At 71.3% G+C, this 55,678-nt stretch carries 54 protein-coding genes and 1 pseudogene (1 of these 55 running past the window's edge); 16 read left to right on the forward strand and 39 right to left on the reverse strand.

Features of this window, described 5'->3' with window-relative positions; translation table 11 throughout:
• The 3 genes from Air01nite_RS06580 to Air01nite_RS06590 form a co-directional block, all read right to left on the reverse strand.
• Nucleotides 1-1,043: the 5' portion of a hypothetical protein gene (locus tag Air01nite_RS06580; protein ID WP_203700995.1), read on the reverse strand. It extends 58 nt beyond the left edge of the window; only the first 1,043 of its 1,101 coding nucleotides appear in the window; its start codon is at nt 1,041-1,043; its stop codon lies off the left edge, out of view.
• Complete coding sequence (locus Air01nite_RS06585; RefSeq protein WP_203700996.1) at nt 985-1,575, reverse strand: SigE family RNA polymerase sigma factor; 591 nt, start codon at nt 1,573-1,575, stop codon at nt 985-987. The genes Air01nite_RS06580 and Air01nite_RS06585 overlap by 59 nt, the downstream gene beginning before the upstream one ends.
• A 71-nt stretch (nt 1,576-1,646) precedes the next feature.
• Complete coding sequence (locus Air01nite_RS06590) at nt 1,647-2,561, reverse strand: AraC family transcriptional regulator (RefSeq protein ID WP_203700997.1); 915 nt, start codon at nt 2,559-2,561, stop codon at nt 1,647-1,649.
• Between the two features lie 74 nt (nt 2,562-2,635).
• On the opposite strand from Air01nite_RS06590, the gene Air01nite_RS06595 reads away from it, so the two are divergent.
• Complete coding sequence (locus Air01nite_RS06595) at nt 2,636-3,577, forward strand: SDR family NAD(P)-dependent oxidoreductase (protein WP_203700998.1); 942 nt, start codon at nt 2,636-2,638, stop codon at nt 3,575-3,577.
• 1 nt (nt 3,578) lies between these two features.
• Here Air01nite_RS06595 and Air01nite_RS06600 read toward each other — a convergent pair whose 3' ends face one another.
• Complete coding sequence (locus Air01nite_RS06600) at nt 3,579-4,586, reverse strand: LacI family DNA-binding transcriptional regulator (protein WP_203701000.1); 1,008 nt, start codon at nt 4,584-4,586, stop codon at nt 3,579-3,581.
• Between the two features lie 183 nt (nt 4,587-4,769).
• Here Air01nite_RS06600 and Air01nite_RS06605 point away from each other — a divergent pair, with 183 nt between their 5' ends.
• The 3 genes from Air01nite_RS06605 to Air01nite_RS06615 are packed head-to-tail and all read left to right on the forward strand — an operon-like array spanning nt 4,770 to nt 7,851.
• Entirely contained in the window at nt 4,770-6,038 is a 1,269-nt protein-coding gene (locus Air01nite_RS06605; RefSeq protein ID WP_239090540.1) for an ABC transporter substrate-binding protein, read from the forward strand.
• Nucleotides 6,035-7,021 (forward strand): carbohydrate ABC transporter permease, encoded by a 987-nt coding sequence (locus tag Air01nite_RS06610; RefSeq protein WP_203701002.1) that lies wholly within the window; start codon nt 6,035-6,037, stop codon nt 7,019-7,021. Before Air01nite_RS06605 ends, Air01nite_RS06610 begins: the two co-directional genes overlap by 4 nt.
• Nucleotides 7,021-7,851, forward strand: coding sequence for a carbohydrate ABC transporter permease (locus tag Air01nite_RS06615; RefSeq protein WP_203701003.1), 831 nt, complete (start codon nt 7,021-7,023; stop codon nt 7,849-7,851). The genes Air01nite_RS06610 and Air01nite_RS06615 overlap by 1 nt, the downstream gene beginning before the upstream one ends.
• A gap of 7 nt (nt 7,852-7,858) precedes the next feature.
• On the opposite strand, the gene Air01nite_RS06620 is transcribed toward Air01nite_RS06615, so the two are convergent.
• Entirely contained in the window at nt 7,859-8,401 is a 543-nt protein-coding gene (locus tag Air01nite_RS06620; RefSeq protein ID WP_203701004.1) for a TetR/AcrR family transcriptional regulator, read from the reverse strand.
• Nucleotides 8,402-8,531: 130 nt separating this feature from the next.
• On the opposite strand from Air01nite_RS06620, the gene Air01nite_RS06625 reads away from it, so the two are divergent.
• Entirely contained in the window at nt 8,532-9,389 is an 858-nt protein-coding gene (locus tag Air01nite_RS06625) for an SDR family NAD(P)-dependent oxidoreductase (protein ID WP_203701005.1), read from the forward strand.
• A 51-nt stretch (nt 9,390-9,440) separates the two neighbouring features.
• Here the strand turns inward: Air01nite_RS06625 and cspE are convergent, their stop codons facing one another.
• The 4 genes from cspE to Air01nite_RS06645 form a co-directional block, all read right to left on the reverse strand.
• Complete coding sequence (gene cspE, locus Air01nite_RS06630; protein WP_203701007.1) at nt 9,441-9,644, reverse strand: transcription antiterminator/RNA stability regulator CspE; 204 nt, start codon at nt 9,642-9,644, stop codon at nt 9,441-9,443.
• Between the two features lie 136 nt (nt 9,645-9,780).
• Nucleotides 9,781-9,999, reverse strand: coding sequence for a hypothetical protein (locus tag Air01nite_RS06635; RefSeq protein ID WP_203701008.1), 219 nt, complete (start codon nt 9,997-9,999; stop codon nt 9,781-9,783).
• Nucleotides 9,996-10,643: a class I SAM-dependent methyltransferase gene (locus tag Air01nite_RS06640; RefSeq protein WP_203701009.1), complete on the reverse strand. Its 648-nt coding sequence runs from the start codon at nt 10,641-10,643 to the stop codon at nt 9,996-9,998. The genes Air01nite_RS06635 and Air01nite_RS06640 overlap by 4 nt, the downstream gene beginning before the upstream one ends.
• A 73-nt stretch (nt 10,644-10,716) precedes the next feature.
• Nucleotides 10,717-10,920 carry a cold-shock protein gene (locus Air01nite_RS06645; RefSeq protein WP_203701167.1) on the reverse strand — a complete coding sequence of 68 codons (204 nt, stop codon included), beginning with the start codon at nt 10,918-10,920 and terminating at the stop codon, nt 10,717-10,719.
• Between the two features lie 248 nt (nt 10,921-11,168).
• Between Air01nite_RS06645 and Air01nite_RS06650 the strand changes: the two genes are divergently transcribed.
• Nucleotides 11,169-13,751: a DUF4062 domain-containing protein gene (locus Air01nite_RS06650; RefSeq protein ID WP_203701010.1), complete on the forward strand. Its 2,583-nt coding sequence runs from the start codon at nt 11,169-11,171 to the stop codon at nt 13,749-13,751.
• Here Air01nite_RS06650 and Air01nite_RS06655 read toward each other — a convergent pair.
• Nucleotides 13,737-15,131 carry an aminotransferase-like domain-containing protein gene (locus Air01nite_RS06655; RefSeq protein WP_203701011.1) on the reverse strand — a complete coding sequence of 465 codons (1,395 nt, stop codon included), beginning with the start codon at nt 15,129-15,131 and terminating at the stop codon, nt 13,737-13,739. The genes Air01nite_RS06650 and Air01nite_RS06655 overlap by 15 nt on opposite strands.
• Here Air01nite_RS06655 and Air01nite_RS06660 point away from each other — a divergent pair.
• Nucleotides 15,130-16,044, forward strand: coding sequence for a DMT family transporter (locus tag Air01nite_RS06660; protein WP_203701012.1), 915 nt, complete (start codon nt 15,130-15,132; stop codon nt 16,042-16,044). The genes Air01nite_RS06655 and Air01nite_RS06660 overlap by 2 nt on opposite strands.
• A gap of 10 nt (nt 16,045-16,054) precedes the next feature.
• Complete coding sequence (locus Air01nite_RS06665) at nt 16,055-16,594, forward strand: YciI family protein (RefSeq protein ID WP_203701013.1); 540 nt, start codon at nt 16,055-16,057, stop codon at nt 16,592-16,594.
• A gap of 109 nt (nt 16,595-16,703) precedes the next feature.
• Here the strand turns inward: Air01nite_RS06665 and Air01nite_RS06670 are convergent, their stop codons facing one another.
• The 10 genes from Air01nite_RS06670 to Air01nite_RS06715 form a co-directional block, all read right to left on the reverse strand.
• The gene (locus tag Air01nite_RS06670) at nt 16,704-17,645 is read right to left on the reverse strand and encodes an ABC transporter substrate-binding protein (protein ID WP_203701015.1); all 942 of its coding nucleotides are present in this window, start codon (nt 17,643-17,645) and stop codon (nt 16,704-16,706) included.
• Between the two features lie 15 nt (nt 17,646-17,660).
• Complete coding sequence (locus Air01nite_RS06675; RefSeq protein ID WP_203701017.1) at nt 17,661-18,428, reverse strand: ABC transporter ATP-binding protein; 768 nt, start codon at nt 18,426-18,428, stop codon at nt 17,661-17,663.
• Nucleotides 18,425-19,435: a FecCD family ABC transporter permease gene (locus Air01nite_RS06680; RefSeq protein WP_203701019.1), complete on the reverse strand. Its 1,011-nt coding sequence runs from the start codon at nt 19,433-19,435 to the stop codon at nt 18,425-18,427. Before Air01nite_RS06680 ends, Air01nite_RS06675 begins: the two co-directional genes overlap by 4 nt.
• Nucleotides 19,432-20,421, reverse strand: coding sequence for a FecCD family ABC transporter permease (locus tag Air01nite_RS06685; protein ID WP_239090541.1), 990 nt, complete (start codon nt 20,419-20,421; stop codon nt 19,432-19,434). Before Air01nite_RS06685 ends, Air01nite_RS06680 begins: the two co-directional genes overlap by 4 nt.
• Nucleotides 20,422-20,510: 89 nt before the next feature.
• Nucleotides 20,511-22,730 (reverse strand): glycoside hydrolase family 31 protein, encoded by a 2,220-nt coding sequence (locus tag Air01nite_RS06690; RefSeq protein WP_203701021.1) that lies wholly within the window; start codon nt 22,728-22,730, stop codon nt 20,511-20,513.
• On the reverse strand, nt 22,727-23,815 hold the full coding sequence (locus tag Air01nite_RS06695; RefSeq protein ID WP_203701023.1) for a glycoside hydrolase family 15 protein: 1,089 nt from the start codon (nt 23,813-23,815) through the stop codon (nt 22,727-22,729). The genes Air01nite_RS06690 and Air01nite_RS06695 overlap by 4 nt, the downstream gene beginning before the upstream one ends.
• 9 nt (nt 23,816-23,824) lie before the next feature.
• Nucleotides 23,825-25,081: an ABC transporter substrate-binding protein gene (locus tag Air01nite_RS06700; RefSeq protein WP_203701025.1), complete on the reverse strand. Its 1,257-nt coding sequence runs from the start codon at nt 25,079-25,081 to the stop codon at nt 23,825-23,827.
• A gap of 29 nt (nt 25,082-25,110) precedes the next feature.
• Nucleotides 25,111-25,932 (reverse strand): carbohydrate ABC transporter permease, encoded by an 822-nt coding sequence (locus tag Air01nite_RS06705; RefSeq protein WP_203701027.1) that lies wholly within the window; start codon nt 25,930-25,932, stop codon nt 25,111-25,113.
• Nucleotides 25,925-26,794 (reverse strand): carbohydrate ABC transporter permease, encoded by an 870-nt coding sequence (locus Air01nite_RS06710; RefSeq protein ID WP_203701029.1) that lies wholly within the window; start codon nt 26,792-26,794, stop codon nt 25,925-25,927. The genes Air01nite_RS06705 and Air01nite_RS06710 overlap by 8 nt, the downstream gene beginning before the upstream one ends.
• Nucleotides 26,791-27,999: an ROK family transcriptional regulator gene (locus Air01nite_RS06715; protein ID WP_203701031.1), complete on the reverse strand. Its 1,209-nt coding sequence runs from the start codon at nt 27,997-27,999 to the stop codon at nt 26,791-26,793. The genes Air01nite_RS06710 and Air01nite_RS06715 overlap by 4 nt, the downstream gene beginning before the upstream one ends.
• A 208-nt stretch (nt 28,000-28,207) precedes the next feature.
• Here Air01nite_RS06715 and Air01nite_RS06720 point away from each other — a divergent pair, with 208 nt between their 5' ends.
• Both Air01nite_RS06720 and Air01nite_RS06725 read left to right on the forward strand, forming a co-directional pair.
• On the forward strand, nt 28,208-29,434 hold the full coding sequence (locus Air01nite_RS06720; protein ID WP_203701033.1) for a cytochrome P450 family protein: 1,227 nt from the start codon (nt 28,208-28,210) through the stop codon (nt 29,432-29,434).
• A gap of 37 nt (nt 29,435-29,471) precedes the next feature.
• A complete protein-coding gene (locus Air01nite_RS06725; protein ID WP_203701035.1) occupies nt 29,472-30,140 on the forward strand; it encodes a TcmI family type II polyketide cyclase in 669 nt (222 codons plus the stop codon).
• A 69-nt stretch (nt 30,141-30,209) separates the two neighbouring features.
• Here Air01nite_RS06725 and Air01nite_RS06730 read toward each other — a convergent pair whose 3' ends face one another.
• The 3 genes from Air01nite_RS06730 to Air01nite_RS06740 all read right to left on the reverse strand — a co-directional run bounded on the left by Air01nite_RS06730 (nt 30,210) and on the right by Air01nite_RS06740 (nt 31,577).
• Nucleotides 30,210-30,608 carry a hypothetical protein gene (locus Air01nite_RS06730; protein ID WP_203701037.1) on the reverse strand — a complete coding sequence of 133 codons (399 nt, stop codon included), beginning with the start codon at nt 30,606-30,608 and terminating at the stop codon, nt 30,210-30,212.
• Between the two features lie 69 nt (nt 30,609-30,677).
• Nucleotides 30,678-30,857, reverse strand: coding sequence for a hypothetical protein (locus Air01nite_RS06735; RefSeq protein WP_203701038.1), 180 nt, complete (start codon nt 30,855-30,857; stop codon nt 30,678-30,680).
• A 12-nt stretch (nt 30,858-30,869) separates the two neighbouring features.
• Nucleotides 30,870-31,577: an NUDIX hydrolase gene (locus tag Air01nite_RS06740; protein ID WP_203701039.1), complete on the reverse strand. Its 708-nt coding sequence runs from the start codon at nt 31,575-31,577 to the stop codon at nt 30,870-30,872.
• Nucleotides 31,578-31,883: 306 nt separating this feature from the next.
• Here Air01nite_RS06740 and Air01nite_RS06745 point away from each other — a divergent pair, with 306 nt between their 5' ends.
• The 5 genes from Air01nite_RS06745 to Air01nite_RS06765 all read left to right on the forward strand — a co-directional run bounded on the left by Air01nite_RS06745 (nt 31,884) and on the right by Air01nite_RS06765 (nt 38,658).
• Nucleotides 31,884-32,366 (forward strand): hypothetical protein, encoded by a 483-nt coding sequence (locus tag Air01nite_RS06745; protein WP_203701041.1) that lies wholly within the window; start codon nt 31,884-31,886, stop codon nt 32,364-32,366.
• Entirely contained in the window at nt 32,359-32,862 is a 504-nt protein-coding gene (locus Air01nite_RS06750; protein ID WP_203701043.1) for a hypothetical protein, read from the forward strand. Before Air01nite_RS06745 ends, Air01nite_RS06750 begins: the two co-directional genes overlap by 8 nt.
• A 39-nt stretch (nt 32,863-32,901) precedes the next feature.
• Nucleotides 32,902-33,357, forward strand: coding sequence for a nucleotide triphosphate diphosphatase NUDT15 (locus tag Air01nite_RS06755; RefSeq protein ID WP_203701045.1), 456 nt, complete (start codon nt 32,902-32,904; stop codon nt 33,355-33,357).
• A gap of 44 nt (nt 33,358-33,401) precedes the next feature.
• Complete coding sequence (locus Air01nite_RS06760; RefSeq protein WP_203701047.1) at nt 33,402-35,225, forward strand: 5'-methylthioadenosine/S-adenosylhomocysteine nucleosidase family protein; 1,824 nt, start codon at nt 33,402-33,404, stop codon at nt 35,223-35,225.
• An 826-nt stretch (nt 35,226-36,051) separates the two neighbouring features.
• The gene (locus Air01nite_RS06765; protein ID WP_203701049.1) at nt 36,052-38,658 is read left to right on the forward strand and encodes a DUF4062 domain-containing protein; all 2,607 of its coding nucleotides are present in this window, start codon (nt 36,052-36,054) and stop codon (nt 38,656-38,658) included.
• A gap of 55 nt (nt 38,659-38,713) precedes the next feature.
• Here the strand turns inward: Air01nite_RS06765 and Air01nite_RS06770 are convergent, their stop codons facing one another.
• The 11 genes and pseudogenes from Air01nite_RS06770 to Air01nite_RS06815 form a co-directional block, all read right to left on the reverse strand.
• Nucleotides 38,714-39,034: a TcmI family type II polyketide cyclase gene (locus Air01nite_RS06770; protein ID WP_203701051.1), complete on the reverse strand. Its 321-nt coding sequence runs from the start codon at nt 39,032-39,034 to the stop codon at nt 38,714-38,716.
• A complete protein-coding gene (locus Air01nite_RS06775) occupies nt 39,031-41,397 on the reverse strand; it encodes an FAD-dependent oxidoreductase (protein ID WP_203701053.1) in 2,367 nt (788 codons plus the stop codon). The genes Air01nite_RS06770 and Air01nite_RS06775 overlap by 4 nt, the downstream gene beginning before the upstream one ends.
• Entirely contained in the window at nt 41,387-42,595 is a 1,209-nt protein-coding gene (locus Air01nite_RS06780; RefSeq protein ID WP_239090543.1) for a beta-ketoacyl synthase N-terminal-like domain-containing protein, read from the reverse strand. Before Air01nite_RS06780 ends, Air01nite_RS06775 begins: the two co-directional genes overlap by 11 nt.
• Complete coding sequence (locus tag Air01nite_RS06785; protein WP_203701057.1) at nt 42,583-43,842, reverse strand: beta-ketoacyl-[acyl-carrier-protein] synthase family protein; 1,260 nt, start codon at nt 43,840-43,842, stop codon at nt 42,583-42,585. Before Air01nite_RS06785 ends, Air01nite_RS06780 begins: the two co-directional genes overlap by 13 nt.
• Nucleotides 43,839-44,300 (reverse strand): cupin domain-containing protein, encoded by a 462-nt coding sequence (locus tag Air01nite_RS40980; RefSeq protein WP_373310335.1) that lies wholly within the window; start codon nt 44,298-44,300, stop codon nt 43,839-43,841. Before Air01nite_RS40980 ends, Air01nite_RS06785 begins: the two co-directional genes overlap by 4 nt.
• Before the next feature lie 75 nt (nt 44,301-44,375).
• Nucleotides 44,376-44,720, reverse strand: a pseudogene (locus tag Air01nite_RS41855) (SRPBCC family protein); the annotation flags it as partial.
• Entirely contained in the window at nt 44,717-44,974 is a 258-nt protein-coding gene (locus tag Air01nite_RS41860) for an acyl carrier protein (protein ID WP_203701059.1), read from the reverse strand. The gene Air01nite_RS41860 and the pseudogene Air01nite_RS41855, both read right to left, overlap by 4 nt.
• Entirely contained in the window at nt 44,971-46,338 is a 1,368-nt protein-coding gene (locus Air01nite_RS06800) for an acetyl-CoA carboxylase biotin carboxylase subunit (RefSeq protein ID WP_203701060.1), read from the reverse strand. The genes Air01nite_RS41860 and Air01nite_RS06800 overlap by 4 nt, the downstream gene beginning before the upstream one ends.
• A gap of 9 nt (nt 46,339-46,347) precedes the next feature.
• On the reverse strand, nt 46,348-46,839 hold the full coding sequence (locus Air01nite_RS06805) for an acetyl-CoA carboxylase biotin carboxyl carrier protein (protein WP_239090544.1): 492 nt from the start codon (nt 46,837-46,839) through the stop codon (nt 46,348-46,350).
• Nucleotides 46,836-48,506: an acetyl-CoA carboxylase carboxyl transferase subunit alpha gene (accA, locus tag Air01nite_RS06810; RefSeq protein WP_203701061.1), complete on the reverse strand. Its 1,671-nt coding sequence runs from the start codon at nt 48,504-48,506 to the stop codon at nt 46,836-46,838. Before accA ends, Air01nite_RS06805 begins: the two co-directional genes overlap by 4 nt.
• A complete protein-coding gene (locus Air01nite_RS06815) occupies nt 48,503-49,642 on the reverse strand; it encodes a class I adenylate-forming enzyme family protein (RefSeq protein ID WP_203701062.1) in 1,140 nt (379 codons plus the stop codon). The genes accA and Air01nite_RS06815 overlap by 4 nt, the downstream gene beginning before the upstream one ends.
• Before the next feature lie 186 nt (nt 49,643-49,828).
• Here Air01nite_RS06815 and Air01nite_RS06820 point away from each other — a divergent pair, with 186 nt between their 5' ends.
• On the forward strand, nt 49,829-50,614 hold the full coding sequence (locus tag Air01nite_RS06820) for an AfsR/SARP family transcriptional regulator (RefSeq protein ID WP_203701063.1): 786 nt from the start codon (nt 49,829-49,831) through the stop codon (nt 50,612-50,614).
• Here the strand turns inward: Air01nite_RS06820 and Air01nite_RS06825 are convergent.
• From Air01nite_RS06825 to Air01nite_RS06845, 5 genes are read right to left on the reverse strand one after another with little or no spacing between them, the layout of a single operon-like run.
• On the reverse strand, nt 50,611-51,291 hold the full coding sequence (locus Air01nite_RS06825) for an MBL fold metallo-hydrolase (RefSeq protein ID WP_203701065.1): 681 nt from the start codon (nt 51,289-51,291) through the stop codon (nt 50,611-50,613). The genes Air01nite_RS06820 and Air01nite_RS06825 overlap by 4 nt on opposite strands.
• Before the next feature lie 4 nt (nt 51,292-51,295).
• Nucleotides 51,296-51,724: a hypothetical protein gene (locus Air01nite_RS06830; RefSeq protein WP_203701067.1), complete on the reverse strand. Its 429-nt coding sequence runs from the start codon at nt 51,722-51,724 to the stop codon at nt 51,296-51,298.
• 6 nt (nt 51,725-51,730) lie between these two features.
• Entirely contained in the window at nt 51,731-52,732 is a 1,002-nt protein-coding gene (locus Air01nite_RS06835; RefSeq protein ID WP_203701069.1) for a glycoside hydrolase family 6 protein, read from the reverse strand.
• A 2-nt stretch (nt 52,733-52,734) separates the two neighbouring features.
• Entirely contained in the window at nt 52,735-54,279 is a 1,545-nt protein-coding gene (locus Air01nite_RS06840) for an ArnT family glycosyltransferase (protein ID WP_203701071.1), read from the reverse strand.
• The gene (locus tag Air01nite_RS06845) at nt 54,276-55,670 is read right to left on the reverse strand and encodes a glycosyltransferase family 2 protein (protein ID WP_203701073.1); all 1,395 of its coding nucleotides are present in this window, start codon (nt 55,668-55,670) and stop codon (nt 54,276-54,278) included. Before Air01nite_RS06845 ends, Air01nite_RS06840 begins: the two co-directional genes overlap by 4 nt.
• Between the last annotated feature and the right edge of the window lie 8 nt (nt 55,671-55,678).

Raw genomic sequence — 55,678 nt, forward strand, 5'->3', positions numbered from 1 at the left:
GTCAGGCCGTTCAGGATCTTGATCAGCTCGGCCTCGGGCAGGCGGCGCGGGCCGGTGCTGACGACCTGCATCTGCGTGGCGCCGTCCGCGGACCAGCGGTTGCAGAAGTCGCGCAGGCAGCTGATCCCGGGCGACGGCGACTGGTTGGCGTTCCGGGCCGGCACGACGTAGATCGTGAACGTGCCGGGCACGTCGACGCCGTCGACGCCGCCGTGCGGGGTGGTGAGGCCGGTCGTCGGCAACGCCGGCTTGGCGAAGAGCAGGCCGGCGTGGTCGCCGTCGCGGGCGGACGCGATGCCGTTGAGCCCGGTTATCGCGTGCATCGAGACCTCACCGAGCTCGTATCCGGCGGGTACGTGGCCCACGGTGACCGGAACCCGGGCCGGGGTGGGCGCGGCGCCACGCAGGCCGGCCGCCAACTCCCGCAGTTGGGTCGCCGTCGGGTTGTCGCCCGTCGACGAGTACGCGTCGATGACCGCCCAGGCGTCCGTGTCGTACTGCCAGGCGAGCGTGCGGACGTGCGTGCCCTTGCCCAACGTGCCCAGCTCCAGCCCGGGCCGGCCGGCGATGGTCACCGAGGTGCCCTTGGCCAGCTTGCCCGGCTCGTAGGCGCCGGGCCGGTACACCGTCAGATACGCGTACAGCGTCGGCCCCTGGTCCGTGGACGGTTCGCTCTCGTCGACCGCGCGGTCGTTCGTGACCATGTCGTCCGCGTACACCGGGGAGATCTGATATGCCGTCGACACGTCGATCGGCGGCGCCACCCGCAACTTGCCGACCTTGTACCCGGCGACCGTGAAGGAGAACGGCGGACCGGCCGCCGGCACGGTCAGCGCGGCAGCCGTCTCCTGCGCCGGCTTGGCGCCGCCCTGCGCTACGACGGTGGCGACGACACCGAGCACCGCCAGCGCGGCCGTCCCGGACGCCGCCCAACCTCGCGCGCGGCGGCGCCGCTGCACGCGTTTGCCCTGTGCGACGATCTCCTCAACGCCGTAGCGCGGCGGCGGCTCCGTGGAGACGGCCAGGTCCACTACGTCCTTCACTCGCATCTCTCCACGCTCCCGGTTCCGAAGTTTCGTCGAGGGCCATGCCGCCGGCGGCCAGGGCTTCGCGCAGGTTCGCCAGGCCGCGACTGGTCTGGCTGCGTACCGTCGGTGCGCGGATGCCGAGCACCTCCGCGGCCTCCTCGGCGGTCAGGTCGAGGTAGTACCGCAGGACCAGCACGGCCCGCTGGCGGGCCGGCACCGCACGCAGCGCCGCCCGGACCCGCAGGCCCTCGTCGGTCTCGCCGATCGGGTCGGACTCGGCCACGTCGGGCATCGCGTCGCCGGCCGCGCGTTCCCGGCGCCACCACGGCCGCCGGGTCTCGTCGATCGCCGCGCGGACCACCATGGTCTTCGCGTACAGGTCCGGCCGGTCGAGCCCGCCCCACCGCGGGTAGAGCTTCGCCAGGGCGTTGGCCACCGCGTCCTCCGCGGCGTGCCAGTCACCGCACGTGACGTACGCGAGCTTCCGCAACGCCGGCATGCGCGACGCCACGAACTCCCGGAACGCGTCCTCGTCAGCAGGTTTCACCCGGCCGCTCCCTCCGACACCGCTAGAGACGGTTGCCGGCACCTGGAGCGATGCACGGGATCCGTGTGATGTCAGTCGGAGTGCACAGCCGACCGGTAACCGGAAGGTGAATCCCCGGTTACGCGCTTGAACGCCACGCTCAGCGCGCTCTCCGATCCGTAACCGACGTCACGCGCGATGGTGGCCAGCGTGCCGTCGTCGCGGCGCAGGCGGTCGGCCGCCAGCTCGACCCGCCAGCCCGTCAGGTAGTCCAGCGGGCCCTTGCCGATGACCCGGCGGAACCGGGCCGCCAGCGTCGACCGGGACACCGTGGCGGCCTCGGCCAGCGACTCGACCGTCCAGCGCTGCGCCGGGTCGGCGTGCATCGCCCGCAGCGCCGGGCCGACCACCGGGTCCGTCAGACCGGCCAGCCAGCCGGTGGCCGGCGCGGCCGCGGCCGACAGGTGAAAGCGCAGCACCTGGATCAGCATCACCACGGCGAGGTGCTCGGCGACCAGCGTCGCGCCGACCTGCCGGCGGCGCACCTCGCCGTCGATCCGGTCGATCGCCCAGTGCACGGCGTCCGCCTCGACGGTTTCGGCGGGCACGTGGATCACCGGGGGCAAGCCGTCGAGCAGCAGCGCCCGGGCCCGGTGCCGGAAGCTGAACCGGCCGCCGAGCAGCGTGACCTCGTCGGCCGTGCCGACCCGGGCCACGCCGTCCCGCGCGCGGGCGAACACCGGGTCGGCCGGTTCCAGCGGCACGTCGGCGGCGCTGGCCAGGCCGAACGGCACCGGGCGGGTGAGCAGGAAGCAGTCGCCGGCCGCGAGCGGGATCGGGTCGGGCAGGCCGTCGACCGTGAGCACGCACCGGCCGCGGCGCACGGCGTTGAACTTCACGCCGTCCAGCGGGTTGAACCGCAGGCCCCAGCGCCCACCCGCGACCATGCCCGTGGACAGGTGGCCGGTGGCGCCGATCAGGGTGAGGACATCTTCCAAAGGATCCATGGTTGGACGCTCGCTAAAGAGGGCTGCACGCTGAACTATTCATCGTCCGGGTTTCGCTTCGTAGCGTAGCGGCCATGACTGAGTTCGATCCCCGCACCACCCCCGACCGGATCCTCGCCGGCGTCGACCTGACCGGCCGCCGGATGATCGTCACCGGCGGCGCCTCCGGCATCGGGGTGGAGACCGTCCGTGCCCTCGCCGCCGCCGGCGCCGAGGTCACCGTCGCCACCCGCCGGCCGGCCGACGCCAAGCCGCTCGCCGACGAGCTCGCCGCCGTCCCGGGCGCCGGGCGCGTGCTCGCCCGCCCGCTCGACCTCGCCGACCTCGACTCCGTCGCGGCGTTCGTCGCCGGCTGGGACGGGCCGCTGGACGTGCTGGTCGCCAACGCCGGCGTCATGGCGCTGCCGGAGCGGCGCCTGACGCCCGCCGGCTGGGAGCTCCACCTCGCGACCAACTTCCTGGGGCACTTCGCGCTCGCGTACGGGCTGCACCGCGCCCTCGCGGCCAGCGGCGCGGCCCGGGTGGTGACGCTCAGCTCCGGCGCACACCTGGCGCACCCGGTCGACTTCGCGGATCCGCACTTCGCCCGCCGGGCGTACGAGCCGTGGTCCGCCTACGGCCAGTCGAAGTCCGCCGACGTGCTGCTCGCGGTCGCCATCGCCAAGCGCTGGGCGGCCGACGGCATCGTGGCGAACGCGGTGGCGCCGGGCTCGATCCACACCAAGCTCCAGCGCTACCTCCCGGCCGAGACCATGCGGGCGTTCGGCGCGATGGACGAGGCCGGCGAGCTGCTCGTGCCGGCGCATTTCAAGACGCCCGCCGAGGGCGCCGCCACCTCGGTGCTGCTCGCCGCGTCGCCGACCGTGGCCGGCGTGACCGGGCGGTACTTCGAGGACAACCGGGAGTCGCCGGTCGTACCCGGTGGCGGCGACCCGACCCCCGGCGTGGCCGCACACGCCCTCGACCCGGTGTCCGCCGACCGCCTCTGGGACCTGGGCCTGCCGCTGATCCCGTGAGTCAGTCGCGGGCCGGGCCGCAGGAGGACCGCACGACCAGCTCGGTGGGCAGCCGGATGTGCGTGTCGCGCTCGACGCCCGCGATCAGGTCGACGAGCAGCCGCAGCGCCTCGGCGCCCATCTGCTGCAGCGGCTGCATGATGGTGGTCAGCGGCGGGCTGACCGACGCCGACTCCGGCACGTTGTCGAAGCCGATCACGGACAGGTCGTCGGGGATGGCCAGGCCCATGCTCCGGGCGACGTCCATGGTGGAGATCGCGGAGAGGTCGTTGCCCGCGAACACCGCGGTCGGCCGGTCCGGCAGCGCGAGCAGCTCGGCGGCGGCGCCCGCGGCGCTCTCCACCCGGAAACCGCCGATCCGGACGAGGCTCTCGTCGACCGGCACGCCGGCGTCGGCCATCGCCCGGCGGAAGCCCGCCTCGCGCAACCGGGCCGACTCGAGGTCGGGGCGGCCCGACAGGTGGCCGATCCGGCGGTGGCCGAGCGAGAGCAGGTAGTTGGTCGCGAGCACCGCGCCCGCGAAGTTGTCGGAGTCGATCGTCGGCAGCCCGGACGGGCCGGTGTGCGGGTCGACGGCCACGACGTGGAAGTCCTGCTTGGTCTCGACCACCGTCGGGGTGACGATCACCGCGCCGTCGATCAGCGTGCCGGAGAGCCGGGCCAGCGAGCGCCGCTCCCAGCCGATGGACGTGCCGCCGCCGTCGCCGCTGGAGTAGGCGAGCAGCTGGTAGCCCGTGCCCGCGACCTCCTTCGAAGCGCCCTTGAGCAGCTCGGTGGAGAACGGCTCGAACTCGGCGACCAGGATGCCCAGCACGTTGGTGCGGTGGCTGCGCAGGCCCTGCGCGCCCAGGCTCGCCTCGTAGCCGAGCTGGTGGATGACCTGCTGGACGCGCTCGACGGTCGCCTGGGCCACGCCGTAGCGGCCGTTGACGACCTTGGACACGGTGGCCACCGAGACGCCGGCCGTGCGGGCCACGTCCGACATCTTCACACGCTGCGGGAACGCCACGCGGATGACTATAGATGGCCACGCCGCCGGTTTCCGGAGCGTTTCGAAACCGATATCGATAACGATTGACACTGGCCCGAAACGACTGCAAAACTCGCCGTCAATGCCGAGCACCGCGACTGACCGGTCGAGGAGACATCGATGGCAATCAAGCACCGTGCTAAGGCCTTTCTTGCGATTTTCATGACCAGCGCGCTCGCCCTGTCCGCCTGCGGCGGTGGGGGCGACGAGGAAGAACCCGCTGCCAGCGACCTGTTCAAGAACCCCGTCACGCTGACCTGGTGGCACAACGCCTCACAGGACGGTCCCGGCAAGACCTACTGGCAGAAGGTCGCCGACGACTTCACCAAGCTGCACCCGACGGTCAAGATCGAGATCGAGGCGATCGAGACCAACCAGCTCCAGCGCACCCGGCTCCCTGCCGCGCTGCTGACCAGCGACCCGCCGGACATCTTCCAGGCGTGGGGCGGCGGCGAGATCCGCGAGCAGGTGGAGGCCGACTACCTCAAGGACATCACGAGCCAGGTCACCGCCGAGGTCGGCAACATCGGCAGCGCGGCGGAGATCTGGGCCGTCGACGGCAAGCAGTACGGGTTGCCGTTCCGGATGGGCATCGAGGGCATCTGGTACAACAAGGACATGTTCGCGCAGGCGGGCATCTCTGCTCCGCCGACGACGTTCGAGGAGCTCAACGACGCGGTCACCAAGCTCAAGGCGATCAACGTCGTCCCGATCGCGGTCGGCGCCGGTGACAAGTGGCCGGCGGCGCACTGGTGGTACAACATGGCGCTGCGGTCCTGCTCGGTGGACACGCTGAAGAAGGCGTCCGTCGACCTCACCTTCGACGACCCGTGCTTCGTCAAGGCCGGCGAGGACCTGAAGGCCTTCATCGACACCAAGCCGTTCCAGAACAACTTCATCGCCACCCCCGGCCAGAACGACCCGACCAGCGCCAACGGCCTGCTGGCCAACGGCAAGGCCGCGATGGAGCTGATGGGCGACTGGAACAAGGGCACGCTCGAGACCGTCGCGCAGGACCCGGCGAAGCTCGCCAAGTTCCTCGGCTGGTTCCCGGTGCCGGCGCTGTCCGGCTCGGCGGGTGACCCGAAGGCGGCCCTCGGCGGCGGCGACGGCTTCGCCTGCGCCAAGAACGCGCCGGCGGAGTGCGTCGAGTTCCTCAAGTACATCGTCAGCCCCGAGGTGCAGAAGGGGTACGCGGAGACGGGCACCGGCCTGCCGGTGGCCAAGGGCGCCGAGGCCGGCGTGCAGGACCCGGCGCTGAAGTCCATCCTGGAGGCCACCTCCAGCGCCACCTACGTCCAGCTCTGGTTGGACACCGCGTTCGGCAGCACCGTCGGCAACGCGATGAACGACGCCATCGTCGCCATCTTCGCCGGCAACGGCACACCTCAGCAGGTCGTCGACGCGATGAAGTCGGCTGCCAAGAAGTGACCTCGATCAAGTCGACCCCGAGCCTCGCCGGCGCCCCGCCGGCGGGGTTCGGGTCCGCCACGCGGTCCAACCGGGCCGCCGAGACCCGCCGCAAGTGGTACGAGATCATCGGGCTGACCACACCGGCGCTCGTCGTCTACGTCATGTTCGTGCTCGTGCCGATGGGCTTCGCGGTCTACTACAGCCTCTACAAGTGGCGCGGCGTCGGAGCGCCGACCAATTTCGTCGGCTTCGACAACTACGTGCTGGCGTTCCAGGACCCGATCTTCATCGACGCGCTGCGCAACAACGCCATCATCGTGGTCGGCTCGCTGCTCGTGCAGGGCCCGATCGCGCTCGGCGTGGCGCTGCTGCTCAACCGCCGGTTCCGCGGCCGCACGGTCTTCCGGCTGCTGGTCTTCGTGCCGTACGTGCTGGCCGAGGTCACCGTCGGCATCATGTGGAAGCTGATCCTGACCGACGGCGGCACGATGGACGCGCTGTTCCGCTCGCTCGGCCTCGGCGGCCTGGTGCAGGCGTGGCTCGCCGACCTCGACATCGTCATCTGGACGCTGCTGTTCGTGCTCACCTGGAAGTATGTCGGCTTCGCGATCATCCTGCTGCTGGCCGGCCTGTCCAACGTGCCGCACGAGCTGACCGAGGCCGCCGCGATCGACGGCGCCGGCTGGTGGCAGATCCAGCGGCACGTCACGCTCCCGCTGCTCGGCCCGACGATCCGCATCTGGATGTTCCTGTCGATGATCGGCTCGCTGCAGGTCTTCGACGTGATCTGGGTGACCTCGGTGCCCGCGGTCCGGTCGCTGGGCGCCTCGAACACCATGGCGACGTACATGGTGGACAACGGCTTCTTCGCCCGGCTCTGGGGCTACGGCAACGCGGTCGCGGTGATCCTGTTCGTCATCTCGTTCGTCGCGGCGCTGCTGTTCCAGCGCTTCCTGCTCCGCCGCGACATCCAGGGTGCCATCACCGGAAGGGCGAACTGATGTCGCGCCGTCCCATCACCTGGGCGAGCCCGGTCACGTACGCGCTCGCGCTCGCGGTCGCCGCCGTGTCGATCGCACCCGTCGTCTACGTGATCGTGGGCGGGTTCCGCACCACACCGCAGATCGTCGCCGACCCGGCCGGGCTGCCGGACCCGTGGGTCTGGGACAACTACCGGCGCGTGCTGACCCAGAGCGACTTCTGGGGCCAGGCGTTCAACAGCGCGGTCGTCGCGATCGGCACCACGCTCCTGGTCCTGGCGCTCGGCGTGTCCGCGGCCTACGTGCTGGCCCGCTACACGTTCCGCGGGCGGGAGGCGCTGTTCACGTTCTTCACGCTCGGCCTGCTCTTCCCGGCCGGCGCCGCGATCCTGCCGCTCTACCTCATGCTGCGCGACCTCAACCTGACCAACTCGTACTGGGCGGTGATCCTGCCCCAGGTCGCGTTCTCGCTGCCGATCACGATCGTGATCCTGCGCCCGTTCCTGACCGCCATCCCGCGTGAGCTGGAGGACGCGGCCGCCATCGACGGCACGGGCCGGCTCGGCTTCCTGTGGCGGATCACGCTGCCGCTCTCGAAGCCGGCGCTGGTCACGGTCGGCGTGCTCGCGTTCGTCGCGAGCTGGAACGCGTTCCTGCTGCCGCTGCTGGTGCTCAGCGACGTCAACCTGCACACCCTGCCGCTGGGCGTGCAGAACTTCAGCAGCCAGTACACGTCGGACACCGCCGGCATCCTGGCCTTCACCTCGCTGGCGATGCTGCCGGCGCTGCTCTTCTTCACGTTCGCGGAGAAGCAGATCGTCGGCGGCCTACAGGGAGCGGTCAAGGGCTGACCAGGGCTCAGCGGCCCACGCCGTTGAGCAGCGTGTCGACGACCAGGTCGGCGGCCTGCGGCGGGGTCACGTCCGGGAAGTCGTAGGCCATCGTCCGCACCAACTGGTCGAGGACGGCCCGCGACCAGGCCGCCGGCACGTCGGCGCGCAGCAGGCCCTCGTCGGCGGCCCGCTGGACGAACGCGTCGAGCCGCCTGCTCTGCCCCGCGGCCCGACGGTCGGCGGCCGGGTCGGCGCGCATCATCTGGCGGGTCGTGACCGGCCACTCCCGGCTGACCGGGACGATCCCCTCCACATAGCGGTGCAGCGCGACCGCCACCGGTGCCTCGGTGAGCCGGGCCTCGTCGAGCACCTGCTCCGACGAGTCGAGCTTGGCTTCGAAGACGGCGCTGAGCAGGGCCTCGCGGGTCGCGAAGCGGCGGTGGACGGTGCTGCGGTCGACCCCGGCCGCGGTGGCGATCGCCGACAGCGGTGTGCCCGGGTCCTCGGCCAGCAGCCGGGCGCCGGCGCGCAGGACTTCGGCGAGGTTGCGGGCGGCGTCAGCTCTCATGGTGGTTCGAACCATACCCGTGCCGCGGTTGATCCGTCATCCACGTCACATCTGCGGCTCAGGAAATAATTAGTGCCACGTCAGTGTCTTACTCTTCGAGCAAGCTAAGACATGACATGGGAGTTTCGCGATGGTACGCACGTGGTTGATCACCGGTGGTTCGCAGGGCCTCGGTCGGGCGCTGACCCAGGCCGCGCTGGCCGCGGGTGACCGGGTGGCGGCGACCTCCAGGCTGGCGGACGCCCTGCCGGAGCTGCGGGCCGCATACCCGGATCGGCTCATGACCCTGGCTGTCGACATCGCCTCCGCCGCCGAGACCAGGGCCGCGGTGGGGGCGGTGGTCGACCGGTTCGGCTCGCTCGACGTCGTGGTCAACAACGCCGGCTACGCCACCACCGGGACGATCGAGGACTTCCCGGAGGACGAGTTCCGGGCGCAGATCGAGGCCAACCTGTTCGGCGTGGTCAACGTGACCCGGGCCGCGCTGCCCGTCCTGCGGCGCCAACGGTCCGGCCATGTCGTCCAGGTCTCGTCGATCGGCGGCCGGGTCGGCGGCACGCCCGGGCTCAGCGCGTACCAGACCGCGAAGTTCGGTGTCGCGGGCTTCTCCGAGGTGCTGGCCAACGAGGTGGCGCCGCTGGGCATCAAGGTGACGATCGTCGAGCCCGGTGGCATCCGCACCGGCTGGGCTGCCGGCGCCGCGCGGACGTCTGGTCCGACCGCCCCCGACTACGCGGAGACCGTCGGAATGTGGCAGGAGAGGTTCACCAGCTATGCCGGCAACGAGCCCGGCGACCCGGCCCGGATGGCACAGGCGATCGTCGACCTGGTGCACGGCCAGGAGCACCCGCGCCGCCTGATCCTCGGCAAAGACGCGCTCGAGATCGCACTGGCACACGAGGAGGAGCGGCTCGCCGAGGCCCGCAAATGGGCACCGGTCAGCCGCTCGACCGACCTGGCGAGCGAAGGGATCCGGGACGAGCCGTAGCGAGGGGGTCGAAGACCCCCAAGCGGCCGGCCCGCCCCGGGATGTGAAGGATCAGATCACGCGGATGTTGGCGGCCTGCGGGCCCTTCTGGCCCTGCTCGATGTCGAACTCCACCCGCTGGTTCTCCTCCAGCGAGCGGAAGCCGGTGGCCGCGATTGCCGAGAAGTGGGCGAACACGTCCTGGCCACCGCCGTCGGGGGTGATGAAGCCGAACCCCTTGTCGGCGTTGAACCACTTGACCGTGCCTTGAGCCATTTGTTTCGTACCTTTCGAAATGCGTTCATACCGACCGGATGACCGGCCCAAGACAAAACGCCCGTGGTGCGATACCCGGGCGCCTGCAAGGTATGAACATGAAACTGCAATATGCGCAGTTTAGCACCCGGCGGGGTCACCCGCGCGCCGGTCCCTCGTAGTCGGGGGACACATAAACCGGGATGCGGGTGCCCGCGGAGCGGACGAACCGGCGGGTGTAGGTCACCTGCCGCGGTCGTACCCCCTCGAAGGTGGGCACGGCGAAGTGCAGCGGCAGCCGGCCCGCGGACTGCCGTGTGGGTGTGACGTCGTGTCGCTGGTCGTGCCAGGGGCCGCCGAGGAAGAGCACCATCACCGGCGTGCGTCCTGGTTCCGGGGCGTGAGCACGCTCGCGGCGGTGAGTTGTGAGTCCTCACCGGACATGGGTGAAACCGGATACGTCATGACAACCTGCCAGTCTCGGGAGGGGATCCGACCGCGTCCCGGGTCGCCGACCAGCACGAGCGTGTCCAGGCGGGCGGCCATGAGCAGGAAGGGGAGGGCGCGTTCGGCGAGTTGGTCGGTGTAGCAGGCGTCGCCGGCCAGCACCACGTCGGCTCCGATGTCCAGGACCGCCTCGGGGGTGAGGTCGAGCAGGTCCGTCGACAGCGGATCGATGTGGACGCCGTTGACGCGGGCGTTCGCACGGATAGCGGTGTGCGCGTAGGGGTCGATGTCGTTGGCCACCACCACAGACGCGCCCGCGAGGGCGGCCGCGATGGCGACCAGTCCGGAGCCCGAACCGAGGTCGAGCACCCGGCGGCCGGCGACGGTCTCCGGCGCGTCGAGGATGTAGCGGGCCACGGCCTGGCCGCCGCCCCAGGCCGTCGCCCAGAACGGCGCGGAGATCCGGTGCCCGGCGCTGGCTTCGAGTCGGGCCCAGAGAATCGTCGGATCCTCGGCCAGGAACAGCCGCACCTCGGGAACGAGGCGCGCGCAGGAGAGTTGGAGACCGTCCATGTCAATCTCCGCTCGGGGCCGAGGGCCGTGCCCCACGGCACGGGCGATGCCGTGGGGACACGGTCGGCATGGGTCAGATCACGCGGATGTTGGCTGCCTGCGGGCCCTTCTGGCCCTGCTGGATGTCGAACTCCACGCGCTGGTTCTCTTCGAGCGACCGGAAGCCGCCCGCGTCGATGGCCGAGAAGTGCGCGAACACGTCCGGGCCACCACCGTCCTGAGCGATAAAGCCGAAACCCTTGTCGGCGTTGAACCACTTGACGGTGCCTACTGCCATCTTCTTGCCTTTCGGAATGGTGCCCGCCCTCTGCGGGCGCCCGCGATTGCCGCATGCATCCATCCCGACCGGCGAACCGGCACAAACACAAAACGCCCGTGGCATGTCACCCGGGCGTCTGCAAGGTATGGGGAATACAAGACCGCAATACCGGCACACTAGCACGCCCGAGGACCCGCTTCGGCGGTGGGCGACGTCCCCTGAGAGGAGGTAATTTCAGTCCTGACGGGGGGATGTGATGATTTTCCATGGCAAGCTGGGGTGATCCGGCCGCGCAACCCATGATCAACAACCCTGATCGTCGGTTGCGCATCTTCATCTCGTCGGCACTCGACGAGCTGGAGGAGGAGCGGCTCGCGGTGCGGGACACCATCGCCCGGATGCGGCTGGTCCCGGTCATGTTCGAGCTCGATGCCCGACCGCCGGTCAACCCCGACGTCTACCGCGCCTACATCGACGAGAGCCAGCTCTTCATCGGCATCTACGGCGAGAGCTACGGCTGGGTCGGGTCCGACTCCGAGCGCTCCGGGCTCGAGCAGGAGTTCCGCGCCGCCGGCGACCTGCCCAAGCTCATCTACGTCAAGAGCCCGGCGAACGGCCGTGACCCGCGGCTGGTCGCGCTGCTCGACCGCATCCGCCACGACGCCCAGGTGAGCTACCGGCGCTTCCACTCGGCCGACGAGCTGCGCCGGGTCGTCGGCGACGACGTCGCGCTCCTGCTCACCGAGAGGTTCAACCCGGGCACCCCCGCGCCGCCCGAGAACGCGACCCGCACCCCGCTGCCGGTGCCACCCAACGCGCTGCTCGGCCGGGACACCGAACAGCGCGCCCTGACCGACCTGCTGACCCGTGACGACGTGCGGCTGGTCACCCTCACCGGCCCGGGCGGCGTCGGCAAGACCCGGCTGGCCCTGCAGCTCGGCGCGACACTGGGCCCGACCTTCGCCGACGGGGTCGCGTTCGCCGACCTCTCGGCGGTCACCGACCCCGACTCGGTCGGCATGGCGATCGCCACCTCGCTCAACCTGTGGACGATGCCCAACCAGTCGGCCATCGACAACGCGGTCGCGTACCTGCGGGACCGCTCGATGCTCCTCGTGGTCGACAACATGGAGCACCTCACCGACGCCGCCACCGTGATCAGCACGATGCTGGACACCTGCCCGCGCCTGCGGGTGCTCGCGACCAGCCGCGTCCCCCTCCGCCTGACCGGCGAGCACGTCTTCGACGTCCCGCCGCTGGAGATCCCGGACCCGCTGGAGGACCCGCGCAGCGCGGTCAGGCACGGCGCCGCGCAGCTGTTCGTCGAGCGCGCCCGGGGCGTACGGTCCGACTTCCGGCCCGACGGCGACGGTGCGGCCGCCATAACAGAGATCGTCCGCCGGCTCGACGGCCTGCCGCTGGCGATCGAGCTCGCCGCCGCCAAGGTCCGGGTGCTGCCGCTGTGGGTCCTCGCCGAACGGCTCGAACGCGGGCTCGGCACGCTGACCGGCGGCGCGCGCGACCTGCCCGCCCGGCAGCGCACGCTGCGCGACACGATCGCCTGGAGCTACCAGCTCCTGCGGCCGGAGGAGCAGCGGACCTTCGCCCGGATCGGGGTGTTCTCGGGCGGCTTCGACCTCGACGCCGGCAGCGCGCTGGTCGACACGGCCGACCGGTACGCCGCCCTCGAGACCTTCACCGCCCTGATCGAGAGCAGTCTGGTGACCCAGGACGTGCGGGGTCCCGAGCCGCGCATGGCGATGCTCGCCACCATCCGCGAGTTCGCGCTCGACCGGCTCCGCGAGGACTTCGACTGGGCCGAGACGCACGAGCGGCACGCCCGCTACTACCTCGCGTTCGCCGAGGCGGCCGCGCCGCCGGTCGGCCAGACCTCCACCGACCCGGCGGCGGTCGACCTGCTCGCGGCCGAGCACGACAACCTGCGCGCGGCGATCAACTGGTTCATCGACCACGACGAGATGGACCAGGCGGTGCGCCTGGGCTGGATGCTCTGGCCACTGTGGTGGCTGCGCGGGCACATCGACGAGGGCGCCCGGACCGTCCGGCGGATCCTCGAGCACGCCGACTCGATGTCACCGGGGGCGTACGCGCACGCCCTGTTCGGCGACGGCGCCATCGCCTTCCTCAGCGGCGACGGGGAACACGGCCGCGTGCAGCTCGAACGGGTCCTGCCGCTGCTGCGCGAGCTGGGCGACCAGGACGTCAACGCCCGGGCCGCCGGCATGCTCGGCCAGCTCGCGCTCGCCCGCGGCGACTACCCGCAGGCCCGGGCGCTGCTCGGCGAGACCAAGCAGATCAGTGAGCGGATCGGCGAGCTGTGGATGGCCGCGCTCTACCACACCCGGCTCGCGCTCGTGCCGCTCAACGAGGGCGACTACGCCGCGGCCGCCGAGCAGTACGCCGACGGGCTGCGGGTCGCCCGCAAGACCGAGGACCACCTCGGCGAGGTGGTGGCGCTCTACAGCCTCGCCGTCACCGCGGTCGCCGCCGGCGACGAGCCGGGCGCGGCCGGCTACCTCGCCTCGGGGCTGCGCCTCTCGGCCGCCGCCAGCGACCAGGCCGGCAGCGCGACCTACCTGGAGGCGCTCGCGGACCTCGCCGTGCGTGCCGGCGACCCGGGCCGGGCGGTGCGGCTGACCGCGGCCGCGCGCAAGCTGCGCGCCTTCGCGGGCACCGCGTGGATGCAGGCGTACGTGCCACCGTGGCCGCACGGCGCCGCCCCGATCGACCTCGACGCACCGGAGTACGCACGGGAGCGCGCCGACGGAGCAGGGGAAACCATGGCCGCCTCGGTCGCGTACGCCCTGGACGGTCTATCGCCCGCGTAGCGCCCGGCCGAGGCGGCGGACCGCCTCGTCCATCAGGTCCGGTGGTGCGGCGGCATAGGTCAGGCGCAGGTGCGGCTCGGGCAGCTCGGCGGTGTACCAGGGACGGCCCGGGAACACGATGACGCCTTCGGCGGCGGCCGCCGCGGCCAGCGTGACGTCGTCGGTGCCGTCCGGGAGGCGGGCCCACAGGTGCAGGCCGCCGCGGGGGACCGGCACGTCGAGCTCCGGCAGGTGGCGGCGCAGCGCGGTCAGCAGGGCGTCGCGGCGCTCGCGCAGCGCCGTGCGCAGGGCGCGGCGGTGCCGGGCCCACGCCGGTGAGCTGACGAAATCGAGCGTGGCGTGCTGGAGCGGGCCAGCGACGAAGAAGTCGTCGAGCAGCCGGGCGGCGCGCAGCCGGGCACCGGCCGGGCCGCGGGCACCGATCGCCGCGACCCGCAGCCCGGGCGCCGCGGACTTGGTCAGCGAGCGCACGTAGACGACGTGCCCGTCGGGATCGTCGGCGGCCAGCGGCGGCGAGGGAGTGCCGTCGACGGTGAGATCGCGGGCGAAGTCGTCCTCGATCAGGAACGCGCCGGCGTCGCGCACGGCGTCGGCGACCGCGGGGCGCCGGTCCGCGGCCAGCGTGGCGCCGTGCGGGTTGGCGTAGAGCGGCTGGCAGTAGAAGAGCCGCGCGCCGGTGCGGGCGAACGCGGCGGCGAGCTGGTCGGGCCGCACGCCGTCACCGTCGACGGGCACAGGCACCACCCGCAGGCCGGCGGCGTGCGCCGCGGCCAGGGCGCCCAGGTAGGACGGCGACTCGACGAGCACCGCGTCGCCGGGCGTGCTCAGCGCGCGCAGCGCCGTCGCCAGGGCCGCCTGCCCACCGGGGCAGATCACCAGGTCGTCGGCGCGCAGGCCCGTGCCGGCCTCGCGGGCGAACCAGGCGCGCAAGTCCGGGTGGCCCTCGGCCGGGCCGCGCTGCCAGGCCGACGGCTGCCGGGCCGCGCGGGCCAGCGCGCTGCCGAGGGCGGCGACGGGCTGCAGGTCCGGGTCCAGGTAGCCGCCGGAGAGCGGGATCGCGCCCGCCGGTGTCAGGGCGAGCAGCGCCTGCATCTCCGCCTCGCCCGGCCGGCGCGGGCCGAGCGCGACGGTCTGCCACGACAGGTCGGGCGCGTGGCCCGGCGAGCGGCCGGCCGCGGCCACGAAGGTGCCCTTGCCGGGCCGGGTCTCGATCGCGCCCTGGGCCACGAGCTGCCGCACCGCCTCGGCGACGGTGACGGGGGAGGCCTGGTGCCGGGCGGTCAGCTCGCGCACCGACGGCAGCCGGGTCCCGGGCTCCGCCGCGGCCACCAGGTTGCGGAGATCTTGGATAACGCGGCCGGCTGCGTTACCGTCATTCATGAGTCAACAGAGTAGCGCTACTGCGACCCGGCCGGTAACGGTGGACGCGGCCGGCTTCGTCCTCGGCGCGCTGGGCGTGCTGGCGTTCAGCATGTCGCTGCCGGCCACGCGGGTCGCGGTGCACGAGCTGGACCCGTGGTTCGTCGCGTTCGGCCGGGCCGTCGGCGCGGGGCTGCTCGCTTGGGCCTACCTGCGGGCCACCCGCGCACCGCGACCGACCGCACACCAGTGGCGGCGGCTGTCGGTGGTCGCCCTCGGCGTGGTCGTCGGCTTCCCGCTGTTCACCTCGCTGGCCCTGACCAGCCAGACCGCCGCGCACGGGGCCGTGGTCGTCTGCCTGCTGCCCGCGATGACGGCCGTTTTCGCGGTGCTCCGGGCGGGGGAGCGCCCGTCGCCGCGGTTCTGGGCCGCGGCCGGCGCCGGCCTGCTGGCCGTGCTCACCTTCATCGGCGCCAGCGGCGCCGTCCGCGGCGGGCTCTCCTGGGCGGACCTCTACCTGCTGCTCGCGATCGTGCTCTGCGGGCTCGGCTACGCCGAGGGCGGCGTGCTCGCCCGCGAGCTGGGCGGCGCGCGGACGATCTGCTGGGCCCTGCTGCTGTCGCTGCCGGTCACCGTGGCGGTCACGCTGGCCGCCGCCGTCGCGGACCCGCCGCGCGCGGGCGGCCACGCCTGGCTGTCCTTCGCCTACCTGACCGTGGTCTCGATGTTCCTGGGCTTCTTCGCCTGGTACGCGGGCCTGGCCCGGGGCGGCATCGCGCGGGTCGGCCAGATCCAGCTCGCCCAGCCGGTCCTCACGCTGCTCTGGTCGGCCCTGCTGCTGTCGGAGACCGTCACTCCGGCCGCGCTGCTGGCGGCCCTGGTCGTGCTGGCCTGCGTGGTGCTGACCCAACGCACCCGCGCCGCCGCTCGATAGGGTCGTGGCCGTGGAGTTCCTGTGTTACCACCGTGACCGGCCTGGCTCGCTGCCGTTGCGCGAAGCGCTGACCGAAGCGCACTGGTCCTATATGGACGGCTACGAGCGGGAGCTGATCGCCCGCGGGCCGACCTTCGACGGCGACCTGCTCACCGGCAGCGTGCACATCGTCGACCTGCCCGATCCGGCCGCCGCTCGGGCGTTCGCCTTCGACGAACCCAACTACCAGGCGGGCGCCTACCGCGATGTGCTGATCCGCCGGTGGCGCAACACCCTGGGCCGCACGATGTGGCAGTTCCCCGGCGGGCGCGAGGGCGGCAACCGCTACCTGGTGCTGGGCCTCGGCGCCGGCGAGCCCGCCGACCTCACGCCGCCACCCGGCGAGGATCTCATCGCGTACGGGCCGCTGCTCTCCGACGACGGCACCGCCTGGCTCGGCACCGCGGCCCTGCTCCGGGCACCCGACGCCGACGCGGCCCGCGCGATCCTCACCACGGACCGCTACGCCGCCGTCGAGGTCCACGAGTGGGAGTTCGGCGGCCGCCGCTGAACCGAAAGGAACGGTCCGTTCCCAACGGTTTCCGCATAGGAACGGTCCGTTGTCAACGCTGGCCGCGAGCGGCGCCGGCAGCGCGTTAACAACGGACCGTTCCTTCGGCTCAGGCAGCCAGGTGGGTTTGCAGGTCGTCCAGGATCTTGTTGGCGGCGGTGACGCCGATGCCGGTCATCCAGGTCTCGGGGTCTACGTCCCAGGCCTTGCCGGCCTTGACCGCGCCCAGGTCCTTCCAGAGCTGCCCGTCGGTGACCTTCTTCTGCTGGCCCTGTGCGGTCGGACCCTGTGCGGTCACGAACATGACGTCGCCGTCCAGGTCGGCGATGCGCTCAGGGCTGACCTTGTCGAACCGCTTGTCGTCCTTGTTCGCCAGCAGCTGCCGGTCGGGGCGGCCCAGGCCGACGTCGCCGACGACGATGCCGGAGAAGCCCTCCGGGCCGTACACCCGGATCTCGGCGGGCATGAACCGCACGATCGACACCTTCAGCATCGCGGCGTTCGGGATCTTCGCGCCCAGTTCCTCGGCCCGCGTCTCGTAGCCGGCGAGCAGGTCCTTGGCCTTCTGCTCCTGGCCGAGCGCCTTGCCGTCGAGGAGGAAGTTCTCCTTCCAGGTGATGCCGACCCGGTCGGTGAACACGGTCGGCGCGATGGCCGACAGCTCGTCGTAGAACTTCTCCTGGCGGAACTTGCTGCCCAGGATCAGGTCCGGCTGCAGGGCGGCGATCGCCTCCAGGTCCGGCTCGGAGATCTCGCCGACGTCCTTCATCGCGGACAGGTCGCCGAGGTACGCCGGCGGCTTGTCCGCCTCCGGGAGCTGGACGGCGCCGATCGGCGTGACGCCCAGGCTGACCGCTGTGTCGATCTTGTCCGTGTCGAGGACGACGACCTTCTTCGGGTGCAGCGGGATCGTCGTCGTGCCCATCGCGTGGGTGATCTGCTGCGTTCCGCTGTCGTCGGCGGCCGGCGCCACGGGGTCGCTGGAGCAGGCGGTCAGCGCCGCCGCAGCGAGGGCGAGGCCGGCGAGCAGGGTCGCGGTTCTACGGGACATGAAGCAATCCTTCGATCAGGTGTGCAGGACGAGCGGTGCGTCGCTCACGGGACAGGGCACGACCACGCAGTCGAGCCCGAAGACGTCGCGGACCAGGTCGGCGGTGACCACCTCGCGGGGTGGCCCGGCGGCGACCACGGTGCCGTCGCGCATCGCGACGAGGTGGTCGGCGTAGCGGGCGGCCTGGTTGAGGTCGTGCAGGACGGCGACGACCGTGCGGCCGCCGTCGCGCATCCGGCTCAGCAGGTTGAGCACCTCGACCTGGTGCGCCAGGTCCAGGAAGGTGGTCGGCTCGTCGAGCAGCAGGGTGCCGGTCCGCTGCGCGAGCGCCATGGCGATCCAGACCCGCTGCCGCTGGCCGCCGGAGAGCTGGTCGACGGGCCGGTCCGCCAGCTCCGCGACGCCGGCCTGCCCCATCGCCTCGCGCACCGCGGCGGTGTCCTCGGCCGACCACTGCTGCCACCAGCGCTGGTGCGGCTGGCGACCGCGGCCGACCAGGTCCTCCACGGTGACGCCCTCGGGCACGAGCGGGCTCTGTGGCAGCACACCGAGCCGCCGGGCAACCTCGCGGGTCGGCAGCGTGGTGAGGTCGGTGCCGTCCAACAGGACTGTGCCCGACCGGGCCGGCAACAGCCGGGCGAGCGCGCGCAGCAGCGTGGACTTGCCACAGGCGTTCGGCCCGACGATGACCGTGAACGCACCGTCCGGCAACTCCACGTCGAGCCCGGTGAAGACCGCACGGTCCTGGTAACCGGCGGCGAGGTCCTGGGCGGTCAGCTTCAAGGCTTCCTCCGGACGAGCAGGAACAGCAGGTACGGGCCGCCGATCGCGGCCGTGACCACGCCGGCCGGCAGTTGGGTCGGTGCGAACAGCAGCCGGCCGACCAGGTCGGCGAGCACGACGAGCAGCGCGCCGGTGAGGGCGGCGGCGACCAGCGGCGGGCGCTCGGCCCGGACCAGCCGCCGGGCCACCTGCGGCGCGACCAGCGCCACGAAGTCGACGGCGCCGACCTGGGCGGTGACCATCGCGGCCAGCAGCACGCCGGCGGCGGCCAGCCCGACCCGCCGGGCCACCGGCCGGGTGCCGAGCCCCCGCGCGGTGTCGTCGTCGAACGCGCTGGTGCGCAGCGCCCAGCCGGCCCAGAACAGCACCGGCAGCAGCACCACGAGGGTCGCGGTGAGCCAGCCCGTCTCCGTCCAACCCCGGCCGGCCAGCGTCCCGACGAGCCAGATGTGCGCCCGCTGGCCGTCGATGGGCTCCGCGGTGAGCATGACGATTTCGGTCAGCGCCCGCAGCGCGATCGCCACCGCGACGCCCGCGAGCACGAACCGTTTCGCGGCCAGGCCGTGGCGTGCCCCCAGCGCGAGCACCGCGGCGGCGGCGAGCAGGCCGCCGGCCAGCGCCGACGGTGCGATCACCGCGGCGGCCGCGCCGCTGGTCAGGGCGATCGTCGCGGCGAGACCGGCGCCCTGGGTGATGCCGATGATGTCGGGGCTGGCCAGCGAGTTGCGGGCGACGCTCTGGATGAGCGCGCCGGCCACGCCGAACAGCACGCCGACCGCGACCGCGAGCACGGCGCGGGGGAGCCGCAGCCGTTGCACGACCACGTCGTACGGCGTCCCGGCGCCGGACAGCGACCGCAGCACGTCGCCCGGTGCCACGTAGGGCTTGCCCAGGCAGAGTGCGAACAGCAGCGCGACGGCCAGCAGCGCCAGCAGCACGAGCGAGACCGTCACCGCGCGGCGCCGCACCAGGAACGAGACCCGCCCGGCCCGCACCAGCGTCGTCATGCGGACACCACCTTCGCGCGGTTGACGAGGATGGCCAGCAGGGGTGCGCCGATCAGGGCCGTGATGATGCCGGCCGACACCTCGCCCGGCAGCGCGACCACCCGGCCGATCGTGTCGGCGGCCAGCAGCAGCGCCGGACCCAGCAGCACCGACACGGCGAGCACCCAGCGCTGGTCGGTGCCGACGAGGTAGCGGGCCACGTGCGGCACCGCGAGGCCGACGAACGCGATCGGCCCGGCCGCCGCGACGCCCGCGCCGGTGAGCAGCACCGCGGCCGCGCCGCCGCCGATCCGGGTCAGCCCGACCCGGGTGCCCAGGCCGCGGGCCACGTCGTCGCCGAGCGCGAGCGAGTCCAGGCCGCGCGCCACGACGGCCGCCAGCACCAGGCCGACCAGCAGGAACGGCAGCACCTGGACGGCCACCGCGGAGTCCCGGCCGGTCAGCCCGCCGACCACCCAGAACCGGAACTCCTCGAACGTGCGGGTGTCGGCGCTGAGCAGGCCGGCGGTGACCGCGCCGAGGCTGGCGTCCAGCGCCGCGCCGACGAGGGCGAGCGTGACCGGTGACGCACCGTCCCTGGCGCGGGCGGCGACGCCGAAGACCAGCAGGCCCGCGCCGAGGGCGCCGAGGATGCCGAACCAGACGTACCCGGCCAGCGAGCCGATGCCGAACAGCGTGATGGCCACGACGACGCCGAGCGAGGCGCCGGCGCTGATGCCGAGGATCCGCGGTTCGGCGAGCGGGTTGCGGGTCAGCGCCTGCAGCAGCACGCCGGCCGCGGCGAGCGCGGCGCCGACGACGAGGCCGAGCAGCGTGCGCGGCACCCGCAGGTCCCAGACGATGCTGGCCGCCGTGCCGCCGTCGTCGGCGAGCAGCGCGTGCCACACCTGCGCCGGGGTCAGCGGGTTGCTGCCCACCGCGAGGCTGGCCAGCACGGCCAGGACGAGCAGCGCCGCACCGGCCAGCAGAACCAAACGTCGACGCACCCGAGTCCTTAGCTAAGCCTGCCCTAACCGCGAAGGGCACTGTAATAGCCGGACCCGCACCGTGTCTCGACGGGTGATCTACCGCACGTTCAGAACACGCCCGCGAACCCCGGCCACGCCGACGCTCGGCAATAGACCGGGATCAGGTCGATCGGCGTGTCCCGCACGTGGTCGACGCCGCCTGCGCACGGCTCGCCGGTCCACGCGTCGACCCAGTCGCCGGCCGGCAGATAGGTCGTCCACCGCGTCGCGCCCGGCGAGGTGACCGGGTTGACCAGCAGGTCGGCGCCGAGCAGCCACTGCCGCGGCACGGTCCACACGCGCGGGTCGGCGGGAGCGTCGAAGAACAGCGGGCGCATCAGCGGCCGGTCGGTGGCGATCGTCGTGGCGGCCTCCCGCGCCAGGTAGCCGACCAGCCGCTCGCGGAGGTGGGCGTACCGCCGGAACACCGGCACGACGCGGTCGTCGCCGGAGGTCTCCGCGACGTGCCAGGGCGTGCGGTCCCGCAGCGGACGCTGGTGGTGGTTGAACTCCGAGTGGTACTGCATGATCGGCATGAACGCGGCCGCCGTGGCGGCGCGCAGGTAGAGCTCCGGGTCCGGCACCGGCCCGGAGAAACCGGCCAGGTCCCAGCCCCAGTAGACGATGCCGCAGGCGGCCGCCGTCAGACCCGCCGTGACCGAGTTGCGGAAGGCCTCCCACGTCGAGTCCTCGTCGCCGGCCCAGAACACGCCGTGCGCCTGCGAACCCGTGAACCCGCTGCGGGAGAACGTGACCGGCGCCTTGCCGTGCGCGCGGAGCAGGTCGCCGAACGCGCGGGCGTAGTGCACCGGGTAGCGGTTGTTGCCCTCGTCGCCCCGGCTGCCGTCGCCGTACCGCAGGTCATGTCCCCAGGCGTGCTCACCGCCGTCGGTCTTGAACCCGTCGACGTCCCAGTCGCGCACGAGATATTCGCGCTTCGCGGTCCACCACGCGCGGGTCGCCGCCGTCGACAGGTCCGGCATCAGCGACTTCGGGAACCACCAACCGCGATTGAGGTACGGCGAACCGTCCGCCTCCCGCACCGCGTGGCCGCCGGCGACCAGGGCGGCGCCTTCGGCGAGCACCTGTGCGTGCAGTCCCGGCTCGGACTCCGCGGTCTTGAGCAGCGGGATCTGCCACAGCAGCACCTTGATGCCGCGGTCGTGCAGCTCGGCCACCATCCCCGCGGGGTCGGGCCACGCCCCGTCCGCCGGGTAGGTGAAGTCGGCGTCGGCGAACGGCGACCCGTCGGTGCGCGGTGCGTAGGCGGCATCCCGGGGGATCATGATGCCTTCCTCGTCGCTCCACGCCTCGATGACGACGGCGCCGACCGGGATGTCGAGGTCGCGGTGCCGGTCCATCCGGTCGAGCACGATCCGCTGCGTGTTCCACTCGTTCCCCGACGCCCAGAGGCGGAAGACCCACGAGGGCAGCTCCTCGGCCCGCCCCGCCTCGTCGAGGAAGGCGCCCAGCACCTGGGTCGGCGTGCCGGTGTAGACGCCGAGGTCGACCTGCTCGCTCGCGGTGCCGCCGAGGGCCACCTCGACGACGAGCCGGTCCGCGCCGACGTCGTACCAGGTGCGCCGGCTGGTCCGCACGTGGAAGCCCCAGGAGCCGCCGTCCGTGCCGATCACATGGGCGAACGGCATCGGCAGGTACGTGCGGCCGTGCGCGCCCTGCGCCTTGTACTGCTCGAAGACCACGGCATCGAGCCGCCGCCCGGCCTGATCGAGGTGGTCGAACCGTTCGCCGAACCCGACGACGTGGTCGCCGGGGCGCAGCGCGAGCGCGAACCGCGCGCGGTGCACGCCGTCGGCGCTGACCAGCCACTCGACGGAGCCGTCGACGACGCGGCCGCCACCGCCGGTGAACGTCGCGCCCGGGGCCGTGGCGGTCCAGGCGGCCGGAGCGACCCGGAACCAGTCGGTGGTCTGCTCGCGCCCGTCGCCGGTGGTCGCGGTGAAGCGGTAGTCCGCAGGGGACCTCAGCGGCGGCGACTCGACCGCCCAGCCGCCCTCGCCGCCCAACGCGGTGGCCTGCGCGCCGGCGAGATGCCCTTCGCCGCCGGCCAACGCGGCGGTGTCGGCCGCATCGGCGGTCCGGGGAGCGAGCGTCAGGTGCCGCACCGCGCCGTCCGGCTCCCGCCATTCGCCGGTGACGGCGGTGACCGCGGGGTCGGCCCACACGCCGAGCAGCACCCGCTGCCCGACCTCGGGCAGCACCGGCACCCGCTGGTCCAGCGAGGTGGCGTACGGGTGCTCGATCCCGTGTGGACGGTGCCTGATCATGCCAGGACTCCCAGCTCGTCGGCGAGGATGAGATACATGCCGTGCGACCACAGCAGCGGCGTGGCCACCGGGCCCCAGCGGTCCAGCCACTCCGGCCGGCTGCCGGGGTGCAGCAGGTGGTCCGGCACCTGCTCGGGCAGCTCGCCGTCGGAGGTGGCGTGGTCGGCGATCCAGGCGAGGTGGCGCCACGCGCCGGCCCGGTCGCCGGTGCGGGCCAGGTTCCAGCCGAGCAGCGCCGAGAGCAGCAGCCACTGGCCGCCGCCGTAGAACACGTCGGCGGTGAACCGGTGCACGCCGCCGTCGACGTCGAGGTCCGCCGCCACCTTCGCCAGCGTCGCGGTCGCCACCGGGTCGCCGGGTGCGACCAGCCCGAACGGCACCACGCAGGCGGGCAGCGAGCCGTCGACGGCGGTCGAGCCGAGCCACTTCACCAGGTGCCCGTCACGGACGCCCTCCGTCAGGGTCAGCCGGCGCGCGGCGTCGGCGGCGTCAGCGGCGGCTGCCGCCCGGTCGCCGGACAGGAACGGCCCGACCGCCCGCAGCCCGCCGTGGATCGCGCCGAGCGTGGACACGTGCCGCTGCTCGACGTGCTCCTCCCACCAGTCGTAGCAGGGCAGGCCCCAGAACGCGGTGAGGTAGTCGACGGCCACCTCGATGCCGGGCCGCCACCGGTCCAGGTCCAGCCCGTGCCGCCGTGCGTGGGTCACCAGAGACCAGAGCCAGATCCCGTACCCGTCGGTCTGGAAGTCCCACCACGGGTCCGAGCCGTTCTGGCCGTCGAACGTGAAGCGGGTCGGCAACATCCGCTCGACCGGGACGTCCGGGCCCGCCGACCGCAGGTCGTCGACCTGGCCCCGGCGGTCGGCCAGCACGCGGCTGACCCAGTCGTGGAACCGGTCCGCCGAGCCGACGTCCCCGAACCGGGAGACACCTTCGGCGGTGAAGCCACCGTCGCGCAGCCAGGCATAGCCCCGGTACGCCGAGAACGTCGGCGAGGCCGGATAGGCGCCGCCCGCGTGCTGGTGCGTGGTGATCACGGCGTGGCTGCGGGCGGCCAGCGCCTGGTACTGCGCGACGGTGGTCAATGTGGTCCCTTACTTGAGGAGCGCGTCGACGGCCTTCTGGGCGTCGGCGAGCGCGGTGGGTACGTCCTTGCGGCCGGCCGCGGCGGCCGACAGCTCCTTGGTGACGGCGTCCTGCATCTCCTGCTGCCGCTCGATCACCGGCGGGAGCACGGTGGCGTCGAGCGAGTCGAACACCGCCTGCCGGTTGGCGGGCTTGCCGGCGGTCAGGTAGCTCGACACCTTGCCGGTGTCGGCCACGGGCGGCAGCTCCCAGCTGGTCGAAAGGCGGGTCTGCACCATCTCGTCGGACGAGGTGAGGAACGTGACCCACTTCTGCGCGGCTTCCTTGTTCTTGCTCGCCGCCGAGACCACCGCGCCGTTGGTGAACATCGCCGACGCCTTGGTGGTGTCACCGGGCTCGACCACGACGTCCCAGTCGAACGTGGCGTCGGCGAGGCCGGAGAACATCCAGATGCCGCTGTGCCACATCGCCAGCTTGCCGTCCTTGAACAGCTTGGAGTCGAAGTCGGGCGTGCCGGCGCCCTGCGCCTCGGTCGGCATGGTCCTGCCGGCCTTGGACACGAGGAACTGTGCGGCCTTGCGGCCGGCGTCGGAGTTGAACGTCGCCGACTTCTTGTCGGGCGCGAGGAACTCCCCGCCGGACTGGGCGAGCGTCTTGTAGAACTCGAAGAACGAGATGGGCTGGTAGTCGCCCCAGACGCCCTTGGCCTTGTCGGTCAGCTTCGCCGCGGCGGCCTGCTCGTCGGCCCAGGTCCAGCTCGCGGTCGGCGCGGCGACACCGGCCGCCGTGAAGTGGTCCTTGTTGTAGAAGAGCACGACGTTGGAGAACGACGCCGGCAGGCCGTACTGCTTGCCGTCGGCCTTGAACGCGTCCAGCAGCGACGGCTTGTAGGGCGCCGCGTCCACGCCGGGCAGTTCGGCGAGCGAGCCGTTGGCGGTGTAGGTCACGAAGTTCTCGTAGTTGAGCTCGAACGCGTCGCCCGCGGTGCCACCGGCGACCGCCGTCTGCAGCTTGGTGAAGTAGTCGGCGTACGGCAGCGTCTCGATCTGGACCGTGATGTCGGGGTTGGCCTTCTCGAACGCGGCCTTGATCGCGTCCAGGTCCTTCTCGTGGCCGTCGTTGGCGGAGAAGTTCATGTAGCGGACGGTGGACTTGCCGGCGGCGGGTTCTTCGGTGCGGGTCGCGGATCCCTGCGAGCAGGCGGCGAGCGCCAGCACCAGTCCGGCGACCAGAGGCGCGGCGCCGCGTCTGACGAAACTCCTCATGTCGTTCCTTTCAGAGGGGTGGGGGCGTGCTACTTGATGCCGGTGTGTGCGATCCCGGCGATGATGTGGCGCTGTGCGAGCAGGTAGACGACGGCGATCGGGACGATGGAGAAGACCGAGCCGGCCATCACCACGTCCCAGTCGGTGGTGAACTGGCCCTGCAGGGTGGACAGGCCCAGCGGCAGGGTCATGAACTCGGGCGACCGGATCACGACCAGCGGCCAGAGGAACGAGTTCCAGCTGCCCATGAACGCGAAGACCGCGACGGTGGCCAGGGCCGGGCGGATCAGCGGCAGCACGATCGTGGTGAAGATGCGCAGGTGGCCCGCGCCGTCGATGGTGGCCGCCTCGTCGAGGTCGCGAGGCAGCGACTCGACCGCCTGGCGGAGCAGGAAGACGCCGAACGCGGAGGCGATGGACGGCGCCAGCAGCGACATGTAGGTGTCCTGCAGGTTGAGCGTCTTCATCTCGATGAACAGCGGCACGACCAACACCTGCATCGGCACCATCAGGGTGGCGAGGTAGAGGCCGAAGACGAGGTTCTTGCCGCGGAAGGCGAGCCGGGCGAAGCCGTACGCGGCCATCGAGCCGGTGACGAGCTGGAACAGGGTGGAGGCGGCGGCGATCCAGAACGAGTTGAGCGCGATGCGCCACATCGGCAGGGCGTCGAGCAGCTCGCGGTACGCGGCCAGCGTGGGGTCCTTGACGACCAGCGTCGGCCCGCCGGCCAGGCTGCCGTTCGGGGTGATCGAGGTGACCACCGTCCAGAGGAACGGCACGAGCATCACGACCGCGCCCAGCGCGACGGCGGCGAAGCGCAGGACCGGCCCGAGGCGGCGCTTGTCAGGCATAGTGCACCCACCGGCGTTGGCCGCGCACCTGCAGCGCGGTGATGACGAGGATGACGGCGAAGAGGATCCAGGACAGTGCGCTCGCCTCGCCGGCTCGCCCGTACCGGAAGGTGAGGTCGTAGATCTGGCCGACGACGACCTGGCTGGCTCCCGACGGCCCGCCGGCGGTCATCACGTAGACCTGGTCGAAGACCTGGAAGCCGTTGATCAGCGAGATCACGACGACGAAGAACGTCGACGGTGACAGCAGCGGCAGCGTGACCCGCCAGAACCGCTGCCACGCGCCGGCGCCGTCGGTGCGGGCGGCCTCCAGGATGTCCTGCGCGATCGCCTGCAGCCCGGCCAGCATGATCACCATGACGAAGCCGAGGTCCTTCCACGCCGAGGCGAGGATGACCGCCGGCAGCGCCCAGGTGGGGTCGGTCCACCACCCGGGCTGTGGTGCGCCGAGCGCGCCGAGCAACGAGTTGACCAGGCCGCTGGTCGGGTTGAGCAGCCACTTCCAGACCAGGGCGACGACCACCCAGCTCGTCACGACCGGCAGGAAGTACGCGGCCCGGAAGAACGCCCGCGCGGGCAGCCGCTGGTTGAGCAGCAGCGCGAGCCCGAGCCCGCCGGCGAACACGAGCGGCAGGTAGCCCGCGCAGTAGATCAGCGTGTGCAGGAAGACGTCCCGGGTCGCGGGGTCGCTCAGCAGGTGGGTGTAGTTGTCGAGGCCGACCCACTCCATCGGCGAGATCAGGTTCCAGCGGTGCAGGCTGACCCAGGCCGACGACACCATGGGCACGGCGGTGAACAGCAGCAGTGGGATCGCGCTCGGCGCGAGGAAGAACAGCACCCAGCCCGCGTTGCGCCTCTTCATCGGTCCACCTCCGGTGCGGTCTGCAGCCGGGCCCGGACCAGCTCGCCCTGCGCGCCGGTGGCCGCGGCGTCGAACGGCGACGCGAGCACGAGGGACGCGGCACCGACCGCCCACTGGTCCTCGGTCCAGGACTCGACCAGGCAGCGGATGCCGCGGCGGGCGGGCATGAGCCGCTGCCGGAACGACTCCTCGAAGCCGGTCTCCCAGAACTCCCAGTCCCGGACGCCCTCGCCCATCAGCACGACCAGCCCGGGGTCGACGGTGTGCACCACGCCGGCGAGGGTCCGGCCGAGCAGCCGGCCGGCGTCGCGGTAGACCTCCAGCGCGGCCGGCTTGCCGGCGCGGGCGGCCCGCGACAGCGTGTCGATGGTGCCGCGCTGGCCGATCGCCCCGGTCCGGGCGGCGGTGGCCACCAGCCCGGCTTCGCCGACGTAGGCCTCCAGGCAGCCGGTGTTGCCGCAACCGCACGGCGGCCCGTCGGCGGAGACGGGTATGTGCCCGATCTCGCCCGCGCCGCCGTGTGCGCCGCGGCTGACCGAGCCCTGCTGGACGATCGCGCAGCCGACGCCGAGGCCGATCGTGACCACCATGAACGACGGGTGCTCGCGCCCGTTGCCGTAGACGATCTGGGCCGCCGCCAGGGTGTTGACGTCGTTGTCGACGAGCACCGGCACGCCCAGCGCGTCCCGCAGGCGCCGGCCGACGGGGAGCCGGCCCCAACCCAGGGTCGGTGCGTCGACGAGGCCGGAGGCCTGCGCGTCGACCGCGCCGGGCAGCCCGACGCCGACGCCGAGCAGGTGCCCGTCGTGTGCGGCGACGGCGTCGCGGAGGATGCCGGATAGTGCCTCGAGCGCGGCCGGCGCGGACGGGTCGAAGGGCACCGACCGCGAGGTGCGGACCGTGCCGTCGAGGTCGACGGAGACGATTGCGACGTGGTCGGCGGTCACCTTGGCGCCGATCGCGCCGCCCGCCGCGCGGACCAGGCCGAGCAGGATCGCCGGGCGGCCGCCGGTGCTCGGCACCGACCGCAGCTCGGTGATCAGCTCGCGCTGGAGCAGCTCCTTGGTGGTCTGCGTGACGGTGGCGGGGCTGACCCGCAGCATCCGCGCGATGTCGGCGCGGGACGACGCGCCGCGCGTGCCGAGCAGCCCGAGCACGGCGGCACGGACGAGGTCACCGCGGGGTGAGAGCCCGCTGAGCACCATTCTCTGCCCCCTTTGAACCGAGCCACTTTGTTCGAGACTAAATTTAGTGAGCAATCTAAGCGCGCTCGTGCGGCCCGTCAAGACGCCGCCGGTTCGGTCAAACGGGCATAAAGACATGAAACTTCCGAAAACCCAACTAAGCGGGTCTAATCTCCGGTTTGAAGCGGCCAGCTGTGCAGCGCTGTGCCGCGAGCCGGAGGAGGCGCGAATGACCGAGAATGCCGTACCCGCGGCAGAGCTCTACACCGACGAGTTCGCCGTCGACCCTTATCCCGCCTTCGCCAAGCTGCGCGTCGACAGTCCAGTGTGTCCGGTCACGTCGCCGCGGTTCGACTCGTACCTGATCACGCGATACGACGACGCGAAGGCCGCGTTGATGGACCCGCGGCTGTCCAAGGACCTCTACGGTCCGGGGCAGCATTTCCTGCGCATCTTCGGGCCCAACTCCGAGGGCCTGAACAAGAACATGCTCAACTCGGACCCGCCGGAGCACAGCCGGCTTCGGCAGATCACCTCGCGCGCGTTCGCGCCGCGGCGGCTGGAGGCACTCCGGCCGAGGATCGCCGAGATCGTCGCCGGGCTGCTCGACAGGATCGTGCCCGACGGCCACGCCGACCTGATGCGGGACTTCGCGATCCCGCTGCCGATGATGGTGATCGGCGAGCTGCTCGGCATCCCGGACAAGGACCGGCAGACCGTGCTCGAGTGGACCCAGGTGATCCGCGAGTCCGGGTCCTCGGGCCGGCCGCCGGCCGAGGAGAAGGCCCGCGTGCAGGAGGCGCAGGCCTGGCTGCACGGCTACCTGACCGAGCTGGTGGCGGCCAAGCGCATCCGGCCGGGCGACGACATGGTCAGCATGCTGGTCGCCGCCTGCGACGAGGAGGGCGTGCTCTCCGAGCGGGAGCTGGTCAGCACCACGTTCCTGCTGCTGTTCGCCGGTCACCAGACCACCGCCGACTTCATCGGCAACGCGACGGTGGCGCTGCTGACCAACCCCGCACAGCTCGACCTGCTCCGCGCGACGCCGGACCTGTTGCCGCAGGCGATCGAGGAGTTGCTCCGCTTCGACGGTCCGCTGCCGGTGGCCAGCCCACGGATCGCCACCGAGGAGGTCGAGTACCAGGGCGTGCGCATCCCGGAGGGCTCGATCGTCGGGGTGGTCATCAACTCGGCGAACCACGACCCGGCCCAGTTCGAGGACGCGGACCGGCTGGACCTGTGCCGGGAACGCGGGCCGCACCTCGGCTTCGGGCACGGCGTGCACTACTGCCTCGGCGTCTCGCTGGCCCGGATGGAGGCGCAGATCGGCATCGGCGAACTGCTGCGCCGGCTGCCCGGGCTCGCGCTCGCCGTGCCGCCCGAGGAGCTGCGCCGGCTGCCGGCGGCCTCGCCGTTCCGCGGCCTGATCGAGCTTCCCGTCCGTTTCACCGCCTGACCGACACCCGAGTCCAACCCGTTTGTGAGGAGCAGCCGTGGTATTCCGCAACGTAATCGTCTGCCGCATCGTCCCGGGCAGTGAGCAGAAGGTCGCCGACGTGTTCGGCCACTACGACAAGGTGACCCGACCGCAGGACGTCGGCGTGACCGGCCGCATCCTGCTGTCGCTGCAGGACCTCTACATCCACGTCGTCGAGCGCGCCCAGGACCCCGCGGTGACCGGCAACAACCGGGGGCTGCCGGCGTTCAAGGAGATAGCGGAGAAGATCGCGCCGTACGTGACGCCGTACCCGCGCAACTGGCAGAACCCGTCGGACTCGGTGGCCAAGGAGTTCTACAGCTGGGTCTCGCCGGAGCGCTCGGCGTCGTCGGGGGCGAACCCGCTGCTGATCGTCCAGCGGATCAAGCCGGGTTCCGAGCCCGAGGTGGCCCGCATCTTCCGCGAGTCGGACTCCGGGCCCCTGCCGAGCCAGATGGGCGTCGGCGGGCGCTGGCTCTACGCGATCGACGACGTCTACGTGCACCTGATGGAGCGCAGCGACGCGGCGGTCGCCGAGGGCCTGGGCGGCAACCACCACGCGCCGGCCTTCAACAAGATCATCGACGACCTGAAGCCGTACGTCGCGCCGTACGACCCGAACAACTGGCGCGGTCCGCAGGACTCGGTCGCCAAGCCCTTCTATAGCTGGCAGGCCAGCGACTGACGGTCTTGCCATGACGCGGGGGTGTGCGCTGCTCGGGGCGCACGCCCCCGCGGCGCGTTTCCAGGGCGTTCACCGCGGCAGGACAGCAAGTCGGGGTAGACCCGGTCCGCGGGAGACGCGCGCAGCGTCGGCGACCGGCGGGTGGATGGCCGCATCTGCAGGCCGATCGGCCCCATCCCGCGTGCTGGACAGCGCCTCGATGGCCCGGGCCAGCAGCGCCGAGGGCATGGTTGATCCGCCGCTTGATGCCGCGCCCGCCGCGCCCGTGGCCATCATCGGCGGACCGCCGGCACCTACCAGGTCCAGGCAGGTGACGTATGGGCCGGGCGTGAAGTCGCGCAGCTGCCGGCCGAGCAGATCCGCCAGCGCGTTGTGGCCAGCCACTTTGCCGAGCGGCGTCGCGTGCGGGCAGGCCCGCATCACCGCGTGTTCGAGGTCGAACGCCGCCGCGCCGGCGTCGCCGGACACGAACCCATGCCGTGAGCTAGCGGCGCGGGCCGGGCTCGACGATGTCGCCCGCGACGATCTCGCCCACGATCACCGGACGCGGATCGGCGTCGCGGCGGTGACCTCGGGTACCGCGGTGCGGAGGTGCAGGTCGACCGGCACCCGGCCGAGATGGTCGAGCTCCGACCAGGTCGGATCGGTCCTCCAGCAGCATCCGGCCCGCGCGGCGAGCGCGGTCGCGGCCTCCAGGCCGACGAACCCGGCTCCCACGACGACGGCCGCTTAGCTGCCGGTTGGCATCAGCATGGGCGGATGCAGCAGGGAGGCGTCGCCGCGGCGGTACAACTCGGCCGGACGACCTCCGTCGCGCGTCGTCCGTCGACCGGTCGGCTCGAGGAAACCCGGGGCTCGCGTGATCTTCCGGTGGAAGTTCCGCGGATCGAGTTTGGTGTTCCACACGACCTCGTACACGTTTCGCAGCTCTGTGATCGTGAATTCCTTGCCGCAAAAGGCCGACGCCAAAGAGGTGTATTCAAGCTTGGAACGCGCTCGGTCCAGCCCGTGTCGCAGTATTTTCCGATGGTCGAACGCGAGCGCCAGCTGACCGGAGACTATCGAGTCGATCGCCATCCACCGCGCCGCCCGAGCATCGGTTCCGGCAGTGGGAAGCGGGAGGTCGGGCGCAAGTGCCAGATAGGCCACCGTCACAACCCGATCCCGCGGATCCCGTTCGGGATCTCCGAACGCGCCCAGTTGCTCCAGGTGGAGTTCTTCTGCCCCGAGGCCGGTCTCTTCGCGCAGCTCACGACGCGCGGCGTCCTCAAGTGGCTCATGCCGCCCCACAAAGCCCCCGGGCAATGCCCAAGTGCCGGCGTACGGCGGGATCCCTCGTTCCACGATGAGTGCTGACAGCGCACCGTCAAGGATCGTGAAGATCACCAGGTCGACTGTCACGCACATCCGGTCCGGAACCCAGCCATCGTCGATCATGACTTGAGTGTAGACCTAATCGTCAGGTTGACATGAAGACTCGTTCCGGAGTAGCGTGCTCACTTAGTGTCAGAGTGACGCGAAGGCGCCGTGGCGTTTCGAGTTCTCCAGCGAGAGCGAGCCAGCACAGACACTGTCGGATCCCGGACATGGCATGTGAGCTTCACTGAGAGGAGCCACCAGTACGCTCCTAGCCCTAACGGGTAAAGCGTGTTGCCCTGTAGGAAAGATCCAATCGAAAGATAGCCCGATTCCTGCTCGCCTCCCGTTGACTCGGGCGGCGCCACGTCGTTTTAGGAGACAGACGTGCAGGTGGCGATCATCGGCAGTTTCAAACAGCACTACTCGGCTGTGCGCGAGGCGCTAGCGAGCTTTCGTAGGGCCGGGATCGAGGTGACTACCCCCAAGGGGGCAGAGATCCAGGAGGAGGGAATCGCTTTCGTGCGATTCCACAGTGATCCTCCTGAATGGGACGACTCGACCGTTCAGACTATCGCGTTGCATCGGATCTTGCGCGCCGACGCGGTTTACGTCGTTGCCCCGGGTGGCTATGTGGGTCGCACCACGTGTTACGAAATCGGACGCATCTTCCAGGCTGCTCGGCCGATCTACTTCAGTGAACACCCCGACGACCTGCCCGTCGCAATACCTGGCACCCATATCGTCGCACCCATTGATCTGGTGAAGCTAATTCTGACCGGCAACGCCTCATCGCCATTCGCGGCAGAGGACTCGACCTATCTCTCACTTGAGCGACGGTTGCTAACGGGAGACTACTCGTATGACTGAGACTTCGGCCGAAACCGCGGCGGCAGCCGGATTTCAAGAGAAGGATGGGCGCGGTCGCATCGTGCTCTGTGGATCAATGAAAGCAATATCAACGATGGAGGTCATCGGCCGTGAGCTGATGAGCCAGGGCATCACTGCGCTGGTTCCGCACAGGGACGATCCGCTGCTCGAAACTCAGGCCGAAGCGGTCCTGCGGGACGGGAAACACCGGGCATCTAAGCTGCATATGTCCTGGATCGTCGACCCGGCCACGAGGGCCATCCTCATTGTGAACCCGCACCGGGAGGGCCAGCCCGACTACATCGGACCGAATGCTTTCGGTGAGGCTGCGGTGGCGTTCGCGACCGACCGCCGCATCTTTTTGCTCAACGGAATTCCCGCGAACTTCGAGGAAGAGCTGTCGGCGTGGCGGGCGCGCTGTCTCTACGGCGATCTTCGACCCGTTATCGGCTTCTTCAGATCAGGCCACGCCGAGCGCAGCGAAGGTAGGCCCTGACTCATCAGCAGACTCCAAACTTGAGCGGAGAATCGCGTAATGGCACAGGCGTCCTCCGCGGCCCCCACGGTAGGGGTCGGCGTGTTTGTGTTCTGGAACGGCACGTTCCTCATGGGGAAGCGCCGTGGGGCGCACGGCGCCGGCACGTGGTCAGTGCCCGGCGGCCACCCAGAATTCGGCGAATCGTTCGAGGAAACTGCGCAGAGAGAGGTCCAGGAGGAGACGGGCGTTCTTATCAGGAACATACGATTCGGAGCCGTCACGAACGACCTGTTCGATGTTGAGGGAAAGCACTACGTAACAATCTGGATGCTTAGCGACTATCGTTCCGGCGAGCCAACGATCACCGAGCCGGACAAATACGACTCACAAGGGTGGTATGACTTCTCAACGCTGCCTGACCCTCTGTTCCTTCCGTGGAGGCAGCTTCTCCGGTCGACATTCATCAGCGATATCCGGGCTCAGCTGGAGAGCAGCGACAGGGCTCGCAGATGAGTGGAGGCGAGTCGGCGTCCGAAACACCGAGGCGGAACGCCGGAGTGAACCAACCTCTATATCTTCATTTCCTCGACCGCGAACTCGTGGAAGCCGCGGGGGCGGAGCTCCAGCCGAGCACGTTGGAGAGGTCACTGGCCGCGCTCACCCTCGGAACTGACGCGGGCCTCTATTGCGGCATCTCGGTAATTTGGGAGCATACCCTACTGAGCGATGCGTCGCGAAGAATTCTCGCGATGCTCGTTGCTGGTGGCGCAATCCGACCTATCAGCTACAGCGCGACGGTCGAGGAGTTCTTTGAGTCTCGGATACAGTTGTATCGACATGACGCGGCGAGGTATCCGCTATATTTCCACAACGGAATCGATGCCGTCAGGTCGATCCTTCCCACGGACTACAAGGCCGAGCGAACAACTGACTATTTGCAGGAGAGGCTAGGTGGCTGGTCCCTGTCAAAAGCGTCTCAAGGGAGCGAAGCTGAACGCATTGCTCGCACGAACGCGTTGCAGGCGCTGACGCGGAGGGACTCCGAAGCAATCACTTTTGCTTTCTTCGCACCATTTATGAGAAAGAGTGGAGTTCAATCCTTCGAAGCCGAGTCGATACTCAGCAGGCAGATATCGGCGCAGTACGCCGGCCACTATCTCAAGTTCTCGGACGGCGACATCCCAACCGGTGTCGATGGGCTCGGGTACTTCGACCAGGTACTTGCAACCAACTTCCCGATGTACGACGTGCCGCTGCTCAAGAACATATTGTCGGCAAGCGGATTCACCGCGCTGCTTCGGACGCCGATGTTGCAGCGTCTCGATGATTGGCAACTCCTGCTGGAACTGAGAGGCTCCGGTGTGCACGCCCGCATGGTCAGCCTCGTTCGTCTGCTCGTGTGGATCGCGTGCCGCTCCGTCGAGGGCAGCGCGGGTGCGTCCAACACCTTCGCCATCCGTCACAAGGTGTGGGAGTTCGCTCGACGGTACCTGCACTCTCCAAATGAAGGGCGCGGCAACGACGCTGTTCTCGCGCGACTGGATTCTGCGGAACAGGCTTTGCTCGCAACCATTGGGCGGCTCTCTCGCGTCCCGGCCCTGACTTCTGACGTCGAACTGGGGAGGCAGCTGTTGCTGGACTATGGCGCCGACGTTCTTATTGTCACCGCTACCCGTGTGGAAGCGCGCGCGGTCATTGACACGCTGACCGCTGACCACGGATCTGTCGCTAGACCTCATTTTATCGGAGACAAAACCTACTTTGACCTCGGAACGATCTCTGGCGCACGCGTCTACCTCACACAAACCGAGATGGGGAGCGGAGGGCCGTCGGGCTCGATCCTCACCATCGTCGACGCCATATCGGCGCTGGGCCCGGCATCGGTAGTCATGGTCGGCATCGCCTTCGGCATCGATGAGCACAGCCAACAGATAGGGGACGTGCTGATTTCGCGCCAGGTTGCCAGCTACGACCTGCAAAGGGTGGGTACCCAATCGGGGAGAAGAAAGATCGTCTTGCGCGGAGACCGCACTACCGCGTCGCCGCGGCTCCTGGACCGCTGCCGCGCCGCGGCCTTGGATTGGAATCACTGCCCGGTTCATTTCGGGCTGGTGATGTCGGGCGACAAGCTGGTTGACAATCTTCGGTTCCGGGACGAGCTCGTTCGCCTCGCGGGCGGTGAAGCCGTCGGCGGCGAAATGGAAGGTGCGGGCCTCTACGCTTCGGCACACCGCCGCAAAGTTGACTGGATCCTGATTAAAGGAATATGTGACTGGGCGGACGGGAACAAAGACATGATGATCGCCGAGAGGCAACTGAATGCCGCTATGAACGCGGCACGTTTTACATCGCATTTGCTGGGAAAGGGCGGCTTCGCCTGACAGGCATTCGGCTGTCCGACTTACTGATTCTTACTCGGAGACGCAGATGGGCAACCGGCGGCATGGCGTGGCGGCACTGTGGTACGACGGTGGGAGCGAGCTGGCCACAACTGCTCTCGATAGGTTGAAGCGAGACTACGGTGAGTGTCGTGATCTAGCCGAACGGTCAGTTCCTGACTGCTGCGAAGTGGCCCTTGAGCAAGGTTCTGTGGCAGTAGCCGTTACCTCCGAGCGATCAGCATGGCTTGCGTTTCGCCTTCTTTCCAACATGGTCGATCGCTCAGATCCTGACGTTTTGGTTATTGTTACGCTAAATCCTGACCAGCTGTCCAAGACTCTCCAGGCGGGCCCGGACGGCCCGGCAGTCGCAGGCCTCCTATCCGTCGGACGGCTGACGATCTCCGACATCCTTCAGAAAGGCGACCCGCTCGATCTGCCCTGAGGTGAGGCCCGCTACCCGGTGAGCGACGCGGCGGCGTGCGGCAGGGCGTCCACCTCCGCGGGCGCGAGGCCGACGGTCGCCGATCGTGTCCATGCGGGGGAGACAGCGAGGCCGGCGCCGTCCACCTCGACGATCCGGATCTCGTCGGGAGGCAGGCCCGGTGGTGACGTGAGTCACCGCCGCCCTGGTGACGCTGGGCTCTTTAGCGGCCACCAGTTCTTCGGATGTCCATCTGGTTCGCCTCCGAATCCGGATAATTCCCAATATCCATCCCGCTGATGGGGCATGACATCCAACCGAACTGCGTTCCATGAAGAGATCTCGTTTGGGATCCCGGGCCGACGCTTCCGAGCGTCGCGGGCCCAACCCGAGGAGGACACCGGAATGCTCGACCCGGCCGGCGCAGCGCGGGTCATCCTGACGCCGGACCAGCGGCTCCGGGTGTTCGTGAGCTCGACGCTCGCGGAGCTCGCGGCCGAGCGGCAGGCGGTCCGGGAAGCCGTGGTCGGCCTGCGGCTCCAGCCGATCATGTTCGAGGCCGGTGCCCGCCCGCATCCGCCGCGGGAGGTGTACCGGTCGTACCTCGCACAGAGTCAGATCTTCGTGGCGATCTACGACGAGAGCTACGGGTGGGTCGCGCCCGACATGACGATCTCCGGGCTCGACGACGAGTACCGCCTCGCCGCCGGCATGCCCCGGCTGATCTACGTCAAGGAGCCGGCGCCCGGCCGGGACCCCCGGCTCGGCGCGTTGCTGGACTCGATCCGCCGCGCCGGTGATGTCACCTACCGCCGGTTCGAGTCCGCCGAGGAGCTGCGCGGGCTCGTCGAGCAGGACATCGCCGTGCTGCTCTCGGAACGCTTCCAGCGCACGGGCCGGCCCGCCGCGCCGGAGTCCGGGGCCGAGCGGCCGGGGGACGAGCGCCTCCCGGTGCCGCGCACCCTGCTGCTGGGCCGCGAGGACGAGCTGGAAGAGCTGTCCGCCCTGGTCCGCGAGGAGCAGGTGCCGATGGTGACCCTGGCCGGACCGGGTGGCGTCGGCAAGACCCGGCTGGCCGCCGCGGTCGCCGAACGCGTCGCCGAGGACTTTCCCGACGGCGTCCGCTACGTGGACCTGTCCGCGGCCACGGGGCTCGACGCGGTCGGCGAGGCGTTCGCCCGCTCCCTGCGGCTGCGCACCTCCGGCGGCGTCCGCTCGCTGGACGACACCGCGTCGTTCCTGCGCGCCAAGCGGATGCTGCTCGTCGTCGACAACTGCGAGCAGGTCAGCGGCATCGCACCGCACCTGGCCACCCTGCTGCGCGCCGCGCCCGGCGTGACCGCGCTGACGACCAGCCGCGCGCCGCTGCGGCTGACGGCCGAGCGGGTCTTCACGGTGCACCCGCTGCGCACGGCGCCACGCACCGCCCGCGCGGACTCGGCCGCGCTAGCCGAGCGGTTCAGTGCCGTCCAGCTCTTCGTTGACCGCGCCCGGGCCGCGGACCGGCGGTTCATGCTGACCGACGCCAACGCCGGGCCGATCCTGGAGATCACCCGCCGGCTCAACGGCGTGCCGCTGGCCATCGAGCTGGCCGCCGCCCGGGTGCCGATCCTGCCGCCCGCGGCCATCGCCGCCCGCCTCGACGACCAGCTCAGCCTGTTGACCGGCGGCCCGCGCGACCGGCCCGCGCGGCAGCGCACGCTGCGCGACACCCTCGCCTGGAGCTACGACCTGCTGCCGCCGGACGCGCAACGGCTGTTCGCCTGGATCGGCGCGTTCGCCGGCGGTTTCGACCTCGCGGCCGTCGACGCCGTCGGCGGCGCGGAGGTCGACGTGCTCGGGGCGCTGGAGTCCCTTGTGGACGCCGCCCTGGTCGACCGGGACGACGACGGCGAGCCGGCCCGGTTCCGGGTGATCGACAGCGTCCGGGACTTCGCGCAGGAGCGGCTCGACGCCCGCGCCGACCGCGACGAGGTGCGGGGCCGCCACGCCGAGCACTACCGCTCCGTCGCCGCGGCCGCGGAGCCCTACCTCAACACCTCGGCGTCACCGGACTGGCTGCGACGCCTCGACCGCGAGCACGGCAACCTCGACGCCGCCATGAACTGGTTCCTCGACCAGCGCCGGCCCGCGGACGCGTTCCGCATCGCCTGGTCGATCTGGCCGCTGTGGTGGCGCCGCGGCTACCTCGACGAGGGCGTGCGCTACATGCGCCGCATCCTGGCCGAGCCCGACCTGCTGACCCCGGCCGTGCGCGCCCGGGCCCTGGTGTCGGACAGCGCGATGGCACTGGTGTCGCGGCAGCCCGAGCACGCGCGGGCGGGGTTCGAGGAGGCCCGGGTGCTGGCCCACGCGGAGGGCGACAAGATCGCCGAGGCCCGCGCGCTCGGCCCGCTCGCCTCCTTCGCGGCACAGCGCGGCGACTTCGACCGGGCCCGCGAATTGCTCCGGCAGGCGTACGACCTGGCCGTGCGTACCGACGAGCACTGGTTGGTGAGCCTGTTCCACAGCCGGCTCGGCACGGTCGCGCTGCGCACCGGCGACCTCGACACCGCCGCGCTGCACCTGGCGGAGGCGCAACGGATCTCCTCCCGCGTCGGCGACGATCTCGGGCTGGTCGTGGCCCGCTACACCGCCGCGGTCGTCGGCGTCGCCCGGTCCGACGTCGCCGGCGCGCACGCGAGCCTGCGGGCCGGGCTCGCCTCGGCCGCCGACAGCGGGGACCTGGCCAGCGTCGGGCTGTTCCTCGCCGCGCTCGCGGACCTGGAGAGCGCCCGGGGCCGGTACGTGCGGTCCGTGCGGCTCGCCGCCGCCGCGGGCACCTTCCAGACGCCGTCGAGCATGCTGTGGATGGAGGGCTACGTGCCGCCCTGGCCGTCCACGGGTCTGGACCACGAGACGCTGCGCGGCCACCTCGGCGGCGACGGCTTCGACCGCGCCTGGCGGGAAGGCGAGCGCCTGGGCCTGCGCGGCGCGGTCGAGGAAGCGGACCGGGAGGACGCGCTGCGCTGAAAGGAACGGTCCGTTATTAACGCTATGCGTTAATAACGGACCGTTCCTTCAACCGTCAGCCCCGCCAGTGGTAGAACTCGCGGGCCACCGCGTCCTGCGGCGACTTCCAGGTCTGCGGGTCGTACGGCTTGATGTAGGCCCGCAGGTCGTCACTGATCTGCTTGAACCCGGCCAGTCCCGGCCCCTTGCGCAGCGCCTCGGTCGGGTCCTCGTCGAACTCGATGACGTGCAGGTACAGGTCGTTCAGCGAGTACAGCGAGCGGGTGCGGACACCCAGGTCGTGCGGGAGCGAGGTCTTGTCGGACGCCGCGAAGATCTCGGCCACCGACTGCTGCGCGTCCGGCTGGATCTTGGCCACGATCACGGTGCGGTTCATGCGGTTCCCCCTAGCGCGAAGATGCCGGCGAGGTGCGCGTCGAGCGCCGCCGAGTCGACCGGCGAGGTGCGGAACCCGACGTGCCCGTCGGGGCGGATCAGGTAGGCGGCCGTGCCCCGCAGCCCGTACGCGGACCGGAAGCCGCCGTTCGCGTCGCGCAGCACCGGCACGTCGAGCACGTCCGGCACGGCGGCGTCCGGTGCGGCCAGGACGTAGATGTTGACGAAACCGCGGACCTTCTCGGCCAGCTTCTCGAAGCCGGCGTAGTCCTCGGGCGAGGTGCCGCCGTCCGCGTACGCCAGCAGGGTGTGCGCCGTGCCGCGGGTCAGCTCGAACAGCCGCACCCCGTGGCCGACACCGAAGCGCCGCAGGTCGTGCACGTCGGGCGCCCGGTCGCCGGGCCGCGGCCCGCCGTCGAAGTGCTCGCCGTGCTCGCCGACCAGCGGGCTGCCCGCGTAGCTGAGCGTCATCTGCATCTCGAGCATGAACTGCTCGCGCTCGTCGTCCATGTCCATCTCGTCGGTGAACGCGATCTTCACCGCCCGGTCGACGATCGCCTTGCCGGCCGGGCGCCGCTCGGCCTCGTAGCTGTCCAGCAGCCCGGGCGCCGCGTCGCCGCGGACCGCCAGGGCCAGCTTCCAGCCGAGGTTCCAGGAGTCCTGGATGCCGGTGTTCATGCCCTGCCCGCCGGCCGGCGGGTGCAGGTGCGCGGCGTCGCCGGCGACGAACACCCGGCCGTCCCGGTAGCGGTCGACGATGCCGTGCTTGATCCGGAAGATCGACGCCCAGCGCAGGTTGCTCGCGGTCGTGCCCTCCGGTGCGAGCTGGTCCAGCACCGCCTGGATGTCGGGCAGCGACGGCGGGTCGTACTCCGCGGAGAAGCCCGGCGGGATCGGATTCGAGCCGATCTCGGCCTGCAGCCGCGGCGGGGCGAGGGTGGCGACGCGGTAGCGGTTGCGCCCCTTGAGCGGCACGCAGACCAGCATGCCGCGCATCTCGTCGTCCTCGACCTGGATGAAGCGCAGCAGGTGGCCCTCCGGCATCGACCAGTCCAGGTCGACGTCGCCCAGCATGAACAGCTGGGGGAACATGCCCATGCCGCCCTCGAAGGTCAGCCCCAGCTTCTGCCGCACCATGCTGTGCGCGCCGTCGGCGCCGACCAGGTACTGCGCGCGCACGGTCTCCGCGCGGCCGTCGGCGCCCAGGAGATAGGCGGTCACGCCGTCGGCGTCCTGGGTGAACTCCTTGAGCTCGACACCGCGCTCGACCCGCACGCCGTGCCCCGCGAGGCACCTGGTCAGGATGGCCTCGGTCTCGTACTGGGGGAGACCCACGTGTGCGTACGGCAGGTCGGGCAGGTCCCAGTCGACCTGGTGGGTCTGCCGGCCGTTGACGAACACCGTCTGGCCGTGAAGCCAGATGCCGGCGTCCATCGCCTCCTTGACGACGCCGATCTGCTCCCAGATCTCCATTGTCCGGCACTGCACGCCGATCGCCTTGTCGGCGGTGCCGTTGTCGTCGGGCCGCTTCTCGACGAGCCGGCAGGCGACGCCCCGCCGGGCCAGCTCGATCGCCGCGGTCAGGCCCGCCGGGCCCGCGCCGACGACGAGCACGTCGGTAGAACTGTCCATTGCAGACCTTTCCTGACTGGGTACGGCTTGCGGTCTGGCCTCGACCGGCCGCGGCTGTGGTTGCGGCTGGGGCTGTGGCTGTGGCTGTGACGTCCGGACCACCGCCACCGGCTGCGGGCTCTCCTCGGGCCGCGCCACGATGTGGTACGTCGCCCGTTCGAAGCTCTCGCAGATGTACTGGATGAGCGGCGCGGTCTGGTCCAGGTGCGACTGGTCGTCCGTCCAGGCGTTGAACGACGCCTCGTCCAGCCATTCCGCGAAGATGTGGTACGTCCTGGTGCCGGGCTCCCGCAGCAGTTCCTCCCGGACGTGACCGGGCGTGCCGCGCATCCGCTCGGCGACCTTGCGGTAGGCCTTCTCGTACGCGGCCTCCTCGCCCTCCGCCACCGTCACCGTGACCCGCACCCGGATCCGCGGCCCGTGCCCGACCACGGTCTGCAGCAGCGCGTACGTGTTCTTCTCGCCCGACTCCCGCAGGTCCCGCAGCGCCGCCGTGAGCTGCTCCCGGGCGGCGCTCGGCCCGAACGCGTCCAGGGCCTCCTGGTCGCGCCAGTCGCTGATGATCAGGAACGTCTGCGGGTCCTCCGCGTCCCGGATCAGCTCCTGGCGCAGGCTGCCCGGCATCCGGCTGATCTCCTCGGCGGCGACCCGCCAGGCGGCCTCGAAGGCCTCCGCGCAGCCCTCCCGGGCGCGCATCCGTAGGATCGTCCGAACTGGACTGTCATCCGGCATCGCGGAGCCCTTCCTCCCGGTGTCGCCGCAGCACGATGGAGCTGTTGAACCCGCCGAACCCGCGCGCGTTGACCAGCACGACGTCGGTGTCGAGCCGGCGCGGCTCGCGCACGAGGTCCAGGTCGTGGCCCGGCCGGGCCAGGTTGCCGACCGCCGGCACGACGCCGTCGCGCAGCGCCAGCAGCGCGGTGGCCACGGTCAGCGCCGCGCCGCCCGAGCAGAGCCGCCCGACGAAACCCTGCGGCGCGCTGACCGGCACCGGCCGGCCGAACACCTCGCGGATCGCCTGGGCCTCCAGCGCGTCCAGCGCCGGCGTGCCGGCGGCGTCGGCCATCACGAAGCCGACCTCGTCCGGCGTGGCGCCGGCGTCCGCGAGCGCCTTGCGCATCGCCCGCACGAGCTGCGCGCAGTCCGGCGCGGGCTGTTCGTGGTGGTGCGCGTCGTGCGTGGCCGCGTAGCCGGCGATCTCGCCGTAGATCTGCTGTGCGCCGCGCACCTGTGCGGTCGCGGCGTCCTCGACCACGAGCACCGCGCCGCCCTCGCCGGGCACGTACCCGTCGGCGTCGGCGTCGAACGGCCGGTAGCCGCTGGTCGACAGCCGGCCGCTGGTGCCCTGGCAGACGATGGCGTACGGGGACAGCGGCGCCTCGGTGCCGCCGGCGATGACGGTCGGCGTGCCGCGCCGGATCACCCGCCGCGCGGCGCCCAGGCTGTCGAGCCCGCCGGCACCCTCGGACACCAGCACCTGGTTGGGGCCCTTCGTGCCGTGCAGGATCGAGGTCTGCCCGACGCTGGCGGCGTAGAACCAGGCGATCGACTGGTACGCGGTGACCGCGCGCCGCCCCTGGCTCCACAGTGCCTGGATCTCCCGCTGGCCGAACTCGTTGCCGCCGGAGCCGCTGGCCAGCACGACCGAGGTGGCGTACGGGTCGTGCGCCGCCGGGTCGTACTTGGCGTCGTCGAGCGCCTGCCGCGTCGCGGCCAGCGACATCCACGTCCACCGGTCCGTCTGGATGATCAGCCGCGAGTCGACGTTGCCCTCCGGTGCGAAGCCCGGCACCCGCCCGGCGAGGGTCCCGTCCTGGCGGTCCACCCGGACCTCACCGGCCAGTGTGGACCGCCAGTGCTCCTCGGCCGACACCCCGCTCGGCGCCACGATCCCGATCCCGGTCACCACGGCTCTGGTCACGAGGTCCACCTCCGCAAGATCGCGGCGGACTGGAAGCCGCCGAACCCGCTACCCACCGACAGCGCGACGTCGATCCGTTGCTCGCGCGCGTTCTTCGGCACGTAGTCCAGGTCGCACTCGGGGTCCTTGTTCTCCAGGTTCGCCGTCGGCGGGACCACGCCGTAGCGGATCGCCAGCACGCAGGCGGCCAGCTCGATCGCGCCGATCGCGCCCAGCGAGTGGCCGACCATCGACTTGATCGAGCTGACCGGCACGTCGTACGCGTGCTGCCCGAGGCTCCGCTTGAACGCCGCCGTCTCGTGGCGGTCGTTCTGCTTCGTGCCCGAGCCGTGCGCGTTGATGTAGTTGACCGCCGTCGGGTCGAGCCGCGCCTGGTTCAGCGACTCGGTGATCGCCTCGGCCATCTCCAGCCCGTCCGGCCGCAGCCCGGTCATGTGGAACGCGTTGCTGCGGTTGGCGAACCCGGCCACCTCACAGAAGATCTCCGCGCCGCGGCGGCGGGCGTGCTCGAGCTCCTCGAGCACGAGCACGGCGCCGCCCTCGCCCATCACGAAGCCGTCCCGGGTCGCGTCGAACGGCCGGGAGGCGTGCTCCGGGTCGTCGTTGCGGGCCGAGGTGGCCCGGATCGCGTCGAAGCAGGCCATCGAGATCGGCGAGATGGGCGCGTCGGCCGCGCCGGCGATCACCACGTCGGCGTCGCCGTCCTCGATGAGCTGGTGGCCGTGGCCGATCGCGTCGAGGCCGGACGTGCAGCCCGTGGAGATCACCGCGGCCGGGCCGTGCGCACCGAACCGGCAGGCCACCTCGGTCGCCGCGCTGCTCGGCACCAGCGCCTGGTAGAGGAACCGGCTGCCGTAACGCTCGTCGACCTGCCAGTGCCGGCCGTGGTCGCTGACGGCGACGTACTCGTCCTCGAGCCGGGTGGTGGCACCGACCGCGCTGCCGATGCTCACCGCCAGGTTGTCGCGGTCGACGGCCGCCAGGTCCAGCCCGCTCTCCTTGACCGCCTCGTCGGCCGCCACGAGCGCGAACTGCGCGAACCGGTCGCTGCGGTGGATCTCCTGCGGGGTGAGCCCGGCCGCGCGCGGGTCGAAGTCGCACTCGGCCGCGATCTGCGAGCGGAAGTCGGCGGGGTCGAAGAACGTGATCCGCCGCGTGGCCGTGCGCCCGGCGGTCAGCATGTCCCAGAACGCGCTCCGGGTGGCCCCGCCGGGCGCGACCACGCCGACGCCCGTGACGACCGTCCGTCGGCTCATGGTGTCCTCCCGGGCAGGGCCTCCGTGTCGACATGCCCCAACTCCGGTCGCGGCGCCAGCGGGCCGAGCGCGAAGACCAGGAACGCGGGCTGGTCGCCGTCGTTCATCAGCCGGTGCTTGACCCCGATCGGGATGTGCACGCCCTCGTTGGGCCGCAGCGGCAGCTCGCGACCGTCGAGCCGCACGGTGATCCCGCCCTCGACGCAGAAGAGATACTCCTCCGAGTACGGGTGCCAGTGCTCGGTCACGACCTCGGCGGGCGCCAGCCGCAGCGTGCCCATGAAACCGGACGTCGACCCGACGGTGGCCGGCGACAGGATGACCCGGATGTCGCCGCCGCGCCGCGTGTTGCTCGGCACGTCGTCGATGGACACCGTCTTGATCTGCCGCTGCGGCTTGCTCGGTCCGCCGATGCCGTGCAGGGCCAGCCGCTCGACCTTGTCACGGATGACGTCCATCTGCACCGCCGTGTTGGCGTTGATCCGGTCGGTCATCGCGGCCGTGTCGATCGGGGCGTCCGGGCGCATCCGGAAGTCCTGGATCCAGCGCATCCGGGTGCCGGAGCCCTCGGTGTCGTAGGTCCACTCGATGTTCATGAACTCGAACGGACCCGGCTCGACCCGGCGGGCCACCACGCGGCGGGCGGCCTTGTCGGGCGTGCGCTCCGAGACCCAGGCCCACACCTTGCCGTTCTCGTCGGGGTGCATGGCCAGGCGGAACCGCACCGTGGCGCCTTCGCGGGCGATGATCTCCGCCGACGCGTACTCGGTGAACAGCTCCGGCCATTTCTCGACGTCGTTGGTCGCGTCCCAGACGACGTCGAACGGCGCGTTGATGAGGATCGAGTTGTCGACGTGTCCGATCGTGGGTGCACTCATGCCGCCGGCTCCTCGTCGCGCGAAAGCCGGTCGTTGATCGCGGTGGTCATCTCACCCACGCTGAACGCCAGCGGGCGGTCGTCGGGCAGCTCGAACCCGTACAGCGCCTGGAGTTCCGACTGCAGCTGCAGGAACGCGAGCGAGTCCAGCCCGAGGTCGCCGAACGTCTTGTTCGGATCGTCGGTACGCATGTCCGACGGCAGCCCGACCTTGCTGACCAGCAGCTGCATCAGGTCGTCGATGGTGTACCTCATGATTCCTCCCGTGGGTGCGGATCCGTGAGCCGGTCGACGAGCGAGGTGTCGTGCGTCCCGGCGACGAAGAGTGGGTGGTCCAGTGCGGTCAGCAGGAAGTCGCGGTTGGTGCTGACGCCAGGTCCCTCGACGGACAGCTCGGCCAGCGCGCGGCGCATCCGGGCGATCGCCTGTGGGCGGTCCGGAGCCCAGACACAGATCTTGGCGAGCAGCGGGTCGTACGCGGCGGAGATCCGGCCACCGGCCACCGCGGCCGTGTCGACCCGCACGAACGGGCCGGCCGGCAGTGTCAGCCCGGTCAGCAGGCCGGGCGTCGGTATGAAACCGCGGGCGGGGTCCTCGGCGTTGATCCGGCACTCGATCGCCCAGCCGCGGGCGGTCAGCTCCGCCTGCGACACGTCGAGCTGCTCGCCGGCCGCTATCCGCAGTTGCTCGCGCACCAGGTCGACGCCGTGGGTCAGCTCCGTCACCGGGTGCTCGACCTGGATCCGGCAGTTGACCTCCATGAAGTAGAACCGGTGCTGGTCGTCGACGAGGAACTCGACCGTGCCGGCGCCGACGTAGCCGGCGGCCAGCAGGCCGCGTACCGCCGCGTGGCCCATCTGCTCGACCAGCCCGCGCGGCAGGCCCGGCGCCGGCGACTCCTCGATGATCTTCTGGCGGCGGCGCTGCACCGAGCAGTCGCGCTGGCCCAGGTGCACGCCGTTGCCGTGGCTGTCGCAGAGCACCTGCACCTCGACGTGCCGGGCGGCCGGCAGGTACCGCTCGACGTAGACCCGGTCGTCGCCGAACAGCGACTGCGCGGTGCTGCGGATCTCCCGGTACTGCCGGGCCAGGTCGTCGGGCTCGGAGACCACCTGCATGCCGCGCCCGCCGCCGCCGGCGACCGCCTTGACGATCACCGGGTAGCCGATGTCGGCGGCGACCTTCGCGACCGCCTCCGCGTCGCCGACCGGCTCGATCGTGCCCGGCAGCAGCGGCAGGCCGGCGTCGGCCATGGCCGCGCGGGCGGTGGACTTGTCGCCGAGCCGGTCGATCACCGCCGGGGGAGGCCCGACGAAGGTCAGACCCTCCGCCTCGCACGCCTCGGCGAAGTCGGCCTGCTCCGACAGGAAGCCGTAGCCCGGGTGGATCGCGTCGGCGCCCGTCTGCCGGGCGGCCTCCATGATCGCGGGCAGGTAGAGGTAGCTGTGCCGGGCCGGCCCGGGACCGATGCACACCGCCTGGTCGGCGAAGCGTACGACGGTGCTGTCCCGGTCCTCCGTCGAGTAGACGGCGGCTACCCGCAGTCCCAGCTCGCGGCAGGTGCGGGCGACCCGTAACGCGATCTCGCCGCGGTTGGCGATGAGCACGGTCTCGAACACGACGACCTCCTAGCCGGCCTGCGGATCGATGGTCATGAGGCGTTCGCCGAACTCGACGGGCGCGCCGTCGGCGGTGTGCACGGCCAGGATCCGGCCGTCGGCGTCCGCCTCGACCGGGATCATCAGCTTCATCGCCTCGACGATCCCGACCTGCTGGCCGCGCCGGACCTGGTCCCCTTCGGACACGAACGGCGTGCCGCCGGGCTCGGCCGCGCGGTAGAACGTGCCGACGATCGGCGAGCTGATGCCGACGCCAGGAGGCGGTGCCGGTGGGGTGTCTGGCGCTTCCGGTGCCGGCGCCGGCGCGGGGGTCGCCGCGGGCGCCTGCTGCTGTTCCGTCCACTCCATCTCGACCACGACGTCGCCGGCCCGGATCCGCAGCGCGCGCGGCCGGTGTGCGAGGTCGGCCAGGAGCGACTGGGCGCTGCGGCGCACCTCGTCGAGCGCCTCCGCGAGCGGAGCGGCACCCTCCGTCTGGGCCGGTTCGATCAAAGACGTCACTGGGATCCTCCAGAGTGCGTGAGGCTGTCGGCGCCGCTGCCGAAGCGGCGGAAGCGGGCGCGCCGTTCGGCGAGCAGCCGCGCGGGGTCACGGGCGGCGAGGTCGGCGAGCTCCACCCGGATCGCGGATCTGACCAGGGCGGCCGCCGCGGTCTGGTCGGCCTCGGCACCGCCCGGCGGCTCGGGCACCACCCCGTCGACCACGCCGAGCGCCAGCAGGGAGCGGGCGTCGACCTTCAGCGCCCGGGCGGCGGCGGGTGCGGCGGCGGAGTCCTTCCAGAGGATGGCCGCGCAGCCCTCCGGGCTGATCACCGTGTAGATCGCGTTCTCCATGATCAGGACGCGGTCGGCGACCGCGATGGCCAGCGCGCCGCCGCTGCAGCCCTCGCCGGTGACCACCGTGACCAGCGGGACCGGCAGGGCGCCCATGAGGCGCAACGTCTCCGCGATCACGGTGGCCTGCCCCTGCAGCTCGGCGTCCACGCCCGGGTACGCACCCGGGGTGTCGACGAGCGTCACCACCGGCAGCCCCCACTTGGCGGCCAGCCGCATCAGCCGGGCGGCCTTGCGGTAGCCGGCGGGGTTGGGCATCCCGAAGTTGTGCGCCGCCAGGTCGGCCGGCGTGTGCCCCTTCTCGTGCCCGATCACCACGACCGGCTCCCGCCCGAGCCGGCCCACGCCGCCGACGATCGCCGGGCAGTCGCCGCCCACCCGGTCGCCGTGCAGCTCCTCGAAGTCGTCGAGGATCATCCGGAAGTAGTCCGACGTGGTCGGCCGGCCGAGGTGCCGGGCCCGGCGCACCGCGTCCCAGGGGTCCTGCTCGGGCACCTGGTCGGGTTCGCGGACCACCACCTGCTCGGCGGGGCACACGTCGGCGGCCGTGTCGCGGCGGGTGCCGATCGAGAGCAGCCGGCCCAGCCGCTCGCGCAGCTGGGCCCGCGGGCTGACCAGGTCGACGAAGCCGCGCTCCAGCAGGAACTCGGCCGTCTGGAAGCCGGGCGGCAGCTCCTGGCGGATCGTCTGGGCGATCACCCGGGGCCCGGCGAAGCCGAACCGCGCGCCGGGCTCGGCGATCACGACGTCACCCAGCATCGCGTACGAGGCGGCGACGCCGCCGTACGTCGGATCGGTGATGACGCAGGCGGTGACCAGGCCCGCCTCGTCGAGCTGCTGCATCGCCTGCGCGGTCTTGGCCATCTGCATGAGGCCGACCACGCCCTCCTGCATCCGCACGCCCCCGGACGCGGTCACGACGACCAGCGGGAGGCGCTCGGCCAGGGCGGCCTCGGCGGCCCGGGTGATCAGCTCACCGACGGCGGCGCTGAGGCTGCCGCCCATGAACCGGAAGTCCATCGCGGCGACCACCACCGGGCTGTCGACGATCGACAGTCGGGCGCAGACGACCGCCTCGGGCATGCCGGTCGCCTCGCGCGCGGCGGCCAGGCGGTCGGCGTAGGGCTTGCCGTCGCTGAAGCCCAGCGGGTCGTCCGACGGCACGTCCATGTCCAGCAGGCGCAGCGTGTCGCGGTCGGCGAGCAGGTCGAGCCACTCGTGCGCGGTCAGCGGGAAGCACCCGCCGCACTGCGGGCACACGCCGTGGTTGCGGGCGAGCCGCTTGGCGTAGACGACAGCTCGGCAATGCCGGCACAACGCCCATTCCTTGGTCATGCTGTGACTCCCTGGGTCAGGAACAGGGCGCCGTGGTCGTCGAGGTAGCCGATGTCGCCCGTGCGCAGCCAGCCGTCCGGGTCGGTCATCGCGGTGGCGACCTGCGGGCCGCGGACCTTCACCTGCCCGGGTTTGCCGGGCGGCGCAAGCACGTGGCAGTCGGTGCCGGGGACGGGCCGGCCGACCGAGCCGGCGGTGGGGCCGTCGAGCAGGTCGCAGTGGGTCAACGGGCCGCCGGCGGGGCCGTACCACTGGACCAGCGGCGCGCCGACCCTGTTGGCCAGGCGCAGCGCGGCACCGGGGGGAAGCGTGGCGCCGCTGGCGAGCACGGCCCGGACCGTCGTGGTGCGGGGGTGCGTGTCGCGGGGGTCGGCGGCGAGCTTGGCCAGTGGTGCCGGCAGCCCGCAGTAGTGGGTGGCGGCCTCCCGGCCCGCCAGCGTGACACCGCCGGCCGGGTCCGGGTCCGCGCAGAGCACCTGGGTGGCGGCGGCGTGCACGGCGGCGTTGAGGTACACCGGCTCGTACGTCGGTAGGTGGTTGACCACCGTCGAGCCCCGCTCGAATCCGTACGCCCGGGCGGCCTGCGCGGCGCCGACCGTGAGGTTGCGGTGGGTCAGCGGGACCAGCCGGCCGTGCGCGCCGAACCGCAGGCAGGCGACGGCGTCCAGGTCCGGCCTCGGGTGGCGGCGCCGGGTGTGGGTGCGGGCCAGCGTGGCCACCGTCCGGCCGCCGGGCTCGCCGGGCTGGTCCAGGTAGATCACGTCCAGGTCCCGCTCCACCCTGATCCGGCGCAGCAGGTCGGCCATGCCTGCCGTGGCCACGAGCAGCTCGACGCCGGCCCGCGCGGTCAGCTCGTCGAGGTCGGCGCCCGGGTCGATCACGGCACAGATGTGCCCGGCCCGGACGGCGCCGAAGTAGGCGACCGGGAAGGCGGGATGCAGCGCGGCGACGACGCCCACGACGGTGCCGGGCCGGCGGCGCCCCAGCGCGGCGGCGAACCCGTCGACGGCGGCGTCCAGGTCCCGATAGGACAGCGCGTGCGCGCCGAAGCGGATCGCGGCCCGGCCGGGCGCGGTCGCGGCGGCCCGCCGCGGCAACCCGTCCAGCGGCAGAGCCTCGGTCTCAGCTTCGGGCACGGCGGGCTCCTTCGGGGCCGGCTGTCAGACGACCCTCCGACCGTCGCAGTTGCCCGCTTGAGCCCGCCTGGAATGTCGCTGGAGGCGGCAAAGGACGTGAGCTAATCGTACGATCAGACCGAAAAGAACACTCATGTCGTGTTGGCCCTTTAAGGTTCTTCACAGCGACGGTCGTACGGGGGCGCGATGAACTACCACGTTCTTGGTCCGCTGCTGGTGAGATCCACGCACGCCGGTCACCCGGACCAGCTGACCGCGCCGAAGCCGCGCAAGGTGCTGGCCCTGCTCCTGCTGCACGCCAACCTGGTCGTGCCGGTCGAGACACTGATCGCCGAGCTGTGGGGCTGCGAGCCGCCGGCCAGCGCGCAGACCACGCTGCAGACGTACATCCTGAAGATCCGCCGCATGCTCGACTCGGTCTTCCCGCAGCGGTTGGCCCACGAGACCCTGGTGACCGCCTCGGGCGGCTACCGCCTCGGCGTCGAACCCGGCGAGCTGGACCTGCACGCCTTCGAGGGCCTGGCCGTGTCGGGCCGCGCGGCGCTGGACCGGGGCGACGACGCGGAGGGCGCCCGGCTGCTGGGCGAGGCGCTGGCGCTGTGGCAGGGCGGTGCGCTGGTCGACGTGCGGCACGGCCCGGTGCTCCAGGCGGAGGTGCAGCGCCTGGAGGAGAGCCGGCTGTCGCTGTGGCGGCGCCGGATCGAGGCGGAGCTGCGCCTCGACCGGCACCAGGCGGTGCTCGGCGAGCTGGGCTGGCTGGCCGCGCGGCACCCGCTCAACGAGGACTTGCAGGCGCAGTACATGGTGGCGCTCTACCGGGCCGGGCGCCGCAACGACGCCCTCGACGCCTTCCAGCGGCTGCGCGGGACGCTGCAGAACGACCTGGGCCTGGAGCCGTCACAGCGGGTCCAGCGGCTACAGCACGCGATCCTGACCGCCGACCCCGCGCTAGAGGTGGCCGCGGCCCACTAGCGCTGCCGGTCGGCCAGGGCGCGGAACCGGTCGACGGCGTTGCCGCGCACCGCGGAACCGTGGCCGAACACGGCCACGTCGAAGTCGAGCGTCGCCAGGCGGGCGACGCTGGCCCGGGCGGCGGCCAGGTCGTCGGTCATCGCCTTCGGCGTGGCCCGCACGCTGCCGCCGCCGCTGCCGGCCGCGTCGCCGGTGAACAGGATGCCGCCGCCGCGGTCGAGCAGGTACGAGACGTGGCCCGGCGTGTGACCGGGGGTGTGGAAGGCGCGCATGCCCGGCACTGGCACCGGCACCGGTCCGTCGCCGGTGAGCAGCTCGTCGACCGGCGCCGGCTCGGGATCCTTGACCAGGAGGCCGGCGACCCGCTGCACCGGGGACAGCCGTGGCTGGGCGGCACCCGTGATCACGGGGGCGTCCAGCTCGTGCGCCACGACCCGGGCGCCCGAGGCGCGTTTCAGCTCCGCCAGGCCGCCGACGTGGTCCATGTGCTGGTGGGTGACGAGGATCGTGGTGATGTCGCCGGTCGTCCCGCGCGCTTCGGACAGCGCCCGCAGCACCTTCGGCGCCCGGCCCGGCAGCCCGGTGTCGACCAGCACGACCCCGTCGTCCGTCACGACGAAATGCAGGTTGACGAACCCCATCCGGAGCTCGAGCACCCCTTCGGCGACCTCGCGCATGCGCTCATGGTGACACCGAACCGGGCTCTGTGTATTCGCCGAACGGCTCGACCGACCCGTCCCAAGCGTTCCATCCCTCTTGGGTGATCCGGCCGTCCGCGTACGAGTAGGACCACTCGGCGCCGTCCTCGCCGCTGAAGTGGACGGTGCCGGAGCACACGTACGGCGCGATGGCGACCCAGAAGGCGGTGGCCTGTTCCGACCATTTCGAGTCGTGCTCGTGGTTGCGCCCGAACTCCACCCAGTCACCGTGGCGGGTGGCCGCCGCCGTGCCGACCCAGGCGATGTCGGCCAGCGCGTCGCACGGCTCGAACAGCTCCGCCGTGAACCAACCCTCCCGGGTGGCGAAGGCCGCCTTGGCCGCGCGTACCGCCGCGTCTTCGTCCGCCGCCGGGAGGAGAAGCCGCCCGGAAGGCCACACCGAATATCCCACGGGTCCTCACCCTAGCGCCGATCGCCCGGCCGCGGCGCGCGTCGGGGCATCGACCCAGGCCGCGTTGACGATCAGGTTGCGGGCCTGCCGCGGCGCGAAGAAGTAGGTCGTCTCGCCGCCGCACGGGCCGTCGGACTCGCCCGGCCGCTTGATCCACAGGAGAGCGGCCAGCCCCGGGCGGTCGCCGGCGGTGCTCGGTCGTTGCCCGAGGGCCTGCTTGGCCGGGTTGCACCACTCCTTGTCGTCCTTCGGGTCGTCGGGTGGCGGGCCGAGCCCGTTGCGGGAGGTGTCGATGACGAACTCGCGGTCACCGACCAGGTCGGACAGCTCGCGCCCCCAGCGGTACGAGTCGTCGGTCGTCTGCCGGTTGGACACGTTGACCGCGAAACCCTCCGCCTTTTCGATCCCGGCCGCGAGCAGCCGCTCCGCGGTCTCCCCGCTGCTCTTCCAGTGCGAGTGGCCGGCGTCGAGATAGACGTACTGGCCGGCGTCGACCAGCGTGCCGATCGCCTGCCGGAGCGTCGCGGCGCGCGTCGCGTCGAAGCAGTCCGCGGGCACGGCGTCGGGCTCCATGACCACGACCGCCCGGGTGCCGCCCAGCGCCTTGACCAACGAGCCGATCCAGCGTTGGTACGCCTCGGGGTCCGGGGCACCCTCGCGGTGGTCGGTGCAGCCCCGGTTCGGCAGGTTGTAGGCCACCAGCACGAGCAGCGAACCCTGCTGGCGTGCGTCCTCGGCCAGCCGGGGCACGGCGGCGACGTCCTGTGCGCTGTTCAGCCACCGCGCCTGGGGCGTGCCGGTGATCGGCCCGAGCCAGGCGGCGCCCTGCGCGGTCTCGTAGCGCTGAGCCGTCGAGTCACGGTCGAGGTAGAGGCTGGCACCGCGGAAGGGATGCTGCAGCGCTGCGTACGTCCGGGCCGGCGGGTCCGGGTGCAGCGTGGTCTCGGCCGGCGACGCGCAACCGGCGACGACCATCAGGAACACGGCGAGCGTAGGCGCGAGGCGCATGGTCACGGGCTCCAATACCTGCTGACGCGGTAGACACGTACGCCGTCGGAACCGTCGCCGAAGCTGGCGACCGGCACGGCGTGCTTGTGTGCCTCGACGAGCGTGGGGGAGGCGGACGGGTTCCCGACGTACCACTCGGGCACCACGAGGTAGTCGATCCGGGTCAGCCGCTCCTGGACGGCCGGGTCCGTGTCCAGCTTCGACACCATGATCGGCCGCGGTTCGAACCGGTAGCGGTGGACGAGGTCGACCCAGATGGAGTCGTGCACGACGAGCACCTTGTCGCGCGGGACGTTGTCGGCGACCCACAGCTCCGCCGCCCGCATGGTCGGCACGTCCCGCGTCGTCATCATCGGGGCTAGCCGCCCGGGCCAGGTGATCGCGGCGACCGCGAGCACGACGACCGCGAGGGCGGCCGCGGCACCGACCCGCCAGCGGCGGTCCGACCCGGCCACGACGTGCACGGCTCCCGCGATGAGCAGCGCGCTCCACGGCAGCAGCGTGATCACGTGCATGAACGGCACGTAGCCGTCGCGCACCATCAGCAGCCACCCGATCACCAGCGTCAGCGCGATCGGGCGCAGCCGGCCGGCGAACACCGCGACCGGAACGCTGGCCAGACCGCCCAACAGCAGCAGCTTGTCCTGTGCCAGCCAGTCGGAGAACAGGTCCCGCATCGGGCTGTCGGCGGTGAGCAGCGAACCGCTGGACTCGCGCTCGGCGAGCTGCCATGCCGCGGTGCCGAGCAGGCTGTTGTGCCCAGGCCCCTCGAACAGCTCGCCCTTGAACAGGGCGAAGAGGGGATACAGCGCCATCAGCAGCGCGCCCGCGCCGGCCGCGACGGTGAGCACCTGGGCGCGGTTGCGCGGGTCGGTGTTGCGCCACAGCGCCCACGCCAGGGCGGGCAGGAGCACCAGCAGGGTCTCCTTGGTCAGCGCCGCCATCGCGAAGCACAGCGCCGCGCCGGTGCCGGCGAGGATGCTCCGCTTCGGTGACAGGGCGAGCACAAACGCCGCGAGCAGCCAGGGCGTGGCGAGGTTGTCGAGGAACGTCCAGCGTCCGTAGAGGACGGCCAGCGGCGACAACGCGAACAGGACGGTCGCGAGGCCGGCGACCCACCGACTGAAGCCGAGCCGCCGGCCCAGCGCGAAGACCAGCGCGGTGCTCACCACGCCCGCGATCAGCATGCACTCGTTGCCGAAACCGATGGCGGAGTCGTGCCGGTCGAAGCCGTCGGTCAGCATCGACCACAGCGCGATCTGGATCCAGCCCGCCGGCGCGTGGTCGTAGAAATAGGAGTACGGGGACAGCGTGCCTTCGTACTGCAGCGACCAGGCCTGCGACAGGTAGGTGCCGGGGTCGTCCACGTAGCGGGGGAACGTCGACATGCCGATGCCGCGGACGAGCGCCGTCACGACGAGGATGGGTGCGAGCACGGTGAGCGTGTGGGCGTGCCGGCGCAGCCACTCCTGGGCTCCGATCAGCAGCCGCCGGCGCACCGAGAGCAGTTGACGCACGTCGGTGGGTGCGAGGTTGGCCAGTGTCATCGCGGACCACCGACCAGCTCGGGGTCGGGTGCCGGCAGATGCGTTCCGTGATGCGTGGTCTTCACCCAGTCGTTGCGGCGCAGCGCGTAGCGGGCCACCGCCCACACCGCGGCGACACAGAGGACGAGCTGAAAGGGGTACGCGCCGAGGATGACGCCGGCGTAGTCGCGGATCCTCGCCTTGACCTGGAAGGTCCGGCTGAACTCCCGCAGCATCAGCACGTCGAGCGCGACGCACAGGATGCTCAGTCCCAGCGGCAGGAAGGCGAGCAGCGCTACGACGATCGGCGACTTGTTCCAGAGCGCCAGCGTGAGCGCGACCGGCGCCAGCAGGCCGGTGAACGCCTGGAAGAACTGGAAGCCGAGCACGTAGACGGCGAGCACGCGCTGGCCCATTGTCGGCAGAGCCAGCCACTCACCGGCCCGGAAGACCTGGATGAAGCCCTGCATCCAGCGCACCCGCTGGCGCACCAGGCCGCCCAGCGTCGCGGGGGTCTCCTCTCGGGTGACCAGCTCCGGCAGGTACACCACGTCCACCGCGTAGCCGAGCACCGACGCCACGATGCCGATCTTGCAGTCCTCGGTCAGGCACGCCTCGTCCCAGTACTGGCCGTAGCGTTGCCGCAACGCGTCGAGGAACTCCCGGCGGAAGAACACGGTGTTGCCGCCGAGCGGCATGACCCGGGTGACGGCCTGCAGCTTGAGCCGTGACTGGAACCATTTGAAGTACTCCAGCACGTTGGCCGCCCGCCACCACGCGGTCGTGTTGGCCCGCCACCAGCGCCGCAGCCGCGGGTTTCGCCCCTCGGGCATGGGCAGGTCGCTGGGGTGGGCGCTGAAGTTCATGAGCTGCACGCCGCACTGCACGATGCCCGCGTTGGTGCGGCGGAACCGGTAGTCGACCACGCGCAGCAGGTCCGGGTGGAACAGGTCCTCGGCGTCGGCGATCCCGATCCACTCGAACGGGATGTCGAGCTCCAGGAGCCGGTGCACGGCCGCGTTGAGCCCGATCGGCTTGTTGTGCACGTCGGTGTCCTCGGGATACGGGCAGACCAGCACCCGACCGGGGAACTCGCGCGCCTTGCCGTGCGCGATCCGAGCGGTGCCGGGGTCGTCGGGGTGGTCGACGATCGGCATCACCCAGTAGTCCGGGTGGTCCAGCGTGGCGAGCCGCTCCAGGGTGTGCCCGGCCACGGACTCCTCGTGCCGCATCGGCACCAGGATCACGCCGGGCAGGCGCGGCTCGTCGGGACTGCCGTACCGCTGCGGGTCGTTATGTTCGGGTCTCCACCATTTGTAGAGCTGGAAAGCCAGCGTGGTCACGGTCACCGCGAGCATGAGCAGCGAGACCACCACGATGGACACGTCGAGCAACAGGTTCAGCGCGGGCATCAGTTTTC

Origin of the sequence: Asanoa iriomotensis (genome assembly GCF_016862515.1) — a bacterium.
Taxonomy (GTDB): domain Bacteria; phylum Actinomycetota; class Actinomycetes; order Mycobacteriales; family Micromonosporaceae; genus Asanoa; species Asanoa iriomotensis.

Excerpts from the sequence above, each read along its gene's own strand:
- Air01nite_RS06740 (WP_203701039.1), bottom strand. The coding sequence starts at position 31,577 with ATGATCGACGATGGCTGGGTTCCGGACCGGATGTGCGTGACAGTCGAC.
- Air01nite_RS06670 (WP_203701015.1), bottom strand. The coding sequence starts at position 17,645 with ATGTCCCGTAGAACCGCGACCCTGCTCGCCGGCCTCGCCCTCGCTGCG.
- Air01nite_RS06770 (WP_203701051.1), bottom strand. The coding sequence starts at position 39,034 with ATGAACCGCACCGTGATCGTGGCCAAGATCCAGCCGGACGCGCAGCAG.
- Air01nite_RS06625 (WP_203701005.1), top strand. The coding sequence starts at position 8,532 with ATGGTACGCACGTGGTTGATCACCGGTGGTTCGCAGGGCCTCGGTCGG.
- Air01nite_RS06835 (WP_203701069.1), bottom strand. The coding sequence starts at position 52,732 with ATGCGCCTCGCGCCTACGCTCGCCGTGTTCCTGATGGTCGTCGCCGGT.
- Air01nite_RS06645 (WP_203701167.1), bottom strand. The coding sequence starts at position 10,920 with ATGGCAGTAGGCACCGTCAAGTGGTTCAACGCCGACAAGGGTTTCGGC.
- Air01nite_RS06690 (WP_203701021.1), bottom strand. The coding sequence starts at position 22,730 with ATGATCAGGCACCGTCCACACGGGATCGAGCACCCGTACGCCACCTCG.
- Air01nite_RS06720 (WP_203701033.1), top strand. The coding sequence starts at position 28,208 with ATGACCGAGAATGCCGTACCCGCGGCAGAGCTCTACACCGACGAGTTC.
- Air01nite_RS06710 (WP_203701029.1), bottom strand. The coding sequence starts at position 26,794 with ATGAAGAGGCGCAACGCGGGCTGGGTGCTGTTCTTCCTCGCGCCGAGC.
- Air01nite_RS06590 (WP_203700997.1), bottom strand. The coding sequence starts at position 2,561 with ATGGATCCTTTGGAAGATGTCCTCACCCTGATCGGCGCCACCGGCCAC.
- Air01nite_RS06640 (WP_203701009.1), bottom strand. The coding sequence starts at position 10,643 with ATGGACGGTCTCCAACTCTCCTGCGCGCGCCTCGTTCCCGAGGTGCGG.
- Air01nite_RS06765 (WP_203701049.1), top strand. The coding sequence starts at position 36,052 with ATGCTCGACCCGGCCGGCGCAGCGCGGGTCATCCTGACGCCGGACCAG.
- accA (WP_203701061.1), bottom strand. The coding sequence starts at position 48,506 with ATGACCAAGGAATGGGCGTTGTGCCGGCATTGCCGAGCTGTCGTCTAC.
- Air01nite_RS06775 (WP_203701053.1), bottom strand. The coding sequence starts at position 41,397 with ATGCCGGATGACAGTCCAGTTCGGACGATCCTACGGATGCGCGCCCGG.
- Air01nite_RS40980 (WP_373310335.1), bottom strand. The coding sequence starts at position 44,300 with ATGGACGTCATCCGTGACAAGGTCGAGCGGCTGGCCCTGCACGGCATC.
- Air01nite_RS06750 (WP_203701043.1), top strand. The coding sequence starts at position 32,359 with ATGACTGAGACTTCGGCCGAAACCGCGGCGGCAGCCGGATTTCAAGAG.
- cspE (WP_203701007.1), bottom strand. The coding sequence starts at position 9,644 with ATGGCTCAAGGCACGGTCAAGTGGTTCAACGCCGACAAGGGGTTCGGC.
- Air01nite_RS06840 (WP_203701071.1), bottom strand. The coding sequence starts at position 54,279 with ATGACACTGGCCAACCTCGCACCCACCGACGTGCGTCAACTGCTCTCG.
- Air01nite_RS06845 (WP_203701073.1), bottom strand. The coding sequence starts at position 55,670 with ATGCCCGCGCTGAACCTGTTGCTCGACGTGTCCATCGTGGTGGTCTCG.
- Air01nite_RS06715 (WP_203701031.1), bottom strand. The coding sequence starts at position 27,999 with ATGGTGCTCAGCGGGCTCTCACCCCGCGGTGACCTCGTCCGTGCCGCC.
- Air01nite_RS06620 (WP_203701004.1), bottom strand. The coding sequence starts at position 8,401 with ATGAGAGCTGACGCCGCCCGCAACCTCGCCGAAGTCCTGCGCGCCGGC.
- Air01nite_RS06655 (WP_203701011.1), bottom strand. The coding sequence starts at position 15,131 with ATGAATGACGGTAACGCAGCCGGCCGCGTTATCCAAGATCTCCGCAAC.
- Air01nite_RS06660 (WP_203701012.1), top strand. The coding sequence starts at position 15,130 with ATGAGTCAACAGAGTAGCGCTACTGCGACCCGGCCGGTAACGGTGGAC.
- Air01nite_RS06605 (WP_239090540.1), top strand. The coding sequence starts at position 4,770 with ATGACCAGCGCGCTCGCCCTGTCCGCCTGCGGCGGTGGGGGCGACGAG.
- Air01nite_RS06680 (WP_203701019.1), bottom strand. The coding sequence starts at position 19,435 with ATGACGACGCTGGTGCGGGCCGGGCGGGTCTCGTTCCTGGTGCGGCGC.
- Air01nite_RS06595 (WP_203700998.1), top strand. The coding sequence starts at position 2,636 with ATGACTGAGTTCGATCCCCGCACCACCCCCGACCGGATCCTCGCCGGC.
- Air01nite_RS41860 (WP_203701059.1), bottom strand. The coding sequence starts at position 44,974 with ATGAGGTACACCATCGACGACCTGATGCAGCTGCTGGTCAGCAAGGTC.
- Air01nite_RS06785 (WP_203701057.1), bottom strand. The coding sequence starts at position 43,842 with ATGAGCCGACGGACGGTCGTCACGGGCGTCGGCGTGGTCGCGCCCGGC.
- Air01nite_RS06650 (WP_203701010.1), top strand. The coding sequence starts at position 11,169 with ATGGCAAGCTGGGGTGATCCGGCCGCGCAACCCATGATCAACAACCCT.
- Air01nite_RS06700 (WP_203701025.1), bottom strand. The coding sequence starts at position 25,081 with ATGAGGAGTTTCGTCAGACGCGGCGCCGCGCCTCTGGTCGCCGGACTG.
- Air01nite_RS06705 (WP_203701027.1), bottom strand. The coding sequence starts at position 25,932 with ATGCCTGACAAGCGCCGCCTCGGGCCGGTCCTGCGCTTCGCCGCCGTC.
- Air01nite_RS06825 (WP_203701065.1), bottom strand. The coding sequence starts at position 51,291 with ATGCGCGAGGTCGCCGAAGGGGTGCTCGAGCTCCGGATGGGGTTCGTC.
- Air01nite_RS06820 (WP_203701063.1), top strand. The coding sequence starts at position 49,829 with ATGAACTACCACGTTCTTGGTCCGCTGCTGGTGAGATCCACGCACGCC.
- Air01nite_RS06615 (WP_203701003.1), top strand. The coding sequence starts at position 7,021 with ATGTCGCGCCGTCCCATCACCTGGGCGAGCCCGGTCACGTACGCGCTC.
- Air01nite_RS06755 (WP_203701045.1), top strand. The coding sequence starts at position 32,902 with ATGGCACAGGCGTCCTCCGCGGCCCCCACGGTAGGGGTCGGCGTGTTT.